The organism is Bradyrhizobium sp., from assembly GCF_016213215.1.
GTDB lineage: Bacteria > Pseudomonadota > Alphaproteobacteria > Rhizobiales > Xanthobacteraceae > Bradyrhizobium.
The window spans coordinates 1-57,671 of the sequence record NZ_JACRAW010000056.1 but is presented as its reverse complement, the minus strand read 5'-3'; the positions used below and the strand labels follow the sequence as shown (position 1 = coordinate 57,671).

54 protein-coding genes (1 of these 54 running past the window's edge) are annotated in these 57,671 nt (G+C 63.8%); 23 read left to right on the top strand and 31 right to left on the bottom strand.

What is annotated here, in order from left to right:
• The 3 genes in view from HY852_RS10315 to HY852_RS10305 are tightly spaced (at most 17 nt apart) and all read left to right on the top strand, a layout consistent with a single transcriptional unit that may run on beyond the window.
• On the top strand, positions 1-962 hold the 3' portion of the coding sequence (locus HY852_RS10315; RefSeq protein WP_291604525.1) for a beta-ketoacyl-ACP synthase. It extends 247 nt beyond the left edge of the window; 962 of the gene's 1,209 nt are visible here — the last part of the coding sequence; the start codon falls outside the window, past its left edge; it ends in the stop codon at positions 960-962.
• A gap of 17 nt (positions 963-979) precedes the next feature.
• Positions 980-2,260 carry a beta-ketoacyl-ACP synthase gene (locus HY852_RS10310; RefSeq protein WP_291604524.1) on the top strand — a complete coding sequence of 427 codons (1,281 nt, stop codon included), beginning with the start codon at positions 980-982 and terminating at the stop codon, positions 2,258-2,260.
• A gap of 9 nt (positions 2,261-2,269) precedes the next feature.
• Entirely contained in the window at positions 2,270-3,202 is a 933-nt protein-coding gene (locus HY852_RS10305; RefSeq protein WP_291604523.1) for a lipid A biosynthesis lauroyl acyltransferase, read from the top strand.
• A 141-nt stretch (positions 3,203-3,343) separates the two neighbouring features.
• On the opposite strand, the gene HY852_RS10300 is transcribed toward HY852_RS10305, so the two are convergent.
• From HY852_RS10300 to HY852_RS10265, 8 genes are all read right to left on the bottom strand, one after another.
• Positions 3,344-4,456 (bottom strand): polyamine ABC transporter substrate-binding protein, encoded by a 1,113-nt coding sequence (locus tag HY852_RS10300; protein ID WP_291604522.1) that lies wholly within the window; start codon positions 4,454-4,456, stop codon positions 3,344-3,346.
• Positions 4,457-4,459: 3 nt separating this feature from the next.
• Positions 4,460-5,629 (bottom strand): aminotransferase, encoded by a 1,170-nt coding sequence (locus HY852_RS10295; protein ID WP_291604521.1) that lies wholly within the window; start codon positions 5,627-5,629, stop codon positions 4,460-4,462.
• Positions 5,630-5,637: 8 nt separating this feature from the next.
• A complete protein-coding gene (locus HY852_RS10290) occupies positions 5,638-5,964 on the bottom strand; it encodes a rhodanese-like domain-containing protein (protein WP_291604519.1) in 327 nt (108 codons plus the stop codon).
• A 112-nt stretch (positions 5,965-6,076) separates the two neighbouring features.
• Positions 6,077-8,008: a potassium transporter Kup gene (locus tag HY852_RS10285; RefSeq protein ID WP_291604517.1), complete on the bottom strand. Its 1,932-nt coding sequence runs from the start codon at positions 8,006-8,008 to the stop codon at positions 6,077-6,079.
• 135 nt (positions 8,009-8,143) lie between these two features.
• Positions 8,144-10,042: a potassium transporter Kup gene (locus tag HY852_RS10280; RefSeq protein WP_291604515.1), complete on the bottom strand. Its 1,899-nt coding sequence runs from the start codon at positions 10,040-10,042 to the stop codon at positions 8,144-8,146.
• Positions 10,043-10,194: 152 nt separating this feature from the next.
• Positions 10,195-11,025, bottom strand: a complete 831-nt coding sequence (locus HY852_RS10275) for a flagellar motor protein MotB (RefSeq protein ID WP_291604513.1) — start codon at positions 11,023-11,025, stop codon at positions 10,195-10,197.
• A gap of 25 nt (positions 11,026-11,050) precedes the next feature.
• Entirely contained in the window at positions 11,051-11,824 is a 774-nt protein-coding gene (locus tag HY852_RS10270) for a MotA/TolQ/ExbB proton channel family protein (protein WP_291604510.1), read from the bottom strand.
• Between the two features lie 211 nt (positions 11,825-12,035).
• Positions 12,036-12,860: an SDR family NAD(P)-dependent oxidoreductase gene (locus tag HY852_RS10265; RefSeq protein WP_291604508.1), complete on the bottom strand. Its 825-nt coding sequence runs from the start codon at positions 12,858-12,860 to the stop codon at positions 12,036-12,038.
• Positions 12,861-13,084: 224 nt separating this feature from the next.
• On the opposite strand from HY852_RS10265, the gene HY852_RS10260 reads away from it, so the two are divergent.
• A complete protein-coding gene (locus HY852_RS10260) occupies positions 13,085-13,381 on the top strand; it encodes a hypothetical protein (RefSeq protein ID WP_291604506.1) in 297 nt (98 codons plus the stop codon).
• A 182-nt stretch (positions 13,382-13,563) separates the two neighbouring features.
• Positions 13,564-14,193, top strand: a complete 630-nt coding sequence (locus tag HY852_RS10255; protein ID WP_291604504.1) for a TerC family protein — start codon at positions 13,564-13,566, stop codon at positions 14,191-14,193.
• A gap of 40 nt (positions 14,194-14,233) precedes the next feature.
• Here HY852_RS10255 and HY852_RS10250 read toward each other — a convergent pair whose 3' ends face one another.
• From HY852_RS10250 to HY852_RS10235, 4 genes are all read right to left on the bottom strand, one after another.
• Entirely contained in the window at positions 14,234-14,947 is a 714-nt protein-coding gene (locus HY852_RS10250) for an RraA family protein (RefSeq protein WP_291604501.1), read from the bottom strand.
• A 121-nt stretch (positions 14,948-15,068) separates the two neighbouring features.
• Positions 15,069-15,944: a CDP-diacylglycerol--serine O-phosphatidyltransferase gene (gene pssA / locus HY852_RS10245; RefSeq protein ID WP_291604559.1), complete on the bottom strand. Its 876-nt coding sequence runs from the start codon at positions 15,942-15,944 to the stop codon at positions 15,069-15,071.
• A gap of 83 nt (positions 15,945-16,027) precedes the next feature.
• A complete protein-coding gene (locus tag HY852_RS10240) occupies positions 16,028-16,732 on the bottom strand; it encodes a phosphatidylserine decarboxylase (protein ID WP_291604558.1) in 705 nt (234 codons plus the stop codon).
• 97 nt (positions 16,733-16,829) lie between these two features.
• The gene (locus tag HY852_RS10235; RefSeq protein WP_291604499.1) at positions 16,830-18,788 is read right to left on the bottom strand and encodes an ABC transporter ATP-binding protein/permease; all 1,959 of its coding nucleotides are present in this window, start codon (positions 18,786-18,788) and stop codon (positions 16,830-16,832) included.
• 200 nt (positions 18,789-18,988) lie between these two features.
• On the opposite strand from HY852_RS10235, the gene HY852_RS10230 reads away from it, so the two are divergent.
• On the top strand, positions 18,989-19,594 hold the full coding sequence (locus HY852_RS10230) for a TIGR00730 family Rossman fold protein (RefSeq protein WP_291604497.1): 606 nt from the start codon (positions 18,989-18,991) through the stop codon (positions 19,592-19,594).
• A gap of 9 nt (positions 19,595-19,603) precedes the next feature.
• Here the strand turns inward: HY852_RS10230 and HY852_RS10225 are convergent, their stop codons facing one another.
• From HY852_RS10225 to cysS, 4 genes are all read right to left on the bottom strand, one after another.
• The gene (locus tag HY852_RS10225) at positions 19,604-19,981 is read right to left on the bottom strand and encodes a VOC family protein (RefSeq protein WP_291604495.1); all 378 of its coding nucleotides are present in this window, start codon (positions 19,979-19,981) and stop codon (positions 19,604-19,606) included.
• A 129-nt stretch (positions 19,982-20,110) separates the two neighbouring features.
• Positions 20,111-21,709, bottom strand: a complete 1,599-nt coding sequence (cimA, locus tag HY852_RS10220; protein WP_291604493.1) for a citramalate synthase — start codon at positions 21,707-21,709, stop codon at positions 20,111-20,113.
• A complete protein-coding gene (locus HY852_RS10215) occupies positions 21,706-22,218 on the bottom strand; it encodes a GNAT family N-acetyltransferase (RefSeq protein WP_291604491.1) in 513 nt (170 codons plus the stop codon). The genes cimA and HY852_RS10215 overlap by 4 nt, the downstream gene beginning before the upstream one ends.
• Before the next feature lie 115 nt (positions 22,219-22,333).
• On the bottom strand, positions 22,334-23,752 hold the full coding sequence (gene cysS, locus HY852_RS10210) for a cysteine--tRNA ligase (protein ID WP_291604489.1): 1,419 nt from the start codon (positions 23,750-23,752) through the stop codon (positions 22,334-22,336).
• 274 nt (positions 23,753-24,026) lie between these two features.
• Here cysS and HY852_RS10205 point away from each other — a divergent pair, with 274 nt between their 5' ends.
• Positions 24,027-24,332: a hypothetical protein gene (locus HY852_RS10205; RefSeq protein ID WP_291604487.1), complete on the top strand. Its 306-nt coding sequence runs from the start codon at positions 24,027-24,029 to the stop codon at positions 24,330-24,332.
• A 136-nt stretch (positions 24,333-24,468) separates the two neighbouring features.
• Positions 24,469-25,596: a DUF2865 domain-containing protein gene (locus HY852_RS10200; protein WP_291604485.1), complete on the top strand. Its 1,128-nt coding sequence runs from the start codon at positions 24,469-24,471 to the stop codon at positions 25,594-25,596.
• A gap of 1,062 nt (positions 25,597-26,658) precedes the next feature.
• On the opposite strand, the gene HY852_RS10195 is transcribed toward HY852_RS10200, so the two are convergent.
• Genes HY852_RS10195 through HY852_RS10185 form a run of 3 tightly spaced genes read right to left on the bottom strand, consistent with a single transcriptional unit; the run spans position 26,659 to position 30,164 of the window.
• On the bottom strand, positions 26,659-28,416 hold the full coding sequence (locus HY852_RS10195) for an NAD+ synthase (RefSeq protein WP_291604484.1): 1,758 nt from the start codon (positions 28,414-28,416) through the stop codon (positions 26,659-26,661).
• Between the two features lie 3 nt (positions 28,417-28,419).
• Entirely contained in the window at positions 28,420-28,773 is a 354-nt protein-coding gene (locus tag HY852_RS10190) for a diacylglycerol kinase (RefSeq protein ID WP_291604482.1), read from the bottom strand.
• 2 nt (positions 28,774-28,775) lie between these two features.
• Positions 28,776-30,164: a class II 3-deoxy-7-phosphoheptulonate synthase gene (locus HY852_RS10185; RefSeq protein WP_291604480.1), complete on the bottom strand. Its 1,389-nt coding sequence runs from the start codon at positions 30,162-30,164 to the stop codon at positions 28,776-28,778.
• A gap of 180 nt (positions 30,165-30,344) precedes the next feature.
• Here HY852_RS10185 and HY852_RS10180 point away from each other — a divergent pair, with 180 nt between their 5' ends.
• The gene (locus HY852_RS10180) at positions 30,345-31,241 is read left to right on the top strand and encodes an alpha/beta fold hydrolase (RefSeq protein WP_291604478.1); all 897 of its coding nucleotides are present in this window, start codon (positions 30,345-30,347) and stop codon (positions 31,239-31,241) included.
• Positions 31,242-32,297: 1,056 nt separating this feature from the next.
• Here HY852_RS10180 and HY852_RS10175 read toward each other — a convergent pair.
• From HY852_RS10175 to rpiA, 4 genes are read right to left on the bottom strand one after another with little or no spacing between them, the layout of a single operon-like run.
• The gene (locus tag HY852_RS10175) at positions 32,298-33,017 is read right to left on the bottom strand and encodes a hypothetical protein (RefSeq protein ID WP_291604477.1); all 720 of its coding nucleotides are present in this window, start codon (positions 33,015-33,017) and stop codon (positions 32,298-32,300) included.
• Between the two features lie 11 nt (positions 33,018-33,028).
• Positions 33,029-34,414, bottom strand: coding sequence for a glutathione-disulfide reductase (gor, locus tag HY852_RS10170; protein ID WP_291604474.1), 1,386 nt, complete (start codon positions 34,412-34,414; stop codon positions 33,029-33,031).
• 32 nt (positions 34,415-34,446) lie between these two features.
• Positions 34,447-34,986 carry a DUF2059 domain-containing protein gene (locus HY852_RS10165; protein WP_291604472.1) on the bottom strand — a complete coding sequence of 180 codons (540 nt, stop codon included), beginning with the start codon at positions 34,984-34,986 and terminating at the stop codon, positions 34,447-34,449.
• Positions 34,987-35,005: 19 nt separating this feature from the next.
• Positions 35,006-35,704 carry a ribose-5-phosphate isomerase RpiA gene (gene rpiA, locus HY852_RS10160; protein WP_291604470.1) on the bottom strand — a complete coding sequence of 233 codons (699 nt, stop codon included), beginning with the start codon at positions 35,702-35,704 and terminating at the stop codon, positions 35,006-35,008.
• A 180-nt stretch (positions 35,705-35,884) separates the two neighbouring features.
• Here rpiA and HY852_RS10155 point away from each other — a divergent pair, with 180 nt between their 5' ends.
• The 5 genes from HY852_RS10155 (at position 35,885) to HY852_RS10135 (ending at position 40,755) form a co-directional block, all read left to right on the top strand.
• The gene (locus tag HY852_RS10155; RefSeq protein WP_291604468.1) at positions 35,885-36,571 is read left to right on the top strand and encodes an HAD-IA family hydrolase; all 687 of its coding nucleotides are present in this window, start codon (positions 35,885-35,887) and stop codon (positions 36,569-36,571) included.
• A 143-nt stretch (positions 36,572-36,714) separates the two neighbouring features.
• The gene (locus HY852_RS10150; protein ID WP_291604466.1) at positions 36,715-37,176 is read left to right on the top strand and encodes a hypothetical protein; all 462 of its coding nucleotides are present in this window, start codon (positions 36,715-36,717) and stop codon (positions 37,174-37,176) included.
• Positions 37,177-37,287: 111 nt separating this feature from the next.
• Positions 37,288-38,319, top strand: coding sequence for a GTP 3',8-cyclase MoaA (moaA, locus tag HY852_RS10145; protein ID WP_291604465.1), 1,032 nt, complete (start codon positions 37,288-37,290; stop codon positions 38,317-38,319).
• Positions 38,320-38,489: 170 nt separating this feature from the next.
• Positions 38,490-39,071, top strand: a complete 582-nt coding sequence (locus HY852_RS10140; RefSeq protein ID WP_291604464.1) for a TRAP transporter small permease subunit — start codon at positions 38,490-38,492, stop codon at positions 39,069-39,071.
• A gap of 28 nt (positions 39,072-39,099) precedes the next feature.
• Complete coding sequence (locus HY852_RS10135; RefSeq protein WP_291604463.1) at positions 39,100-40,755, top strand: TRAP transporter large permease subunit; 1,656 nt, start codon at positions 39,100-39,102, stop codon at positions 40,753-40,755.
• Between the two features lie 81 nt (positions 40,756-40,836).
• On the opposite strand, the gene HY852_RS10130 is transcribed toward HY852_RS10135, so the two are convergent.
• The 4 genes from HY852_RS10130 to HY852_RS10115 all read right to left on the bottom strand — a co-directional run bounded on the left by HY852_RS10130 (position 40,837) and on the right by HY852_RS10115 (position 44,988).
• The gene (locus HY852_RS10130) at positions 40,837-41,925 is read right to left on the bottom strand and encodes a TRAP transporter substrate-binding protein (RefSeq protein WP_291604462.1); all 1,089 of its coding nucleotides are present in this window, start codon (positions 41,923-41,925) and stop codon (positions 40,837-40,839) included.
• 166 nt (positions 41,926-42,091) lie between these two features.
• Complete coding sequence (locus tag HY852_RS10125) at positions 42,092-43,183, bottom strand: TRAP transporter substrate-binding protein (protein ID WP_291604460.1); 1,092 nt, start codon at positions 43,181-43,183, stop codon at positions 42,092-42,094.
• 198 nt (positions 43,184-43,381) lie between these two features.
• Positions 43,382-44,497 carry an Mrp/NBP35 family ATP-binding protein gene (locus tag HY852_RS10120; RefSeq protein WP_291604457.1) on the bottom strand — a complete coding sequence of 372 codons (1,116 nt, stop codon included), beginning with the start codon at positions 44,495-44,497 and terminating at the stop codon, positions 43,382-43,384.
• A 56-nt stretch (positions 44,498-44,553) separates the two neighbouring features.
• Entirely contained in the window at positions 44,554-44,988 is a 435-nt protein-coding gene (locus tag HY852_RS10115) for a VOC family protein (protein ID WP_291604455.1), read from the bottom strand.
• Between the two features lie 207 nt (positions 44,989-45,195).
• Here HY852_RS10115 and HY852_RS10110 point away from each other — a divergent pair, with 207 nt between their 5' ends.
• The 8 genes from HY852_RS10110 to HY852_RS10080 all read left to right on the top strand — a co-directional run bounded on the left by HY852_RS10110 (position 45,196) and on the right by HY852_RS10080 (position 52,338).
• Positions 45,196-46,065 carry an NAD(P)-dependent oxidoreductase gene (locus HY852_RS10110; protein ID WP_291604453.1) on the top strand — a complete coding sequence of 290 codons (870 nt, stop codon included), beginning with the start codon at positions 45,196-45,198 and terminating at the stop codon, positions 46,063-46,065.
• Positions 46,066-46,194: 129 nt separating this feature from the next.
• The gene (gene nhaD, locus HY852_RS10105) at positions 46,195-47,475 is read left to right on the top strand and encodes a sodium:proton antiporter NhaD (protein ID WP_291604451.1); all 1,281 of its coding nucleotides are present in this window, start codon (positions 46,195-46,197) and stop codon (positions 47,473-47,475) included.
• A 166-nt stretch (positions 47,476-47,641) separates the two neighbouring features.
• Entirely contained in the window at positions 47,642-49,243 is a 1,602-nt protein-coding gene (locus tag HY852_RS10100) for a HAMP domain-containing sensor histidine kinase (RefSeq protein ID WP_291604449.1), read from the top strand.
• Positions 49,244-49,284: 41 nt separating this feature from the next.
• On the top strand, positions 49,285-49,488 hold the full coding sequence (locus tag HY852_RS10095) for a DUF1289 domain-containing protein (RefSeq protein WP_291604447.1): 204 nt from the start codon (positions 49,285-49,287) through the stop codon (positions 49,486-49,488).
• Between the two features lie 22 nt (positions 49,489-49,510).
• Entirely contained in the window at positions 49,511-50,023 is a 513-nt protein-coding gene (locus HY852_RS10090; protein ID WP_291604445.1) for a TIGR02281 family clan AA aspartic protease, read from the top strand.
• 216 nt (positions 50,024-50,239) lie between these two features.
• Positions 50,240-50,923, top strand: a complete 684-nt coding sequence (locus HY852_RS10085) for a DMT family transporter (RefSeq protein WP_367116356.1) — start codon at positions 50,240-50,242, stop codon at positions 50,921-50,923.
• Positions 50,893-51,258, top strand: a complete 366-nt coding sequence (locus HY852_RS27905) for a DMT family transporter (protein ID WP_367116355.1) — start codon at positions 50,893-50,895, stop codon at positions 51,256-51,258. The genes HY852_RS10085 and HY852_RS27905 overlap by 31 nt, the downstream gene beginning before the upstream one ends.
• Before the next feature lie 768 nt (positions 51,259-52,026).
• Entirely contained in the window at positions 52,027-52,338 is a 312-nt protein-coding gene (locus tag HY852_RS10080) for a hypothetical protein (protein WP_291604443.1), read from the top strand.
• 83 nt (positions 52,339-52,421) lie between these two features.
• Here HY852_RS10080 and HY852_RS10075 read toward each other — a convergent pair whose 3' ends face one another.
• From HY852_RS10075 to HY852_RS10060, 4 genes are all read right to left on the bottom strand, one after another.
• Positions 52,422-52,811, bottom strand: coding sequence for an MAPEG family protein (locus tag HY852_RS10075; RefSeq protein ID WP_291604441.1), 390 nt, complete (start codon positions 52,809-52,811; stop codon positions 52,422-52,424).
• 230 nt (positions 52,812-53,041) lie between these two features.
• Entirely contained in the window at positions 53,042-54,052 is a 1,011-nt protein-coding gene (gene dusA, locus HY852_RS10070; protein ID WP_291604439.1) for a tRNA dihydrouridine(20/20a) synthase DusA, read from the bottom strand.
• Between the two features lie 91 nt (positions 54,053-54,143).
• On the bottom strand, positions 54,144-55,403 hold the full coding sequence (fabF, locus tag HY852_RS10065; protein ID WP_291604438.1) for a beta-ketoacyl-ACP synthase II: 1,260 nt from the start codon (positions 55,401-55,403) through the stop codon (positions 54,144-54,146).
• 1 nt (position 55,404) lies between these two features.
• Positions 55,405-55,932, bottom strand: a complete 528-nt coding sequence (locus HY852_RS10060; RefSeq protein WP_291604437.1) for a helix-turn-helix domain-containing protein — start codon at positions 55,930-55,932, stop codon at positions 55,405-55,407.
• 107 nt (positions 55,933-56,039) lie between these two features.
• Between HY852_RS10060 and HY852_RS10055 the strand changes: the two genes are divergently transcribed.
• Positions 56,040-57,614, top strand: a complete 1,575-nt coding sequence (locus tag HY852_RS10055) for a rhodanese-like domain-containing protein (RefSeq protein WP_291604436.1) — start codon at positions 56,040-56,042, stop codon at positions 57,612-57,614.
• Positions 57,615-57,671: the final 57 nt, after the last annotated feature.

The following is a 57,671-nucleotide window of genomic DNA, read 5'->3' as shown; positions in this document are numbered from 1 at the left end:
ATGCCGCCGGGCTCGCGCTCGATTCCGCCGGGCTGAAGGGCAACAAGGAAGTCCTCGGCCGCATGGACATGATCGTCGCCGCCGGCGGCGGCGAGCGCGACCTTGCGGTCGATTCCAACATCCTGACGGCGGAAGCGAAGGGCAATTCCGCGCCCGGCTTCCTCAACGAACGGCTGATGAGCGATTTGCGCCCGACGCTGTTCCTGGCCCAGCTCTCCAACCTGCTCGCCGGCAACATCGCCATCGTCCACGGCGTCACCGGATCCTCGCGCACCTTCATGGGCGAGGAAGTCGCGGGCGCCGACGCCATGCGCATCGCGCTGGCGCGCATCGCCTCCGGCCAAAGCGACATCGCATTGATCGGCGGATCGCAGAACGGCGAGCGCAAGGACCTGCTGGTCCTCTACGAGTTCGGCGATTTCAACCTCAAGGACAAGTTCGCGCCGGTGTGGGCGCGCAAGCAGCATCCGGGTTTTGCGCTCGGCTCGGCCGGCGCCTTCCTGGTGATCGAATCCAAGGCGCATGCGCTGGCGCGCGGCGCCAAGCCTTTCGCCCGCCTCACCACCGTCGTCGCCGACCTTGCACGCCGCAAGCAGCCGGGCGAGACGACCGCAACGCTCGAAAAGCTGTGGTCAAAGCTTGGCAAGCTCGAGGGCAATGGGGCGATCATCACCGGGGCGACCGGTGCAGAACCGGCCACCTCCGAGGAACGGGCTTTCCTGGGCGAGCATCCGGATTATCCCGTGCGTGCCACCGGCACGATGTTCGGACATACTATGGAAGCGCAGTTTCCGCTGGGAATCGGCCTGGCGGCGCTGTCGCTGTCCCGCGGCGCCCTGTTTCCGCCGAACGATTCCGCGGGCGTCGAGATTGAAATGCGCAAGCCCCCAACCCAGATTGTAGTGGTCGGTGTCGGGCACTGGCGCGGCGAGGGCATGGCCCTGGTCGAGGCGGTCAGGTAGTTGCGAGCGGGGGAAAGATGGCTGCACCACGCGATAACTTCGGAAGGCCGATCGTCGTCGTCACCGGCATGGGCGTCGTGACGTCCCTTGGCGCGGGCAAGACGGAGAACTGGGCAAAGCTCACCGCCGGCGAATCCGGCATCCGCACCATCACGCGCTTTCCGACCGTGGGCCTGAAGACCACGATGGCCGGAACGGTCGATTTCGTTCCGATCGAGCCTTTCTCCTCGACAGATCTTTCCGAACGGCTCGGCGATATGGCCGCCGAGGAAGCCGTGGCCCAGGCCGGCATCGGCGCCAGGGGCGATTTCCCGGGGCCGCTATTTCTTGCTGTGGCGCCGGTCGAGGTCGAGTGGCCGCAGCGCGAGGAACTGGGTCGCGCGGCCGCCGGCGACGGCGACATCAACTACGATGCACTGTTGCGGGTCAGCGGCGGCGGGAGGTTCACCCCGTATCACCACCGCTTCCTGTTCGGCTCGGTGGCGAACGCGCTTGCCGACAAGTTCGGCACCAAGGGATCGCCGATTTCGCTGTCGACCGCCTGCGCGTCCGGCGCGACCGCCATCCAGCTCGGTGTCGAGGCGATCCGGCGCGGCGAAGCTGATGCTGCGCTGTGCGTGGCGACCGACGGTTCGGTCAATCCAGAGGCCCTGGTTCGCTTCTCGCTGCTGTCGGCGCTGTCGACCCACAACGACCCACCGCAGACTTCCGTAAAACCCTTCTCCAAGAACCGCGACGGCTTCGTGATGGCCGAAGGCGCCGGCGCGCTGGTGCTGGAGAGCTACGAGGCCGCGATGGCCCGCGGCGCCAGGATCCTCGGCGTGCTTGCCGGCTGCGGCGAGCTTGCCGATTCCTTCCACCGCACCCGCTCCAGCCCCGACGGCAAGCCGATCATCGGATGCGTGCGCAACGCGCTGGCCGACGCCGGGATGGCACCGGAGCAGATCGACTACATCAACGCGCACGGCACCGGCACGCCGGAAAACGACAGGATGGAATACCTCGGCATCTCGAGCGTGTTCGGCGAACTGGCCGGCAAGATCCCGGTATCCTCGAACAAGTCGATGGTGGGCCACACCCTCTCGGCCGCCGGCGCGGTGGAAGCGGTATTCTCGGTGCTGACGCTCGAGCATCAGCGCATCCCGCCCACGATCAACTACGATGTCCCGGATCCGGCGATCCCCTTCGATGTCGTGCCCAACAAAGCGCGCGACGCGCGCGTCACGGCGGTGATGTCGAACTCGTTCGGCTTTGGCGGGCAGAACGCCTCGCTGATCCTGACCGGCGAACCGGCCTGACCGATAAGGATGCGTTCCCTGCTGGTCCGGACCATGGCCCGCGCCCGCGAGGCCGCAAAATCCGTTGGCGGAGCCGTGGTCGGCGCGCTGACGATCGGCATGCTGCACACCGCGCGCCGTTTTGATCCGATCAAGACCGCGGACCTATTCGCGCGCACCGCGCAACGCATCGGTCCCCTGCTCCGCGAAGACAGGATAGGCCGCGACAACCTCAAGGCCGCCTTTCCGGAAAAGTCGCCGGAGGAAATCGAAAGGATCCTTGCCGGGGTCTGGGACAACCTCGGACGGGTTGGCGCCGAGTTCGCCCACCTCGATCACATCTGGGAGCACGATCCCGCCCATCCCGAATTGAGCCGCATCGAGATTCCGCCGCGCACGCATGAGCTGTTCGCCCAGCTCAGGCTCGACAACCGGCCGGCCCTGATCTTCGCGTCCCATCTTGCCAATTGGGAGCTGCCGGCGCTGGCGGCGGTCGCCCACGGGCTTGACGCCGCGATCCTGTATCGGCGCCCCAACATCGCCGCCGCGGACCGGATCATCCAGGACATGCGCAAGGTGAAGATGGGGACATTGATCCCCGCCGGCCGCGACGCACCCTTGCGGCTCGGCGAGGCGCTGCAAAAAGGCCAGCACGTCGCCATGCTGGTCGACCAGTATCTGGCCAGCGGCGTCGAGGTCACCTTCTTCGGCCGCAAGACCCGCGCCAATCCGACGCTGGCGCGCCTGTTGCGGCAGGTCGAATGTCCAGTTCACGGCGTGCGCATCATCCGCCTGCCCGACCATCGCTTCCGCGCCGAACTGTCCGAAGAGGTCACCCCGGCGCGCGACGCCTCGGGCAAGATCGACATCCAGGGCACCATGCAGGCCGTCACCTCCGTGGTCGAAGGCTGGGTCCGCGAGCACCCCGAGCAGTGGCTCTGGCTGCATCGAAGGTGGCGGTAGTACGAGCGTTAACTCCTGCCCATCATGGCCGGGCTTGAACCGGCCATCCACGCCTTTCCTCTCAAACGGTACCAAGGACGCGGATGCCCGGGTCAAGCCCGGGCATGACGAAGAGTGAGAATAAGCAGGACCTTCAGGCGGCTACCTCCCCGTCTTCACCCTGGTCCAGAGCCGGTTGATGATGCGCTGGGTGGCGGGATCGCGCGCCGTGATCACGAACAGCTTCGAGAGCGTCGCATCATCCGGATAGATGTTCCTGTCGTTCAGGATCTTCGGGTCGATCAGCTTCTGGCTGGCGAGGTTGCCGTTGGCATAGGACAGGAAGTTGGAATTCTTCGCCGCCACGTCCGGGCGATAGAGATAGTTGATCAGCTCGTAGGCTTCGGTGACGTTCTTCGCATCGGCCGGAATCGCGAGATTGTCGAAGAACATCTGCGCGCCCTCCTTCGGGATGGCGTAGCCGATCTCGATGCCGGTCCTGGCTTCGGCGGCGCGGCTCCTTGCCTGCATGATGTCGCCGGACCAGCCGACCACGAAGCAGATCTCCCCCGTGGCCAGCGCGCTCAGGTACTCGGAGGAGTGAAACTTGCGCACATAGGGCCGCACCTTCGCGACGGCATCCGCCGCCTTCTCAAGGTCCGCCTGCCTGGTCGAGTTCGGGTCGAGCCCGAGATAGTTGAGCGCCGCCGGGAAGATATCATCGGCCGAATCCAGCATGTGGACGCCGCAATCCTTGAGCCTTGAGAGGTTCTCCGGCTTGAACACGACGTCCCAGCTGTCGATGGCGGCGTCGGGGCCGAGGATCTCCTTTGCCTTCTTCACATTGTAGCCGATCCCGGTCGTGCCCCACATGTAGTTGACGGCGTAGGCGTTGCCGGCATCGTAGGTGCCGAGGCGTTGCGTCACCACCGGCCAGGCGTTGGCCAGGTTGGGCAGCTTCGACTTGTCGAGCTTCTGGAAGATGTTGGCTTTGATCTGCCGCTGCAGGAAATAGGCCGTGGGAACGACGACGTCGTAGCCGGACTTTCCCGCCATCAGGCGCGTTTCGAGCGTCTCGTTGGCGTCGAAGGTGTCGTAGACCACCTTGATGCCGGTCTCCCTGGTGAAATTCTCCAGGACATCCGGCGCCATATAGTTGGACCAGTTGTAGAAGTTGACGGTGCGCTCCCCGGCCGCCGCCTGTGAATCAAGAAGGGCCACGGCTCCGGCAATTAGTGCGGCGAAACGGAGGGAGCAGATCCGGTCGCGCGTCATGCCTTACCTCTTCCGCCGGTGCACCGCGTCCGACAGGCGCTCGAGCGCCGTGTCGATGGTCTCATCCTTCTTGGCAAAACAGAAACGCACCACCGATGTCACCGGGTCCTTTTCATAGAAGGCGGACACCGGGATGGCGGCGACCTTGTAGTCGGTGACGATACGCCGGCAGAAGGCCTCGTCGGTCTCGTTGAGGCCGAGCGGTGAAAGATCGACGGTGAGGAAATAGGTGCCTTGCGATTTCAGGACCGGAAAGCCGATGCTCTCCAGCCCGGCCGTCAGCCGGTCGCGGCTGCGCGCCAGCGTCCTGCGCATGTCGAGGAAATAATCGTCGGACTTTGCAAGGCCGTAGGCGACCGCCGCCTGCAGGTTCGGCGCGGTGGTGAAGGTGAGGAACTGGTGCACCTTGGCGGCGACGCGGAGCAGCGGCGGCGCGGCGCACACGAAGCCGATCTTCCACCCCGTCAGCGAGAAGATCTTGCCCGCCGAGCCGACCTTGACAGTGCGGTCGCGCATGCCCGGGATCGTGATCAGCGGGATATGCTCGCGCCCGTCGAAGATCACGTGCTCCCAGACCTCGTCGCAGATCGCGATGGTGTCGAACTCCTGGCAGAAGCGGGCGAGCAGCTCGAGGTCCTCGCGCGGATAGACCACCGCGGCCGGGTTGAGCGGGTTGTTGAACAGCACCGCCTTGGTCTTGCGGTTGAAGACGCTCTTCAGCATCTCTTCCGACAGACGCCAGTCCGGCGGCTCCAGCCGCAACAGGCGCGGAATGCCCCCCGCCTGGCGGATGATCGGCAGGTAGGAGTCATAAACCGGCTGGAAGACCACCACCTCGTCGCCGGGCTCCACCACGGCCAATATTGCCGAGGTAAGCGCTTCCGTCCCCCCCGAGGTCACCATCACCTCGGTCATCGGATCGAGCGTGAGCTTGTGCCAGTGCTTGTAGTGGGCGGCGATCGCCTGACGCAGTTCGGGGATCCCCATCATCGACGGATACTGGTTGTAGCCGTTGACCACGGCATCGGCGGCGGCTCGCCGAATGTCCTCCGGCCCCGGATCGTCGGGGAACCCCTGGCCGAGATTGATGGCATTGTTGTCGCGCGCGAGCTGCGACATCGCCTCGAATATCGTGACGGGAAGGTCCGCGAAGACCTTGTTCATGGAGGTCATGGGAGGTCTCAGCCGCCCGTCCTGGTCGGTAATCCTGCAGCCTTCCAGCCGAGGATGCCGCCGGCGAGATGCTTGTCATAGGGCAGGCCCGCGGCCTGGGCGGCAAGGGACGCGGTCACCGACCGTTTTCCGGAGCGGCAGGCAAAGACGACCTGCCTGCCTTGCGGATCGGGGATCGATTTGGGGTCGAAGCTCGAGAGCGGCACGACGACGCCGTCAGGGTAGGCCTCGGCGGCAACCTCGTTCGGTTCCCGCACATCGACGAGCAGATAGCGGCCCTCCGCGATGCCGTTCGATACCTCCTGTGGTGTCAGATCCTGCACCTGATTAGTCACGCATACCTCCAACCGAACTTCACGTTGAGCCCAGCCAACCCCCGGCGGCGGCAAACTCGCGCCTCGGCCGGCGAAAATCAAGCGCTACAAAGGCTTGAAATGCGCCCTTAACCTAGATCGCAACCTGCGTCCCGACCTCGACCACCCGGCCGCTGGGGATCTGGAAATAGTCGGTGGCGTCATTGGCCGAACGGCTCATGGCGATGAACAGCCGGTCCTGCCACCGCGGCATGCCGGAATGGGCCGCCGGCTTCAGCGCGCGCCGGGACAGGAAGAACGAGGTCGACATGATATCGAACTGCCAGCCCAGCTTGCGGGCGATCGCCAGCGCCCGAGGCACGTTCGGCGATTCCATGAAGCCGAAGCGCAGCGTCACCTTGGAGAAGGTCGGGCTGATCTGCTCGAGCTTGACCCGGTCGGCCGGATCCATCCGCGGCGTCGGCGCGGTCTCGATGGTGAGAATGACATTCTTCTCATGCAGTACCTTGTAGTGCTTCAAGCTGTGCATGAGCGCCGTCGGCGCGCTGACCGGATCGCTGGTCAGGAAGACAGCGGTACCGGGCACCCGCTGCGGCGGCCGCTTCTCGAGCATGTCGACCAGGTCGGAGAGCGGAAACTCCAGCTTGCGCGATTTCTCGAACAAAAGGCGGCTGCCGCGGCGCCACGTGTACATCAGGATGATCATGACAGCGCCGAGCGCGAGCGGCACCCAGCCGCCTTCCCAGACCTTGAGCAGGTTGGCGGCGAGGAAGGTCAGGTCGAGGAAAAGGAACGGCGCGATCAGCGCGGCAGCCGCGACCGCCGACCAGTTCCACACCTTCCAGATCACCACGAAGCCCATCATGGCCGTGACCACCATGGTCCCGGTCACCGAGATGCCGTAGGCGGACGCCAGCGCGCTCGAGGAGCGGAACATGAGCACCAGCAGCATCACCGCGATCAGCAGCAGCAGGTTGATCCGCGGCATGAAGATCTGGCCGGAATGGGCTTCCGACGTATGACGAATTTCAAATCGCGGCAGCAATCCGAGCTGAATCGCCTGCCGCGTCAGCGAGTAGGCGCCAGTGATGACTGCCTGGCTCGCGATCACGGTCGCCATCGTGGCGAGCACCACCATGGCGATCAGCATCCAGCCCTGGGGAAACAACATGAAGAAGGGATTCTCGATCGCGGCCGGATTGGCGATGACGAGCGCCCCCTGCCCCAGGTAATTGATCGCGAGCGAGGGCAGCACGATGAATAGCCAGGCCACCTGGATCGGTCGCTTGCCGAAATGACCCAGGTCGGCATAGAGCGCCTCCGCCCCGGTGACCGCGAGAAACACCGCACCGAGCGTGACGAAGCCAATCATGCCGTGATGGATCATGAACGACACCGCGTACAGCGGATTGAACGCCAGCAGGACTTGCGGCTGCTTCATGATCGGCTCGATTGCCGCAACCGCGAGGACGACGAACCAGATGCACATGATCGGTCCGAAGAAGGTCGCCACGCGCGCGGTGCCGCGCGACTGGACAGCAAACAGCGCGACCAGGATCACGACCGTCAGCGGCACGACATAGGGTTCGAAGGTCACGGTGACGAGCTTGAGACCTTCGATCGCGGAGAGCACGGAGAGCGCCGGCGTGAGCACCGCATCGCCGTAGAACAGCGCGCCGCTGATGATACCGAGCAAGACGATCGCGGCGCCGCCCTTGGTGACCGCCTTCTGCGCCAGCGCCATCAGGGCGAGCGTTCCGCCCTCGCCGTGGTTGTCGGCGCGGAGCAGGATCACGACGTATTTCAGAGTCACCACGATGATGAGTGCCCAAAGGATCAGCGAGAGCACCCCCATGACCGCCTGCACGGTTGCGGCGCCGTCCGAGCCGCCGCCCGCCGCCACCACGGCTTCGCGCAGGGCATAAAGGGGGCTGGTACCGATGTCGCCATAGACGACGCCGATGCTGCCGAGCGTCAGCGCGCTGAAGCTGGCGGTGGAGTGGGCATTGCCATGCCCGTTCGCCACCACCGTCTCCGGGGCGGGAGCTGCTAGTTCACTGGTCATGGGGAAGCTCGCAGGCCTCGAATGCTTCTGGCAGTATCGCGAAGGCGGCGGCTTATAGTCCCGCGCCGAGCGCATGGCATAGCACAATTGCGGGGCCAAGCCATGCAAAAATGCATACCTGGACGAGAACGGTTTTCAAATGATGACTTGGGTTCCGACTTCAACCACCCGGCCCGTCGGAATCTGGAAGTAGTCGGTCGCATCATTGGCGGACCGGGTCAGCGCGATGAACAAGTGGTCCTGCCAAAGCGGCATTCCGGACTGCGAGGACGGCTTGAGCGAACGTCGGGACACGAAGAACGACGTCGACATGATGTCGAACTGCCAGCCCAGCTTGCGCGCGATGGCAAGCGCCTTGGGCACGTTGGGTGACTCCATGAAGCCGTAGCGCAGTTTCACCTTCGAGAACTTCTCGCTGATCCGCTCCATCCGAACCCGCTCGGCGGAATCGACCCGGGGCGTCTGCGCAGTCTCGATGGTCAGGATCACGTTGTGCTCGTGGAGCACCTTGTTGTGCTTGAGATTGTGCAGGAGCGCCGTCGGCACGAAAGCGGGATCGCTGGTGAGGAAGACCGCCGTGCCCTTGACCACGTGCGGCGGACGCTTTTCCAGGCTCGCAACCAGATCCTCGAGCGGAACTTCCGTCTTGCGTGTCTTCAGGATCAGGATCGCCGAGCCGCGCCGCCAGGTCCAGATGATGACCGCCATGGCCGCACCAAACAACAGCGGTACCCAGGCGCCCTCGAGCAGCTTCAAGAGATTGGCGCTGAAAAAGGCCATGTCGACGACCACCAACGGAATGATCAGCGCAGCCGCCGTGGCGGCCCGGAAATTCCACAGTTTCCAGATCACCACGAAGCCCATGATGCCGTCGACGACCATCGTCATCGAAACGGCGATGCCGTAGGCCGAAGCGAGATTGCTGGAGGTGCGGAACAGCAACACCAGTAGCATCACGCCGATCAGGAGTAGCCGGTTCACCCGCGGCAGGTAGATCTGCCCCGCGTGGGTTTCGGAGGTGTAGCAAACCTCAAAACGCGGCAGGAGCCCGAGCTGCACCGCCTGGCGAACCAGCGAGTAAGCTCCCGTAATCACGGCTTGGCTCGCGATCACCGTCGCGGCCGTGGCAAGCCCGACCAGCGGCAGCAGCAGGACGTCCGGCACCATGCGGTAGAACGAATTCTCGATCGCCGCGGGGTCTGCGAGCACCAATGCGCCCTGCCCGAAATAGTTGATCAGCAGCGAGGGCAGGACAAAGAACACCCAGGCGGACTGGATCGGCTTGCGGCCGAAGTGACCGAGGTCGGCATAGAGCGCCTCGCCCCCCGTGACGGCCAGAAACACCGCACCGAGCGTGACGAGGCCGATCGTCCCGTGCGAGAGCAGAAACTCGATCGCATAATACGGATTGATCGCGGCCAGCACGGAAGGATCGTCGCTGATATGGACGAGCCCCATCACGGCAAGGCTCAGGAACCAGACAACCATCACCGGCCCGAACGCGGAAGCAACGAGCGCGGTCCCCTTGCTCTGGACCGAGAACAGTACCACCAGGATGAACACGGTGAGCGGCACGACGTAGTGCTCGAGCGCCGGCGCCGCGAGCTTGAGACCTTCGACCGCTGACAATACCGAGATCGCCGGCGTAATCATGGAATCGCCGATGAACATCGAGGCACCGACGACGCCAAGCGCCAGCAGGAAAATGCTGCGCCGGCCGAGAGCGCGCTGACCAAGCGCCATGAGCGAGAGCGTGCCGCCCTCCCCCTTGTTGTCGGCGCGGAGCAACAGCAGGACGTACTTGGCGGTCACGACGATCAGGAGCGCCCAAAGGATCAGCGAGAGGACCCCGAGCACGATAATGCGCGAGACAGGTTGGCCCTCTGTGGCGCTGGCCACCGCCTCGCGAAAGGCGTACAGCGGCGAGGTGCCGATGTCGCCGAAAACGACGCCGATGCTTCCAAGCGTCAGCGCCCAGAAGCCGGACGTGACCGACCCATCCTCGGCTTCGGTCGATGTGGTGCTGGCCGCCATGAAGGTTGAAAACGCTTCGTCCCTTGATTTGATCCGGACGCTTTTGACGTTTCCCCGGAGCCTGTCAACCGAACCATAGCAGGCCTGTCGGCGGTTACTGTGACCTCCTGGCCACTCCCCGGCCGCCATCGCCGCGGTGGTATAATGGTAATTTATGGTTTCAGATCGGGCGGCAGCGGCGGATCCTCGCGCATCAGCGTGACGGTGACGCGGCGGTTTGCAGCCAGGGAGGGGTCGTCCGGAAACAGCGGCTGCGTGTCTGACTTGCCGGACACCGCATAGACATGGGACGGCGGCAGGCCCTCCCGCTCGAGGATCTGGCGCACGGCGTTGGCGCGGTCGGAGGAGAGGTCAAAGCCGTCGTAGTCACTTCGTGCCGGCACGAATCCAGCGGCGGTGTGGCCGACGATGGATACGCGCAACGGCGTCGCCTTCAGCGGAACGGCGAGTTTCTGGATCAGCCGGCGGGTACGCTCGTAAGGCACCTTGGAGCCATCCGGGAACATCGACCGGCCGTCCTGGTCGACAATCTCGAGATTGAGGCCCTGCTTGGTCTCCTCGAACATAATGTGCTTTGACAGTTCCGTCAGTTCCGGCATGTCCTGCAGCGCCTGACGCAGCGACGCTGATGCCAGAGCGAACTCGCGGTCCGTCTTCAGCTTGGCGCCAACAATGCGCTCGCGCTCCTTCTGGTCCGGAGTCGGCGTATTGGAAGCTTCCTCGGGCGAAATGTGATCGATGTTCTTCATCTTGGTCCGCGTCGGCAGACCGTCCGATTCGATCACGCCCGAATAGCGGGTCTCGGTTTGCACGCCAAAGGCGTCCCGCATCGAGCCCGCAACAATCCTGAGCTTTTCCTTGTCCTGCGTTGAGAACGCAGTGAGCATCACAAAGAAGCTCACCAGCAGACCCATCAGGTCGGCGAAAGTCACGAACCAGCCGTGCCCACCTTGATGTCCGCCGCCCCGATCTTTCTTCGCCATGATCTGGTCCCGCCCTCAACCAGCATCAGGCCGGCACAGGCTCGCCCTCCTCTTGGCGATGCTTTTCCGGTAGATATGCGAGCAGCATTTCCCGAACCAACGTCGGGCTCTTGGACTCGCGGATCATGAGGATGCCATCGATGATCAGGGTGCGGTTGGTCTCCTCGTCGATCAGCTTGGTGTGCAGCTTGTCGGCGATGGGCAGGCAGAACAGGTTTGCCACAAGCGCCCCGTAAAGCGTTGCCAGCAGCGCGGTTGCCATGAAGGGGCCAAGCTTGGAGGGGTCGGTCATGTTGGCGAACATCTGCACCATGCCGATCAGGGTGCCGCACATGCCGAACGCAGGCGCACAGTCGCCGACGGCGCGGTAAATCTTGCTGCCCTCATCGAGGTGCATCAGGAAATTGTCGCGGTCGCGTTCGAGATTGTCGCGGATGAACTCGAGGTCGTATCCGTCGGCGACGAACCGGATGCCCTTGGCCAGAAACGGCTCGTCGGTCTCCACCTTCTCCAAGCCGACCGGTCCCTGCTTGCGGGAGATTTCCGCGATGCGGGCGAGTTCGTCGACGAGTTCGCGCGCCGACAGGCGGCTCATCGTGAAGGCGAATCTGGCGCCGAGCGGAACGCCGTGCAGAAGCGAACTGAGGGGGAAGCGGATCATTGTGGCCGCAATCGAGCCGCCGAAGATGATGATGATGGCGTGATCGCTCACGAACATCGCGAGGTCGCCGCCCAGCAGCATCATCGCCAGGATGACAACGATGCCGACCACGAGCCCAGCGCTCGTCATAATATCCATGGGAGACTCCAACGCCTACGCAACCGACGACCGGCCGTCCTGGACGGTGACGCAGCCCAGCCCGAACCGCGCCGTCAGACCCTACGTGGCCCCTCATTAAAGACCCGTAAAGGTTAAGCGCGCGGGGAAGGCTTTTGCTGCGGGCAAGAGCTCGCGACGGGCGCGTCCTCGGGATATTGGCGTCAACGCTCCGCTAACCATGTTCGCCGCGCTAACGGGAAAGCCCCGTCAGCTTGAGGCTCAGCTCGCGCAGCCGTCGGCGCGCCTCCTCGTCATAGGCCTGCGGATTGGCTTTGGCCTCGTGCAGGCCGTTGAAGAACAGCCCGCTCCTGCCCGCGACATCGTCCCCGGCGACGAGGTGCAGGATCGCTTCGCCGCCCTGCTCCACGGTCGACACCGGAGTAATCCCGCCCTCACGCACCATGGTGGTGTTCATGTAGGTTGCCGGATGCAGGGAATTGACGGTGACGCCCGTTCCCTTCAGCTCGGCGGCGAAATCGATGGTGAACATGATTTGCGCAAGCTTGCTCTGCGCGTAGGCGCGCGAGCCGCTATAGCCCTTGGTGATCATCACGTCGTCGAAATCGATCGGGTGCTGCCCGAGCGAGGCCACATTGACGATCCGCGACGGCGCGGCTTCCTTCAACAGAGGCAGCAACAAATTGGCTAGGAGAAATCCCGCGAGATAATTGACGGCAAAGCGCAGCTCATGTCCGTCCGCGCTGGTCCGTCGATCCGCGCCGAGCGAGCGTGACCCTATGCCGGCATTGCTGACGAAGACGTCGAGACGCTTGTGGTCCCGCGCGACTGCTTCGGCAAGCCGGCGCACGCCGGCAAGCGCGGAGAGATCGGCCTGGTAGAACGCCGGCGCCGGGTGGCCGGCTCTGGTGATCTCGTCGATGAGCGCCCTGGCGCGCTCCGGATCCCGGCCGTGGATCAGAACCGTGGCGCCGCCCGCGGCAAGCCGGCCTGCGACATAGCGGCCGACGCCGTCGGTCGATCCGGTGATGAACACCGTCTTGTCACTCATTTTCATTGGGCGCTCCGTTATGGGTTCCACCTGCGCCGGTTCCGCATCGCGACCACTACACCCATCTGCGGCGCTGCGTCACGGGCCTCAATCTCGCCCGCGCAGGCAGGTCTTGCTATTGTCAGATCGTCGTCGACGGCGCCCGTGCAAGTTCGCCCAAGGGGACCAGGATGTTTGCTTCCAGTCTAAACTGGATCACACGAAATGCCGGACCGCTGGAGCCCCTCGGAATGGTGGCGCTATTCGGCACCTTGGTCGGGTTTCCCGCGGTCCTGATGATCCGCATGCTGGACCAGGAGATTGTCCTGCCTGCGTTCAGCATTCTGCTCTTTGCGGAGGCGGCAATTGCCGCCCTCGTGGCGCGCGCGATCCACGTAGGGGAAAATGCGGCGAGCATAACCTTGTGGGATTTTGCCGGCGCATTCACCTTTATGGGTTGCGCAGCGGCGATTCTTGGCGAACCGGATCAAGCGGCGCTGTTCTTCGAGGAACAGGCCGCCCAGCGGCAGGAGTCGCAACTGAAGTAGATCGTACCAGGCCGGGCCCCTCTGGCAGCCGACAGGCTGCGATGTCGGACTGGAGTTGAGCTGGAGTGGCCCTGCTTCGACCTGCCGCGCAGGTTTGCGTCACGGTGGATTTCGTCATCCACCGTAGCAATACCCGGGCGTCGAAACCGGGTCACTCTCCCACAACAAGGGGAGCATGACCCGTGTCCGAATTGTTTACTCTCGATGTCCTCTCCGCTTTCCTGCAGGTCGTCATGATCGACCTCGTGCTGGCCGGGGACAACGCCATTGTCATCGGACTTGCTGCGGCCGGTCTGGCTGAGAAGCAGCGAACCAAGGCGATTCTGATCGGAATCGTGGCCGCGACAGTGCTGCGTATCCTGTTTGCCGCCGTGACGACGCAAATCCTGCAGATCGTCGGCCTTCTGCTTGCGGGCGGAATCCTGTTGTTGTGGGTTTGCTGGAAGATGTGGCGCGAGCTGCGCGCATCGTCCTCCGAGACGGAAAAGGTCGACGACGCTGAACTCGCCGACACGAACGCCGAAGGCGTGCCTCGGAAGACCCTGCTACAGGCAACGTCGCAAATCATCGCTGCCGACGTATCGATGTCGCTCGACAACGTCCTGGCTGTCGCCGGCGCCGCACGCGAATATCCCGCCGTTTTGATTTTCGGCCTGATCCTCTCCGTTGCGATGATGGGAGCAGCCGCGTCGCTGATCGCGCGGCTTCTGCAAAACCATCGCTGGATCGCCTACCTCGGCCTGCTCATCATCCTCTACATCGCAGTGGACATGATCTATCGGGGCGCCGCGGATATCGCGCGAGTCGCATGACAGAGGTCGAGTATGAGCTCGAAAGCGGACCAGCCGGGGTTCAGTGGATTTCGGCTGAACGCTTCAAGGCATCCTTGAGCTTCTCCAACGAAAAGTCGGGACTGCGGGCGATTTCCAGGATCGGCGTCTCGCGGCGGCCGCACAGTTCGGCGGCCTCGGGCAGCCGGGCGGCGACCTCGAATGGAATTACGATCCCGCCGTGGCGGTCGGCGTGGATGAGGTCGCCCGAGCGCACCGTCATGCCGGCGACGCGCACTTCGCAGCCGAAGCTCTCGGCGTGGACCCAGGCATGCGACGGGCCGATCGAGCCGGCGAGCGCCTGGAAGCCCGGCGCCCAAGCCGGGATGTCGCGGATCGATCCGTCGGTGATCACGCCAAGGCAGCCTAGCGCCCTGTGCACGTTGCTCTGCACCTCGCCCCAGAACGCGCCGTAGCCGACATCCGCACCATCGATGTCCTGGATCACGGAGAGGCGCGGGCCGGGCCCGGTGCCGACGTATTCATAATAGGCGATGCGGCGCTTGGCCTGTTCCTCGGCGGAAAGGCCGGACTTCAGCACTGAGCGGATGATCGCCGTACGGGCATAGCCGACCATCGGCGGCAGGTCGGGGAACGGGCAGACCAACGGTTTGACGGTGTAGCCGATCAGGCGCCGCTCGGGCGCGACGATCTCCATCGCGTTGCAGATGGTCGGCGTGTCATAGCGCGCCAGGGCTTCGAGGACGGATGCTGGCAGCGGCCCGGATGTCGTCACGGTGTTTCTCCTCTCCTTGGCGCGGCTGTTCTTGCAGGCAGCCTGGCTCGCCGCGGTATAGCCGAGATCGGGTCTGAACCCAACTCGGCACCCGTGCATGGCTCAAAGTTCGGAGAGCTGTTCAGTGCAGCCGATCGGGCCGATCGTCGTGCGCGGGCTCCGAAATGTTCGGAGGCAGGTTCGGGGCGGAAGTGGCCGCGGCCCCGTCGGCCGGGCGCGCAACCGCGGCGTTACGCTCATGGTCGCGATACGACTTCCAGCCGAACGGCAGGCTCAGCAGATAAAGGGCGGAGCCGACCGAGAGGATGTACCAGGGATAGCCGATCAGAAGCGCGATGAAGAAGATTACGCCGACAAATACCGGCAGTACCAGTTCGGGCGGCACGCGCATGCGCATGGTCTTGCCCGAGAAAACCGGCAGGCGCGACACCATCAGGAACGCGATCAGCAGCGTATAGAACGCCGTCAGCACCACGGGGAATCGCGGCAGGCCGAGAAACGCGATGTAGATCGGCAACAGGACCGTGATCGCGCCGGCAGGCGCCGGGACGCCGGTGAAGAAGTTGGCGGCAAACGGCGGCTTGTTGGGATCGTCCATCGTGGCGTTGAACCGCGCAAGGCGCAGCCCGCCCGAGATCGCAAACACCATGGCCGCGATCCAGCCGGCGTTACGCAGTTCGTGCAACTGCCAGAAATAGAGGATCAGGCCGGGCGCCACGCCGAAATTGACGAAGTCCGCCAGACTGTCCAGTTCCGCCCCGAATTTCGACTGCCCCTTGATGAGCCGCGCAATGCGGCCGTCGATACCGTCGAGGGCGGCGGCGAACACGATCGCCCCCACCGCCAATTCCATCCGGCCCTCGATCGACAGGCGGATCGCGGTCAGCCCGGCGCAGATCGCCAGCAGCGTGATGACGTTGGGCACGAGCATGCGCACGGGGATCGGGCGAAACCGCCGGCGGCGCATTTCCGGGGATGTGGGATCGTAGGGCATCATGGTTTTGAATATAGCAAGCGCGGGCACGTTCCGCCATTCCGGCGGGATGGCCGTCGGCGAAAGGTAACGGGAGGTTCTCCCGGTTAACTGGCTCGAAAGGCCCGGCCCGGGTCGTTCAGCCCGATATCGGCCAGCACCGTCTCGCCGGCGATCGCGCTCTGACCCTCGGAGACCAGTGCCTTGGTGCCCTCCGGCAGATAAACGTCAAGGCGCGAGCCGAAGCGGATAAGGCCGAATCGCTCGCCGGCGCCGATCGACTGCCCTTCCCGCACGAAGCAGACGATGCGTTTTGCCACCAGCCCGGCGATCTGGACCACGCCGATCCGTCCCTCGCCTGTCGAGATGACGAGCGAATTGCGCTCATTGTCCTCGCTCGCCTTGTCGAGTTCGGCGTTGATGAAGGCGCCCGGACGGTAGGCGATGCGATCCACCCGCCCGGCGACCGGGCTGCGGTTCACGTGGCAGTTGAACACGCTCATGAAGATCGAGACTCGCGGCAGCGGACGGTCGCCCAGGCCCAGCTCCGCGGGCGGCTGCGCCAGCGTCACCATCGAGACGCGGCCGTCGGCGGGCGAGACCACGAGCCCGTCGCGGACCGGCGTGACCCGCACGGGGTCGCGGAAGAACAGCGCGCACCAGATGGTCAGCACCGTGCCGATCCAGCCCAGCGGGGTCCAGAGCCAGAACAGGATCAGGCTGGCGAGCGCAAAACCGCCGATGAACGGATAGCCTTCCGGGTGGATCGGGGGAATCTGCCGGTGGATGGAATTGACAATGGACATCACGATTACCAGGGAATTTGTCCTCTCCCCCTGCGGGAGAGGACGGCGCGCCGCGAACGAGGCGCCGGGACAGGATTAGGCCAGAGTTCGTATCGCCGACAAGTCATTCCGCTGCCGCGGGAGCCGTCAACGTGTCCTCGACCGGCGGCGGTTCGCGATTGGGGGCGGCATGCTCCTCATTGATCTGCGCCAGCTTCTCCCTCGCCGCCTCCGCCTCGCGCTGGCGATTCCACATGCTGGCGTAAAGACCACCGAGGGCCAGGAGCTGGACGTGCGTGCCGCGTTCGGCGATGCGGCCCTGGTCAAGGACGATAATCTCGTCGGCACCGACAATGGTGGAAAGCCGGTGCGCGATCACGAGTGAGGTGCGGTTCTGCGACACCCGGTCGAGCGCACCCTGGATCTCGTGCTCGGTGTGGCTGTCGAGCGCCGAAGTCGCTTCGTCCAGCACCAGGATCGGCGGCGCCTTCAATACGGTGCGCGCGATCGCGACGCGCTGCTTCTCGCCGCCCGACAGTTTCAGCCCGCGCTCGCCGACCTGCGTCTCATAGCCGTGCGGCGACATGCGGATGAAGCCGTCGATCTGCGCGAGGCGCGCCGCCTCCTCGACGTCGGCGTCGGTGGCGTTCCAGCGGCCGTAGCGGATATTGTAGCGGATGGTGTCGTTGAACAGGACGGTATCCTGCGGCACCATGCCGATCGATGCCCGGAGCGACGCCTGGGTCACGCTGCGGATGTCCTGGCCGTCGATTATAATCCGCCCGCCGGAGACGTCATAAAGCCGGAACAGCAGCCGCGAGATGGTCGACTTGCCCGCGCCCGAGGGACCGACGATTGCAACCGTCTTGCCGGCCGGCACCTCGAAACTGATGCCCTTCAGGATCGGACGCTGCGCCTCGTAGGCAAAGCGCACGTCCTCGAAGCGGACATTGCCTGCCGTCACCACCAGCGGCTTCGCGCCGGCAGCGTCCTTGATCTCGGGATCGCGCCTCAGCACGTTGAACATCTTCTCGATATCGATGATCGCCTGCTTGATCTCGCGGTAAACCATGCCCATGAAGTTGAGTGGCTGGTAGAGCTGGATCATCATGGCGTTGATCATGACGAAGTCGCCCACCGTGTTGTGCCCGTTGCGCACCCCGATTGCGCACATCACCATGGTCGCGGTCAGCCCCGCGGTGAAGATCACCGCCTGCCCGGCGTTGAGAACGGCGAGCGAGGTGTAGGTCTTGACGCTTGCCTGCTCGTAGCCCTCCATCGAACGGTCATAGCGCTGCGCTTCCCGCTCCTCGGCGCTGAAATACTTGACCGTCTCGTAGTTGAGCAGCGAGTCGATCGCCTTGGTGTTCGCTTCCGTATCGGAATCGTTCATCTTGCGGCGGATGCCGATCCGCCACTCGGTCGCCATGTAGGTATAGTACATGTAGATCACGACCATGATCAGGGTCGCGATCACGTAGCGCCAGTCGAACTGCCAGAACAGCACGCCCATCAGCAGCGTGACCTCGACGATGATCGGAATGAGCTGCAGGATCACCATGCGCACGATGACTTCGATCCCGGTACGGCCGCGTTCGAGCACGCGCGTCAAGCCGCCGGTCTTGCGCTCCAGGTGGAAGCGCAGCGACAGTTCGTGCATGTGGACGAAGGTGATGTAGGCGAGCTTGCGCACCGCGTGCATCGCCACGCGCGCGAAGATGCCGTCGCGCCACTGCGTCAGCACCGCCATTAGCACGCGCATGATGCCGTAGCTTGCGGTGAGCACGAGGGGCGCTGCGATCACCCATAGCTGCCAGTTGGAGGCTTCCACTGGCGCGGTGTTGGCCCCGGTCAGCGCATCGGTGGCCCATTTGAAGGTGAACGGCACTGCCAGGGTTGCGAGCTTGGCGACCAGCAGCAGCACCATCGACCAGACAACGCGCATCTTCAGGTCGCGACGATCGCCCGGCCAGATATAGGGCCACAGGTGAGCGAGCGTCCCAAACAGGGTGGCCCGTTCTTCCGAACACGTGACAGATTCGTTCGCTTCGGAGCCGTGCGGGGACGAGTGAGGATGAGCCATTAAAAGGAGCCTCAGGCCCATCTTCAGCCGGGCCTGTTATCGAATTCTTCAAATGGTCATATAGAGGGTCCAAGCGCTGAACGCACCCCTCGCTGGAACCATTTCCTTCATCGTTTGTCGAATATCACTGCCGAATTTGCGGCCGCTGCCACCTACCGATTCGACTTGACGCCCCTACCTTGCGATGCATCATGCAAAGAATGAGCTCTATACGAACCGTCTGTGTCTATTGCGGCTCCGGCCCGGGCACCAATCCACATTTCATCGAGGCGGCCAGGGCGTTCGGCAAGGCGCTTGCCGAGAACAACGTCCGCCTGGTCTATGGCGGCGGATCGCTCGGCATGATGGGCGCGGTCGCGACTTCCGCGCTGGATCATGGCGGCGCCGTGACCGGCATCATCCCCGAGTTCCTGATGAGCCGCGAAAACGCCCTCAAGCGCGTACAGGAGATGATCGTCACGCCGGACATGCACGAGCGCAAGCGTCTGATGTTCGAGCATTCCGACGCCTTTGTGGCGCTGCCGGGAGGCCTCGGCACGCTCGAGGAGCTGGTGGAGCAGTTGACGTGGCAGCAGCTCGGCCGTCACGCCAAGCCGGTCCTGCTCGCCAACATCGACAATTTCTGGGAGCCGCTGTTTGCGCTGGTCATGCACATGCGCGAGACGCAGTTCATTCGTGCCGGGCTTGCCGTGGATATCCTCAAAGCCGACCGGGTCGAGGATATCCTGCCGCGGCTGGAGGCCGCCGCGGCCCGCATTCCCGAGACCGAAACTGATCTCGCGCCGGATATGGCGCGCAGGCTGTAAGTCTTTTCGCTATTCGGCCGGAAACGTCACGGCCTCAATGCGGTTGCCGTCGGGGTCGACGATGAACGCCGTGTAGTAGCGCACCCGATCGTGGGGCCGAAGCCCCGGCCCGCCTTCGGAGGTCCCTCCGGCCGCAAGCGCCGCGGCATGGAAGGCGTCGACGTCCGCGGTCGACCTGGCACGCAGGCAGGTGTGCGCGCCGCCCTCCTTCGGCACGCGCGTCATGCCGGCGCGCAGATTGATCCAGAACTCCGGATAGGACTTGCCGTAGCCGATCGTTGCCAGCCGCGTCACCAGCCTCGACAGCCCGAGCGGCGCCAGCACGGCCTCATAGAACGTCGCGGAACGTTCGAGGTCGCTGACACCGACGGAAACGTGGTCGATCATGGCGTGCTCCCACCGCCGTCATTGCGAGGAGCGCAAGCGACGAAGCAATCCAGCATGCATCCGCGGCGACATTCTGGATTGCTTCACTTCGCTCGCAATGACGATCTCCGCAACTCGCTTTCACCAAAATCACGCCGGCGCGCTGGATTTCACCAGCTTGTAGAACACCGAATCCATCAGCGCCTGGAAAGAGGCGTCGATGATGTTGGGCGACACGCCGACCGTGGTCCAGCTCTCGCCCTTTTCGTCCTCGCTTTCGATCAGGACGCGCGTCACCGCCTCCGTGCCGCCATTGAGGATACGCACGCGATAATCGATCAGCTTCAGGCCCTCGATGTATTTCTGGTATTTGCCGAGATCCTTGCGCAGCGCAACGTCGAGCGCGTTGACCGGACCGTTGCCTTCGGCGGCCGAGATCAGCCGCTCGCCCGCGACATTGACCTTGACCACCGCCAGCGCCACAGTCACCCGCTTGCCTAGCGCGTTGTCGCGCTGCTCGACATTGACGTCGAACTGCTCGACCTTGAAATATTCGGGCACCTTGCCCAGCGTCCGCCGCGCCAGGAGTTCGAACGAGGCGTTCGCCGACTCATAGGCAAAGCCCGCCGCCTCGTGCTCCTTCATTTCCTCGATCAGCCGCGTCAGCTTCGGGTCGTTCCTTTCATAGGGAATGCCGGCTCGATCGAGCTCGGCAATGACGTTGGATCGCCCCGCCTGGTCCGAGACCAGCACCTTGCGGTGATTGCCGACCGATTCCGGCGCCACATGCTCGTAGGTCTGCGGATCCTTCAGCACGGCGGAAGCATGAATACCGGTCTTGGTCACGAACGCGCTTTCGCCGACGTAGGCCGCATGGCGGTTCGGCGCGCGATTGAGCATGTCATCGAGCGTGCGCGATACCCGCACCAGGCTCGCAAGCTTCTCATCCGTGACTCCGACTTCGAAGCTGTCCGCAAATTCCCTCTTCAGCTTCAGGGTGGGGATGATCGAGCAGAGATTGGCGTTGCCGCAGCGCTCGCCAAGCCCGTTGAGCGTGCCCTGAATCTGCCGCGCACCGGCGCGGACCGCCGCCAGCGAATTGGCGACCGCCTGCTCGGTATCGTTATGGGCGTGAATGCCGACATGATCGCCCGGGATGTGCTTGACCACCTCCGAGACGATGGTCTCGACTTCATGCGGCATGGTGCCGCCGTTGGTGTCGCACAGCACCACCCAGCGTGCGCCGGCATCAAAGGCGGCCTTGGCGCAGGCGAGCGCGAAGTCCGGGTCCTCCTTGTAGCCGTCAAAGAAATGCTCGCAGTCCAGCATCACTTCGCGGCCCGCGGCTTTCGCCGCGCCGACGCTGTCGCGGATCGAGGCGAGATTCTCCTCCTTGGTGGTCTCGATCGCGACGCGCACCTGGTAGGCTGATGATTTCGCCACGAAGCAGATGGCGTCGGCCTTCGCCTCGAGCAGCGCGGAAAGGCCCGGATCATTGGCGGCGGAGCGGCCGGCGCGGCGCGTCATGCCGAACGCGGTGAAACGCGCGTGGCCGAGCCTAGGTTTCTCCGCAAAGAACTCGTTGTCGAGCGGATTGGCGCCGGGATAGCCGCCCTCGACATAGTCGATGCCGAGTTCGTCAAGCATGTGCGCAATCGACTGCTTGTCGAGGAGGGTGAAATCGACGCCGTTGGTCTGCGCGCCGTCGCGCAGCGTGGTGTCGTACAGGTAGAGGCGCTCCTTGCTCATGACGGTGCTCCCGGCGCCTGGCCGCTGCCGAGCGTCTTCTGCATGGTGGTGTTGGCAAGCCATTCGCCGTTGATGGTCACGGTATTGCGCCGCTGGGCGACATAGCCGCGCCTTAGGAAGAAACCCTGCGCATTGTCGCTGGCATCGACGGTGAGGCTCTTGGCGCCGCGGCTGCCGGCGAGCTTTTCCAGCGCGTCGACCAGCATGGTGGCGACCCCCTGCCCCGCCACGCTCGGGTGCACGAAAAGCATGTCGATATGTTCCTTGCCGCGGAGCGAGGCGAAACCGACCGGCGAATTCTGGACCGTCGCGACAAGCGTAAGTTCACCGGCGAGCCTGCGGCCGAAGGCATCTTCGTCGTCGATGGCGGCGATCCAGGCTTCCTGCTGTGCTTCGCTGTAATCGTCGCCGCTCAGCTCCTCGATGGCGGCAGCATATATCGCCGCGAGCACCGGAATATCGGCGGCCAGGAACGGCCGCAGCGCGGCTTTCGGCAGGGTCTGTCCCATCGTCCTTACCACAGTCCGTACAGCTTCAGGACCAGCGCCACGGCTCCGGCCAGAAGCACGACCTTCAGCGCGATATAATAGAGCCAATGCCTCGGAAACGGCGTATCAGGCTTCTTCATCGCTCGATCTCCCAGGTGGTGACGGGCTTGCCGTCAGGGCCTTTACCGTCCTTCAGCACGACGCCCATGGCAGCGAGCTCATCGCGAATGCGATCGGATTCCTTGAAATCCTTGCGCGCCCGGGCCGCGGTGCGCTCGCCGATCAGGCGCTCGATCTGCGCGGCATCGATCCCGCTCCCCTGGCGCTTGCGGCTCTCCCACTGCGCCGCGCCCTCGGACAGAAAACCGAGCAGGCGCAACGAGGCAGCCAACTCGGTCCGAGCGGCTTCGCCTCCCGAGAGTGCATTGTGCCGCAACCCGTGCAACGCCGCGATCATCTGCGGCGTGTTCATGTCGTCGAGCAGCGCCTCGATCACACCATCGGCGGGCTGTCCCGATTGAGCATCGGCTGCGGTCCGGTACCAGTCGTCGAGGGTCTTCTCGCTCTCCTCAAGGCCCTTCAAGGTCCAATCGATCGGCGAGCGATAATGCGTCTTCAGCATATTCAGACGCAGCACCTCGCCCGGCCAATCCGCGAGCAGCTCGCGGATGGTGACAAAGTTGCCGAGGCTCTTCGACATCTTCTCGCCTTCGACCTGCAGGAAGCCGTTGTGCATCCAGAAGTTCGCCATGCGCGACCGGTGAAAGGCGCAGCAGCTCTGCGCGACCTCGTTCTCGTGATGCGGAAACACGAGATCGATGCCGCCGCCATGGATATCGAAATGCTCACCCAGATGCTTCCACGCCATGGCCGAGCACTCGACGTGCCAGCCCGGACGGCCGGGCGTGGTGATGCCGGCCGGCGACGGCCACGACGGCTCCCCAGGCTTGGACGGCTTCCACAAGACGAAGTCGGTGACATCGCGCTTGTAGGGCGCCACATCGACGCGGGCGCCGGCGATCATCTCGTCCAGCGAGCGTTTTGCCAGCGCGCCATAGCGCGGCAGCACCGAATTCGCCGCATCCATCGCCTGCGGCGAGAACAGCACATGGTCCTCGGCGACATAGGCAAAGCCGCCGGCGACGAGCTTCTCGATGATGGAGCGCATCTCTGCGATGTGCTCGGTCGCGCGCGGCTCTACCGTGGGCCGGAGGCAACCGAGCGCATCGACGTCTTCGTGAAACTGTTTCTCGGTCTCCTCGGTAACCTTGCGGATCGCCTCGTTCAGCGGCACGCCCGGAAAGTCACGCGCGGCGCGCGCGTTGATCTTGTCGTCGACGTCGGTGATGTTGCGAACATAGGTGACGTGGTCGGCCCCGTAGACCTGCCGGAGGAGCCGGAACAGCACGTCGAACACAATCACCGGGCGCGCATTGCCGATATGGGCGAAGTCGTAGACCGTCGGCCCGCAGACGTACATGCGGACGTTGCCAGGGTCGAGCGGCTGAAACGGCCGCTTCTCCTTGGTCAGGGTGTCGTAAAGGCGCAGTTCCATGGATACCCAATCCCTTGCGGCCGGGCGTCCAGTGCTCTCTTTGTTGAGAAAAGACGGCCTCAGCCAGCGAATCGCTAGCTCGTAATCTCGCGGCAAATTGCGCAAATGAGGAGACCGTTCATGAACTCACCATGGGGCAGAGGCGGGACGGCGTCAAGAGCCGCGAAAATGCCGCTTTCGACACCCAAAGCCTCTTGCTCCCGCCATGGTTGGTCATCCTTAACCATTTCAGCGTATTCAGTTCGAGGGCTATTCCCTCATCTCACGGTGTACCATGCGATCGCTTCCGGCGTTTCTTGCCTGCGCGCTCAGCCTTGCCGCGTCGGCCGCCCTGGCCGAGACACGCGTTTTCATCATCGCCAACGAGGCGGATGGCTACGGCGTCGACCAGTGTCTCGCCAAGGGCGACAAATGCGGTGCCCCCGCCGCCCTTTCCTACTGCCGGTCCCGTGATTTCGTTCAGGCATCGGCCTATCGTCGCGTCGATCCCGACGAAATTACCGGCTCGGTGCCCAAAACCGCGGCCAACTGCAACCGCGGGCATTGCGACGAATACGTCGCAATCACCTGTCAGCGCTGACCTTTCGCATCCGGCAAACCTTTTCGTCACACCGGCGCCCCGGAAACGACGTGACGCTGCCCCGAGAAGGGGCTATTGAAGGCGCCCATCGGCACAAGGCCGACCGATCCCCTATTGGCCGGACATCCAAAGTATCGTGACTGCCGCCCTTCCCCCACGAATCCTGGTCTGCACGGCGCTCCTTGGCGTTCTGGTGCTCGGCTCCTCCGCCTTTGCGCAGACCGGTCCGCCCCCGGGGGCGGCCACCAATCCGATGTGCTCGCGCTTGGAAGCGCAGCTTGCAGCGGTCGACCGTGGCGCCACCGGCGACCCGGCCAAGGACGACCAGATCCGCCGCTACCAGGATTCCGCAAGCCGACAGCAGGCGGAGCTCGATCGCGTGACCCTGCAGGCCAAGCGCATGGGCTGCGACAGCTCCGGCTTCTTCTCGCTGTTCAGCGGCCAATCGGCGCAGTGCGGTCCGGTCAACACCCAGATCCAGCAAATGCGCGCCAATCTGGACCAGATCACCTCGAACCTCGAGCGATTGCGCGGCGGTGGCGGCTTCGGCAACGACCGCGACAATCAGCGCCGATCGGTCCTGCTGGCGCTGGCGCAGAACAATTGCGGCCCGCAATACGCCGCCGCTGCGCAGCAGGCGCAGGGCGGCCCCGGCAATTTCCTGAGCAACCTGTTCGGCGGCGGCAACAACCCCGCCGGGCCGCCCGGCGGCGACTTCGGTCCGCAGTCCGGCACCTATCGCACCGTCTGCGTGCGCACCTGCGACGGCGCCTATTTCCCGATCTCTTTTGCCACCGTCCCGGCCCGCTTCCCGGATGACGAGAAGGCCTGCAAGGCGCTGTGCCCGGCCGCGGAAGCCTCGCTCTACGCCTATCGCAATCCGGGGGAGGACATGAACGCGGCGGTCTCGACCAACGGCCAGCCCTACACGGCGCTGCCCAACGCATTCAAATTCCGCACCGAGTTCAACCCGTCCTGCTCCTGCAAGGCCGCAGGCCAGACCTGGGCCGACGCGCTGAAATCCGTCGACGACAAGGCTACCGCCGAACAACAGGGCGACATCATCGTCACCGAAGAGAGCGCCAGGAAGATGCAGCAGCGCCAGATGGGCAAGGCCGCACCGGTCAATGCCAAGAAGGGCGCTGCGCCTTCCACCGCGGCCGGCACGCCGGCGCCGGATACATCGTCCGCGCCGGCCAACCCGGGCGCTTCGGACAACAAGCCGATCCGCACGGTCGGCCCGAGCTTCATTCCAACGCGCTGAGTTCGGGTCGAGCGGTTCGACCGCAGCTCGTTTTACCTCTCCCGCTTGCGAAGCTCGCTCTTAAGTCGCCGAGCTCGAGAGCGCAGCGGGTTGCGGCAAACCCTTCCCACTCGAACGCCGACCTGGAGCCCGCAGCGCGATCCCGGTGTGACACGTTGACCAGCTTGAGCGAGATCAAGATCGGGTTTCCAATGACGAGCAGCGTAGGTCCATGAAGCACGAAGCGTCCTGGCTCACCATCTGCAGCATCGCCTTTACGGTTCTATTGGTCGCGATTGTGCTGTTCATTGGCATGTAAATGACTGCCAGGGCCGCATGAGTCTGGGACGTATGCCAGGCTGACAGCAACTGCGGAACAATGGCAAATTGTAAGACGCGATTCTATTCGTATGCTTCTGCCACTTATCTCTTGAAAACCTCGCGCCGATACGATCGGTTTTCGCTCGCGCTTCATCGCGCTTTTTGATCCAGCCTGCCGCAGTCACGCTCGATTTTGCACAACCCATGATCTGATGGTTCCGTGACATGCGCGTGGATGACGGGTCGCTCGGCAAACCGCTCGGCGAACAAGAAAAATGGGATCGAGATGCCGCGGCCGTGATCTGCGCCGCCGTTTGCAATCGTTAGGTGATAACCTGTTGGGAAAAAAAAGCGCATCGAGGCGCGGCTGAGTTAGGGTTTTGCCTGACTGATGCAACCCTGGAAGCCGCGCCCGATGACGCGTTCGTGGTGAAGCCGCTAGGCCGAGGCCCGAACGTATGCCCCGGCGGTCGTTACGGCTGCCTGCTGCGGCGGTGCCATTGACCCTCCAACGTTTCGACAAAACAAACACTAGCAAAGACGGCGTTGCTTGAAATTGATCGCGATCAATGTGCTCGATTCAAATCTGGTTGCTTACGAATCTTGAAGGATGGCCACTGCTCGCTTAGCGAAGGAACCAGTTTCCAGCATCAATGTGTGTGCCGATGCAGACATTCGTTGCGAGATTCCTTCCGCAAGAAGAGCGCCGCGGGCACTGGGTCATCCGCTTCCGCGGATGATGACCACACTGATCTGGTAGCCCTACCCTTCGAAGGCTTCAGCCGAGCCGCGGCCGGATCGCGCCACGAGATCTTCGTCCGGCTTCGGCAATGGCTGGCCGGAATCGCGAAAGCGGTTGGTGATGGGATAGCGGCGGTCCCTGCCGAAATTCCGCCGCGTCACCTTCACTCCGGGCGCTGCCTGCCGCCTCTTGTATTCGGCACTCGCGAGCAGCCGGTCGATCCGCGCCACGACGTCGCGGTCAAAGCCGGCGGCAACGATCGCATCGAGCGGCTCCTCGCGCTCGACCAAACGCTCCAGCACCGCATCAAGCAGCTCATAGGGCGGCAGCGAATCCTGATCGGTCTGGTTCTCCCGCAACTCGGCGGTCGGCGGCCGCGCAATGATGTCGGGCGGAATGACCTCGCCCGAGGGGCCGAGTGCGCCCTCAGGCTTCCAGACATTGCGCAAGGCGGCGAGGCGGAACACCTCGGTCTTGTAGATGTCCTTGATTGGATTGAAGCCGCCGTTCATGTCGCCGTACAGCGTGGCATAGCCCACCGACATTTCCGACTTGTTGCCGGTCGTCACCACCATGGCGCCGGTCTTGTTCGAGATCGCCATCAGCAGCGTGCCGCGGGCGCGCGCCTGCAGATTCTCTTCGGTGATGTCGCGCGGCAGCCCCTTGAAGGTCTCGGACAGGATGTTCTCGAAACCGTTGACGGCATCCGCGATCGGCAGCACCTCGTGGCGGATGCCGAGCCGGCTTGCCAGCTTTGCCGCGTCGTCGATCGAGACCTGCGCGGTGAAGCGATAGGGCAGCATCACCCCGCGCACCCTATCCGCGCCAAGCGCATCGACCGCGATGGCCGCGCACAGCGCGGAATCGATGCCGCCGGAAATGCCGAGCAGGACGCCGGGAAAACCGTTCTTGCGCACATAGTCGCGCAGGCCGAGCACGCAGGCAGCATAGTCGGCCTTGTCGCCCTCCGGGAGTTGGGCGATGGGACCCGCGCACCGCCAGCCCTCAGTGCCGCAGGTGAAGCGCAGCGTCGTGACATTCTCTTCAAAGGCCGGCAACTGCGCTGCGAGCGACAGATCGCCATTGAGCACGAAGGAGGCCCCATCGAACACCAGTTCGTCCTGGCCGCAGACCTGGTTGAGATAGACCACCGGCAGCCCGCTCTCCTTCACCCGCGCCACCGCGACCGACAGCCGGACGTCGTTCTTGTCGCGCGCATAGGGTGAGCCGTTGGGCACGAGGATGATTTCCGCCCCGGTCTCGGCCAGGGTCTCGACGATGTTCTCGTAGTCCCCGGACTCTTCAAGCCAGATGTCCTCGCAAATCGGGACACCGACCCGGACGCCGCGGACGGTGACGGGACCTGCGGCCGGGCCGCGCGCGAACAGCCGTTTCTCGTCGAAAACGCCGTAGTTCGGCAGGTTGACCTTGAAGCGCAGCGCCGCGATCCGCCCGCGGTCAAGAAGTGCGCAGGCATTGTAGAGCTTGCCTTCCTCGACCCACGGCGTGCCGATCAGCACCGCCGGACCGCCATCGGCGGTCTCGCGAGCCAGTTCCTCGACCGCCGCGCGGCACGCCGCCTGGAAAGCTGGCTTGAGCACCAGGTCTTCCGGTGGATAGCCGGCGATGAACAGCTCCGGCAGCAGCAACAGGTCGGAGCCATCCGCCATCGCCTGCGCACGCGCCGCGCGCGCCTTGGCAGCATTGCCCTCGACATCGCCCAGCGTCGGATTGAGCTGGGCGAGCGTGACGGCAAATACCTCAGCTCGTTCGGTCATGCGCTAGATCATGCCCATTCGTTCGGCGATGGCGAACAGCCAGAATATGCCGGCTAGCACCAGGGCGACGCCGACGGCGGCCGAGCCCATGTCCTTGACCTGACCGATCTGCGGATCGTGATCCATCGTCAGCCGGTCGGCAAGCTTCTCGATCGCGGTGTTGAGCAGTTCGACGATCAGGACCAGCACCACCGATCCGACCAGCTCGACCGCACGGATGGTTGTCGCGCCGATCAGCCAGGCGAGCGGCAACGCAAGGATCAGGGCGGCGATCTCCTCGCGAACCGCCTGCTCCGAGCGAATCGCGAAGATGATGCCATTGCGCGAGTTGATGGTGGCTCGCCAGAACCGGAGCAAATCTAGAGACCCGCGACGGCCGGCATCGGCTTGGCCTGGGCGGCGCGATCCTGTTTAAGCAGTTCCGCGATGAGGAAGGCCATGTCGATCGACTGCTCGGCGTTGAGGCGGGGATCGCAAACCGTGTGATAGCGGTCGTTGAGGCCCTCGTCCGTGATGGCGCGCGCGCCGCCGATGCATTCTGTGACGTCCTGGCCGGTCATCTCCAGATGAACGCCGCCGGCATGGGTGCCTTCCGCAGCGTGGATCGCGAAGAACGACTTCACCTCAGACAGGATGCGGTCGAACGGCCGCGTCTTGTAACCGCTGGTCGAGGTAATGGTGTTGCCGTGCATGGGATCGCACGACCAGACAACCACCCGCCCCTCGCGCTGGACGGCGCGCACGAGGACCGGCAGGTGCTCGCCGATCTTGTCGGCGCCGAAGCGACCGATCAGCGTCAGCCGTCCGGGCTCGTTGTCGGGGTTCAGCACCTCGATCAGCCGCAGCAGATCGTCGGCCCTCAGCGACGGCCCGCACTTCAGGCCAATCGGGTTCTTGATACCGCGGAAATATTCAACGTGACCGTGATCGATCTGCCGCGTGCGGTCGCCGATCCACAGCATGTGGCCGGACGTGGCGTACCAGTCTCCGGTCGTGGAATCGACCCGTGTGAACGCCTGCTCATAGCCGAGCAGCAGCGCTTCATGGCTGGTGTAGAAGTCGGTGGCGCGCAGCTCGGGGTGGCTCTCCAGATCGAGGCCGCAGGCGCGCATGAAATTGAGCGCCTCGGAGATGCGGTCGGCCAACTCCTTGTAGCGCCGCGACTGCGGAGAATCCTTGATGAAGCCGAGCATCCACTGATGCACGCTGGCGAGATTGGCAAAGCCGCCGGTGGCAAAGGCTCGCAGCAGATTCAGCGTTGCCGCCGACTGGCGATAGGCCATCAGCTGACGCTGGGGATCGGGCGTGCGCGCCTCGGCGGTGAAGGCGATGTCGTTGACGATGTCGCCGCGGTAGCTCGGCAGCTCGACGCCGCCCGCCTTCTCGGTCGGCGAGGAGCGCGGCTTTGCGAACTGCCCGGCGATGCGGCCGACCTTCACCACCGGCACCGCGCCGGCATAGGTGAGCACCACCGCCATCTGCAGCAGCACGCGGAAGAAGTCGCGGATGTTGTTGGCGCCGTGCTCGGCGAAGCTCTCGGCGCAATCGCCGCCCTGCAGGAGGAAGGCCTCGCCGGCGGCGACCCGCGCCAGCGCCTTCTTCAGGTTGCGCGCCTCGCCGGCAAAAACCAGCGGCGGAAAGGTCGCAAGCTGGGCCTCGACATCGGCCAATGCCTTGGCATTGGGATACTCGGGTACCTGCAGCACCGGCTTGCTGCGCCAGCTATCGGGCGTCCACCGCTCGGACATCAAATCAACTCCGTAAGCAAAAACCGCCACTTAACTGGCGGGCCATGGAAGGGCCGCGTTATACACAGGCTGCAGGGCAACCGCCAGTTGGAAATGAAACCAGCGAGGCAAACCCTTGCACTGAAAGCCGAATTCGCCTTTTCTTGATGCTGAGGTTGAAGTCCGGGGATTCTCGCGGCAATGGACGCTCCGCTCGACGACGTGTTTATCGACGACATTACCGTGCCGGCCGGCGACGGCTATCCGCTGGGGGCCACACTGTTCCTGCCACGCGGCGCCAAGCGGCATGCCGTGCTGATCAATTCGGCCACCGCGGTCCCCCGCAAGCTCTACCGCGGCTTCGCCAGCTATCTCGCCCATCGCGGCTGCGCCGTCCTGACCTATGATTATCGCGGCATCGGCGACTCCCGGCAGAAGGCCATCGACGGCTACAACCGGCCGAGATCGCTGGTGGGCTTCAAGGCGTCGATGGCGGACTGGGCGACGCTCGACATCGCCGCCGCGGTGAGGTGGATGCGCGAGCGCTACGACGATCTGCCGCTCATCTATATCGGCCATTCCTTCGGGGGCCAGGCGCTCGGCCTTCTGCCCAACAACAACGAGGTGGCGCGCGCGCTGTTCATAGCTTCGCAGGCCGCATACTGGAAGCTGATGACCCCGCCGGAGAACTATCGCGTCCGTCTCCTGCTCAACTACTTCGGCGTCCCCCTCACCCGCGTGCTGGGCTATACGCCGGGCTGGAGCGGCATCGGCGAGGATCTGCCCAAGAACGTGTTCCTGCAATGGGTGAGCTGGGTGAACAGTCCGCGCTATCTGCTTGATTCCAGACTGCCGGCGCTTGAAAACTTCGCCAAGTTCAAGGGCGAGCTGCGCGCGCTCAGCTTCTCCGACGATCCCTGGGCGACGCGGCCGGCCGTCGAGCTGCTGTGCTCGGGCTTCACCTCGATCACGCCGGAAATTCTCTCCGTCACGCCCGGGGATGTCGGCGCCAGGAAGATCGGGCACTTCGGTTTCTTCCGGCCCGAGCACCGCGACACGCTGTGGCGCGGCGCGGCGGAATGGCTGCAGGGCGAGTGAACGGCCAGACGGTTCGCGCTCGTGCCCACGCAACACGGCTGAGGATTTGGAGCAAGCTGTCTTCGCGCCGTCATTGCGAGGAGCGACAGCGACGAGCAATCCAGACTGTCGCCGCGGAGATAGCCAGGATTGCTTCGCTTCGCTCGCAATGACGGCAATAGCAGTCCCGTCATCCTGAGGCGCTCGCGCAGCGAGCCTCGAAGGATGAACGGCCGGGATGCAGCCGGGCCGTCGCCCTTCGAGGCCTCCGCTACGCTCCGGCGCCTCAGGATGACGGTCATAAGTGATCGCCCCTGGAGACAATCCACTTTCGCTCCTAGCAACAAACACGCCTTCGCATTCTCGCGGCGCATTGCGTCCGAGTTTTGCTGCACGTCCTCGCCCTCTTCGATTGTCGAGGGCGCAGGGAAGACCGGGCGCACGGCGGCACCCGCGGTCTCGTGTGCACACACGCTCAGGAAATCGCACACGAGCATACAGGTACAGCCGAAATCACCCGGCCTTCCCTGCGCAGTGGCCTTACGGCTTATGGCGCGCTCTTCCCGGCGACGAATTCTTCTCTTGTCACCGTCGCCCGCGGATTGACGGCTGATCGATCCGGTCGGACCGACTTCGCCTCCGCAGGCTTGACTGCAGCAACGGCAGCCAGAACCACACGCTTTTGCCGTACGCGCCTTGCGCCGTTCGTCCTGCGCGAAGCGAACCACTCACGAAAGGCCGCCCTGTGGTTCAAACTTCGCGCCGGCGCAACCCGCTCCACCGCATCCCAACCCGCATTTCGTGACGATCGCGATACGCCCCTCTTCAATCGGGCGGGACGACGCGCATATACGTCAAATCCGAATTCGGATAAAGAGAAATCTTTTCGCCGCAGGGGATTGACAGGGTGATTTGCCCGGCAAGGTCATTTCCGACCTCCTCGATAGGCTTTGGCGGCGATCTGGTTTCTCCTTCCCAAGAGCAACCGGGCCGGCGCCGGGCAAAGGGCGTTCGCAATTGGCCCGACGCCCGCGATTCAAACTCCAAGACCGGGGGCTTTGAATCGTGCGCCATGAATCACCTCGCGAGCAACTCGTCCAACTGCTCGGCCGCCGCCGTGCGGTCGAATTCGATTGCTGCCGGTGCCAGGCTGTCCTTGCCGGCGACCCAGTCCGCCTCGCGCTCCTCGCGATCGAGTGCGAGCGCCAGGCCGTGGATGACCTCGTAGAGGCCCCAGGCAAGCCCGGCCGAACGCAGCGCCGACTGCAGCGCGGCCTGCACCGATCCGCGCAGCGCGTGGTGCGGTTCGGACAGCGGCACCTCCACGTCCTGGCCCGCCGCCGCACGGGCGCAGGCCTTCTTGTCAAACGAGGCGTGCCCACGGCAGGCCAGCGGCCGCACGGGATGGACGATACACATGCCTCGAACGATGAAGGGGCACGGCTTGCGCAGCGCCATTCGCTCTGCCTCGCCGAGCCCGCGCGTGGCGCGGTCGGCAAGCTCGATGCGCCGCTTGAGACCGATTGCGGCGCCCTGCGGGCTCGCTTCGATCCGCCTGACGTAAGAGGCAAGCAGGAAAACTTCCGGCGCGGTGGCCGTGACGCGCAGGATGCAGCACGACGGGCAGCCCTTCTCGCAGGCGAGCGGGGGCAGATGCGCCGCAAGCGGACCCATATTCGCCTCGAAGATATCGAACGCGCGTTCGGCCACGCTTTCGGTCAGCTGCGCGGAGCCGGCGTTTCGCGCAACGATGTGCGCGAAGACGGCGTGCAGTTCCCTGAAGCCGGCGCGATTCACGGCGTGAGTTTCTACTCGGCCGCCTGCCGCACGTGGCGCGCGGTCGGCGTGCGCATGGTCACGAGTTCCTCGGCGGCCGTCGGATGCAGCGCAAGGGTCGCGTCGAAATCGGCCTTGGTCGCTTTCATCTTCACCGCGATCGCGACCGCCTGGATGATCTCGGCGGCGCCATCGCCCACAATGTGACAGCCGACGACACGATCGCTGGTGCCGTCGACGATAAGTTTCATCAGCATGCGGGTGTCGCGACCTGACAACGTTGCCTTGATCGGCCGGAACGTCGCCTTGTAGATGTCGACGTGGCTGAACTTGGCGCGCGCCTGCGTTTCGGTCAGCCCCACCGTGCCGACCTCAGGCTGCGAGAACACGGCCGTGGGAATGTCGGTGTGATCGACCTCGACCGGACGGCCGCCGAACACGGTGTCGGCGAAGGCATGGCCCTCGCGGATCGCGACCGGCGTCAGGTTGATGCGATGGGTGACGTCCCCGATCGCATAGATGTTCGGCACCGAGCTGCGCGAGAAGCTGTCGACGGCGATGCCGCCGTTTGCCGGATTGATGGCGACGCCCGCCTTTTCCAGGCCGAGATTGGCGACGTTGGGATGGCGGCCGATCGCGAACATCACCTTGTCGGAGGCGACGCTGGAGCCGTTCGACAGATGAGTGGTGAACTCGTGACCGTGCTTGTCGACCTTCGTCACCGTGCAGCCGGTCAGCAAGGTGATCCCGTCCTTCTCCATCTCGGCGCGCACGTGGGCGCGCACGTCCTCGTCGAAGCCGCGCAGGATATTGTCGCCGCGATAGATCACCGTCACGTCGGAACCGAAGCCGGCGAAGATACAGGCGAATTCCAGCGCGATGTAGCCGCCGCCCTGGATCACGATCCGCTTCGGCAGCTCGGGCAGGTGAAAAGCCTCGTTGGAGGAGATCACGTGCTCGATGCCCGGGATCATCGTGCCGTGGTTGGGCGCGCCGCCGGTCGCGATGAGGATGTATTTCGCCCGGACCGCCTCGCCATTGGTGAGCCGGACGGTGTTGGCATCCTCGATCACCGCCCTCATCTTGACGATGCGCCCGCCCGCCTTCTCGACATTCGCGGCGTAGATGCCTTCCAGCCGCGCGATCTCCTTATCCTTATTGGCGATCAGGGTCGGCCAGTCGAAGGTCGCGGAGGGAATAGTCCAGCCGAAGCCCGCGGCGTCCTCGATCTCGTGACGGACATGCGATCCCAGCACGAACAGCTTCTTCGGAACGCAGCCGCGGATCACGCAGGTGCCGCCCATGCGGTACTCTTCGGCGACCATGACGCGCGCGCCATGGCCTGCCGCGATCCGGGCCGCGCGAACGCCGCCCGAACCGCCACCGATGACAAAGAGGTCGACGTCGAAATCAGCCATGTTTCACCTCGACCTCGGCTCTAAAGGCTCGCTTACATCTCCTTGCCGCGCTTCTTCATCTCGGCGCGGAACTGGGCCATGACGACTTCGCTGAAATTCTGGGCCCACTGGTTCATGAAGGTCATGCTCAGCCCGATGGCCTTGGGTTCGGCGGCTATCAGCTTCTGGCCAAGCGCCGATTTGTAGAACGTCACGAGGTCCTTCAACTCCTGCTCGGTGAACTCACTCGCATAGGCCTGCGCCATGCCGTCACCGATCTCCTTCTCGCGGCCCGTCAGCGCCTGAACCACGATCGGAGCAACCTCGTTGAGGTCCTTCTGATAGTTGAGATTCTGCCCGATCAGGGCGTCCTTGGTCTTCTGCACCATGCCGGGCACGGCGTTCGCGTACATCGCGTTCGCGTTCTTCAGCGCCAGGATTTCCTTGGCCGACGCGATTGCTGCCGCTGATGCCTTGGGAGCCGCGGCCGGCTGCTTGGGAGCCGCGGCCTGCTGCGCCGCAGCCGGCAAGCTCGCCAGCACCAAACCCAGCGCAAGGCCAGCTGCGGGCAAAATTCTCAGAACGCTCTTCATTCCTATTCTCCTTTCGGCATCAATGCCGTTCAACCACACGGATTCCCTGCGCGCCCGCCAGAACAGCCGTGCTGGCAAGGCCGATGAAAAGCCCATGCTCGACCACGCCGGGGATCGCGCTGAGCAGCGTCGCAAGCCGTGCGGCATTCCTTATTCGTCCGAGATGGGCATCGATGATCCAGTGGCCCCCATCGGTGACGAAAACGTGGCCGTCCTTGGCCTTACGGACCGCCATTTGCCCCGAAACTTCGCTTTCCGCAAATGCCGTTCGCATGGCGCGCTGGGTCGCCGCCAAGCCGAATGGAATGACTTCCACCGGCAGCGGATACCGTCCGAGCGCATCCACCCATTTGGAATCATCGGCGATCACGATCATGCGATCTGACGCTGCGGCAACGATCTTTTCCCGCAACAGCGCGCCGCCGCCGCCCTTGATCAGGTCGAGCGCCGGATCGATCTCGTCGGCGCCGTCGACGGTGAGGTCGAGCCGGTCGATGTCGTCGAGCGTGGTCAGGGGAACACAGCAGCGCTGCGCGTCGGCGCGCGTCGCCTCTGACGTCGGCACACCGACCACCTTGAGGCCGGCGCGAACGCGTTCGCCGAGCAGCTCGACGAAATGCTTGGCCGTCGAGCCGGTGCCGAGACCGAGTTTCATGCCGTCCCGGACCTCTTCCAGCGCACGCGCCGCGGCCTGCCGCTTCAATTGATCCATCGTCAAACCGTCTGTTCCCGAAAAGCCGCCCGACCGGGCGTTTCCGGCGGCCTGTCTAGCCCCCTTTTGCCTCCGGGAACAGCGCCATCACCACGGTTTCGCGCTCGGGCCGGCCGACTGCCGGTCTCCTCCTCGAGACCGCCCGCCCCTTGCGTGGCGGCGAAGGTACCGATAGCGCTTTGCAGGATGAACTCCGCTCACACCATTGTCTTCGACCTCGACGGCACGCTGGTCGACACCGCGCCCGACCTGATCAACGCCCTGAACTACGTGCTCGATCGCGAAGGCCTGCCCCCTGTGCCCCTGCACTCCGCGCGGAACATGATCGGCGCCGGCGCGCGCAAGCTGATCGAGCGCGGCCTGGAAATCGAGGGCCGCGCCGCACACATCGATGAAATCACCCGGATGACGGCTGATTTCATCGACTATTACGCCGCCCATATCGCCGATGAATCGCGCCCCTTCGAAGGTCTCGAACGCGCGCTCGACGACCTCGAGGCACGCGGCCATCTCCTCGCGGTCTGCACCAACAAGCTCGAATGGCTCTCGAAGCGGCTGCTCGACCGGCTGGGGCTCTCCCCGCGATTTGCGGCGATTTGCGGCGCGGACACGTTCGGCGTCTCCAAGCCGGACCCGTCCTTCCTGCGCGAGACGGTCGCGCGCGCCGGAGGACAAATGTCCGCTGCCATCATGGTGGGCGATGCGGGAACCGACATCGGTGTCGCAAGGCGCGCGGGCGTGCCGGTCATCGGCGTCGGCTTCGGCTACACGGACGTTCCGATCGCCCAGCTCAAGCCGGACCGCCTCATCAATCACATGAGCGAATTGCCGGAAGCCGTGCAAAGCCTGGCGCCGGCCCCGAGCCCATCTTAAGACCCTGATCCATCGGCGTAATTATCCACCGCAAAATTAACCATCGATTAACTATAATGGCCCGCCTGGTTGCGCGGCTGTTTTGACACTCCTATCGTCTGATCGGGGATTGCGGCAACTCGCCGCAATAGAGTGGATTGATCATGCGTCGTGTCATCGCGATTGGCCTCGCGGGGATGGGCCTGGCCGGTTGTTCCACCTTCTCTTGGGACGCGTTCAAGTCGACGCCTCCCTCCATCCAGGTTCAGCTCGAATCCAACCCGCCCGGAGCCGATGCCCGCACTTCGCTCGGTCCCGGTTGCAAGACGCCCTGCGCCGTCACGGTCCCGGCGCCTGAGACGGGCTTCTCGGTCAGCTACACCCTGAACAAGTTCGAGTCGGCGACCGTCTCCGTACAGATTATCCGGACCCCGGGCGATCTCGCCACGCCAGCCAGCGTCACCACCGATCCCAACCCCGTGTACGCGGAACTGCAGCCGATCGTTCCGCCGAAGCCGGTCAAGAAAGCGCCGAAGAAGCCAAAGACGCCGAAAGCAGCGCCGGCACCGGCGGCAAGCTCACCGTTCCCCGATCCGAATGCGGCACCGGCCACGCCGACGCGCTGACGCGTGCAGTGCAAGATTGTCGGCGCCGCGCCTAATGCTTAGATTGCATCAGCCCCATTAATCTTGCCGTGCCCTGGGCACGGACATCGCCGTCGTGACAAGGCTTGCTGAATGACCGGTCCCGTATTGAGTCCTCTTTCGCTGTCGCGTCCGATGATCGACCCGTTCGGCCGGACGATCACTTACTTGCGGGTGTCGGTGACCGATCGTTGCGATTTGCGCTGCTCCTATTGCATGGCCGAGGACATGACGTTCCTGCCCAAGGCCGATCTGCTCACGCTGGAAGAGCTTGACCGCCTGTGCTCCGCCTTCATCGCCAGAGGCGTGCGAAAGCTGCGCCTGACCGGCGGCGAGCCCCTCGTCCGCCGCAACGTGATGTCGCTAGTTCGCTCGCTGTCGCGCCATCTCAAGAGCGGAGCCCTGCACGAACTGACGCTCACGACCAACGCCACGCAACTGGCACGCTTCGCGCAGGAACTCGCCGATAGCGGCGTGCACCGCATCAACGTGTCGCTGGACACGCTGGATCCGGCAAAGTTCCGCGCCATCACCCGCTGGGGCGAGATCGACAAGGTGCTCGAAGGCATCGAGGCCGCACGCGCAGCCGGGCTTTCGGTGAAGATCAACGCGGTGGCGCTCAAGAACCTCAACGAGGACGAGATCCCCTCGCTGATGGAGTGGGCCCATGGCAAGGGCATGGGGATGACGCTGATCGAAGTGATGCCCATGGGCGAGATCGGCGCGGGCCGGATCGACCAATACGTGCCGCTGTCGCTGGTTCGCGCGCGCCTTGCCAGCCATTACACGCTGACGGACCTTGCGGAGACGACCGGCGGGCCGGCGCGCTACGTGAGCGTCGCCGAGACCGGCGGCAAGCTCGGGTTCATCACGCCGATGACCCACAATTTCTGCGAATCCTGCAACCGGGTGCGCATCACCTGCACCGGCACGCTCCATACTTGCCTCGGCCACGAAGACGCTTCCGACCTGCGCAAGCCGCTCAGGGCATCCGACGATGACGGCCTGGTTTCCTCGGCGATCGACCAGGCCATCGGCTTGAAGCCGAAAGGGCACGATTTCGTCATCGACCGCCGTCACAACCGCCCGAGCGTCAACCGGCACATGAGCGTCACCGGCGGCTGAGCAGGTCGACCGCCCAAAGCCTATCCCCTTTAGCGATAAACGAATTTGCGATTGACTGCCGGCACGCCCGCTGGTTTGGTGCAGATGCCTCATGCCTGCGCGGCGATACAAGCCAGTGCGCCCAGTCGGTGCAGACAAGACGGCCGGGCATTAGCGGGGAGGGCCTAGCGTTGCAATCGCTCCTGAAGTTGAGCCGTGGGATCGACACGTTCACACGTTGGACGGGTAAACGCCTGGCATGGCTGATCCTGGTGGCAGTGATCATTTCGAGCATGAATGCCATCGTGCGAAAGACGTTCGACACGTCCTCGAACTCCTGGCTCGAGCTGCAGTGGGTGCTGTTCAGCATCGTTTTCCTGCTGTGCTCGCCCTGGACCCTGCTCGACAACGAGCACATCCGCATCGACATCATCAACAACCTGCTGCCGAAATGGGTCCGCGACCTCATCGACGTGATCGGCCATCTGTTCTTCCTGATCCCGCTCACGATCGTCATGATCATCACCGGGGGGCCGTTCTTCATGCGTTCGTATGAGGTCAGCGAACAGTCCGGCAATGCGGGCGGATTGCCGCAATGGCCGGCGAAGTCGCTTGTCATAGTCGGCTTTGCCTTCCTGCTCGTGCAGGCCGTCTCTGAGCTGATCAAGCGGATTGCGGTCATGCGCGGGCTGATTCCCGATCCGCACGCCTCGCAGGTGAGCGCAATCGAAGCCGAGGTCGAACACCTCGTCGAGGCTATCGAAAAGAAATGACCGCCGATCGGCGCATCCAGGGGGACTAATGACCGCGTTTATCATCGCCAATCTGGCGCCGATCATGTTCGCCTCGCTGGTGATCGTGCTGCTGCTCGGTTACCCCGCAGCCTTCTCGCTCGGCGCCGTCGGCCTCGCCTTCGCCGTCATCGGCGTCGAGCTCGGACAGTTTCATCCCGACTTCCTGCAGGCACTGCCCGAGCGCGTCTACGGCGTGATGAACAACGACACGCTGCTCGCGATCCCCTTCTTCACGTTCATGGGGCTGGTGCTCGAACGCTCCGGCATGGCCGAAGACCTGCTCGACACCATCGGTCAACTGTTCGGCACGATCCGCGGCGGCCTCGCCTATGCCGTGGTGTTCGTCGGCGCACTGCTGGCGGCGACGACCGGTGTGGTCGCGGCATCCGTGATCTCGATGGGCCTGATCTCGCTGCCGATCATGCTGCGCTACGGCTACGACCGGCGCATGGCGACCGGCATCATCGCGGCTTCCGGCACGCTCGCGCAGATCATTCCGCCCTCCCTCGTTCTGATCGTGATGGCCGACCAGCTCGGCAAGTCCGTCGGCGATATGTACGAAGGTGCGTTCATTCCGGGGATCGTACTCGCCGGCTTATATGCCGGATACGCCTTCCTCGTCACCTTGATCTTCCCCAATGCGGCTCCGGGCCTGCCCAAGGAAGCGATCGGCTTTCGCGAAGACAGCGGCAGCCGCGGCCTGACCTCGCTCGGTGTGCTGGCGCTCGCCAGCGCCGTATTCGGCTGGCTGATGATGCGTAATTCGGAGGCGCGCGGAGCCGATTACGTCGTGCTTTGCATGTTCTGGGGCATCCTGTTCGCCTTCTTCATTGCCGTGATCAACTGGGCGATCGACAAGCTCACCGGCTTCCGCTTCCTGTCGCGCATGGCGCAGCAGACGACCTTCGTGATGGTGCCGCCGCTGTTCCTGATCTTCCTGGTGCTCGGCACCATCTTCATCGGCGTTGCCACCCCGACCGAAGGCGGCGCGATGGGCGCCTCGGGAGCGCTGATCCTGGGCGCGATGAAACGCCGCCTGAGCTGGGACCTGATCCGTCAGGCCATCGAGTCGACGGCAAAGCTGTCCGCCTTCGTCGTATTCATCCTGGTCGGCGCCCGCGTGTTCTCGCTGACCTTCTACGGCGTCAACGGCCACGTCTGGGTAGAGCATCTCTTGACCTCCCTGCCCGGCGGTCAGATCGGCTTCCTGATCTTCGTCAATGCCTTCGTGTTCGTGCTGGCGTTCTTCCTCGACTTCTTCGAGCTCGCCTTCATCGTGATCCCGCTCCTGGGGCCGGCAGCCGAAAAGCTCGGCATCGACCTGATCTGGTTCGGTGTGATCCTCGGCGTCAACATGCAGACTTCCTTCATGCACCCGCCGTTCGGCTTTGCGCTGTTCTACCTGCGCTCGGTCGCGCCAAAGGAGCCGTATATCGACCGCGTCACCGGCAAGCGGATGGAGCCGGTCACGACGGGCCAGATCTATTGGGGCGCGGTGCCTTTCGTAGTCATACAGGTCATCATGGTGCTGCTGGTGATCATGTTCCCGGCCATGGTGATGCACTACAAGGGCACGCTGTCGACCGTCGATCCCAGCACGATCAAGATCGAGGTGCCGCAGATCGAGCTGCCGCCGCTCGATCTGGGCCCACCCAGGCAGTAGCGGCGCGTCGACCAAAGCAGGTTCAAAAAACCCGGGGCTTTCGCTCCGGGTTTTTTTCGATTTTGCCGGGATTATCTAAGGTCAGCTCTGCGACGCGCGCGCCATGAAGTTGTCGTAACCCACTTCAGCCACCTGGAACCATTGATAGCCGTTATTGGCGAAGCTCGTCAGCGACTCGTACACTTTCTTGAAGTCGGCGTTGCCGGCCGAGACCTCGTTGTGCAACTCCCTTGCCGCCTTCAAGCAGGCCACCATGATCTCGGGTGAGAACGGATGAAGCTTGGCGCCACCCGCGATCAGCCGGCGCAGCGCAGGCGGGTTGCCCTGGTCGTACCTCGCCATCATCCAGTTGTTGGAGTAGTGGCCGGCCTGCTCAAGAACGCTTTGATAGTACTTCGGCAGTGCATTCCACTTGTCGAGGTTGACGAAGGCGAGCAGCATCGGCCCGCCTTCCCACCAGCCAGGGTAGTAGTAGTGCGGCGCGACCTTGTAGAAGCCGAGCTTCTCGTCGTCATAGGGACCGACCCATTCGGCGGCGTCGATGGTGCCCTTTTCGAGTGCCGGATAGATGTCGCCGCCCGCAATCTGCTGCGGGACCGCCCCGAGCTTCTGCAACACCCGGCCCGCGAAGCCGCCGATGCGGAATTTCAGTCCGCTGAAATCTTGGGGCGTCTTGACCTCCTTGCGAAACCAGCCGCCCATCTGGCAACCGGTGTTGCCGGCCAGCAGCGAAACGACATTGTACTTCTTGTAGAACGCGTTGAGGACGTCCCTGCCCCCGCCCAGCATGTACCACGCCTGGTTGATGCGCATGTTGGGACCAAACGGCACCGCTGAACCGAAGGTAAAGGTCGGGTCCTTGCCGAAATAGTAGTAGGAGGCGGTGTGGCCGATTTCGCAGGTGCCGTTCTGCACGGCGTCGAGCACCTGCAATCCGGGGACGATTTCGCCGCCGGCAAATGTCTGGATCTGGAATTTGTTGTCGGTCGCTTCCGCAACCATTTTGGCCATCATTTCGGCACCGCCGTACAGGGTGTCGAGCGACTTCGGCCAGCTCGTCGGCATTCGCCATTTTATTTCAGGCATGGACTGCGCGATCGCTGGAGCGGCTATGGTTGCCGCTCCCGCCACGCCCAGTCCGGTGACTTTGATAAAATCTCGTCGCTTCATGAATTTCCTCCCGCTTTGCTGCGTCGATTGAGCCTTCTTTGTGAGGCGTAGGGTCAGCATGGAGCATCCTTTTACCGATTTCCATCGGAACTAAGGTCTCACACACGCAAAAAGCCCGGCCTCTATGCGAGGCCGGGCTTTCCGGTCGAGTGGTCTTAGGCCGTGATCAGCCGCGGGTGCGCGAGCGGATCATGAAGCTGTCGTAGGTGTACTCGGCGACCTGCCACCACAGGTACTGGTCCGAACGATAGGCCTGCATGGCGTCGATCACTTTCTTGAATTCGGCGTTCTTGGCCGAGATCTCCGCCCACAGTTCGTTGGTCGCCTTGAGGCAGGCCTCCAGGACCTCGTTGGTGAACGGACGCAGCTGCGTGCCGCTGGCCACGAGGCGCTTCAGCGCGGCCGGGTTCAGCATGTCATAGCGCGCCGCCATCCAGGAGTTGGTGTGGACAGCCGCATTGGTCAGGATCGTCTGATAGCTCTTCGGCAGCTCGTTCCACTTGTCGAGGTTGGCGAAGGCGTGGACGGTCGGGCCGCCTTCCCACCAGCCGGGATAATAGTAGTACTTGGCGACCTTGGCGAAGCCGAGCTTTTCGTCGTCATAAGGACCGACCCATTCGGCGGCATCGATCGTGCCCTTTTCAAGCGACGGGTAGATGTCGCCACCGGCGAGCTGCTGCGGTACCACGCCGAGCTTCTGCAGGACCTGGCCCGCGATGCCGCCGATGCGGAATTTCAGGCCGGACAGATCGGCAACGGTCTTGATCTCCTTGCGGAACCAGCCGCCCATCTGCGTGCCGGTGTTGCCGCAGGGGAAAGCAATCGCGTTGGCGTTCTTCTTGTAGAACTCGTTGGCGAGCTCCATGCCGCCGCCCTGATAAAGCCAGGAGTTCTGCTGGCGCGCGTTCAGGCCGAACGGCACCGCCGAAAAGATCGCATAGGTCGGGTCCTTGCCGACGTAATAGTAGGACACGGTGTGGCACATCTCGACGGTGCCCTTCGAGGTCGCGTCCAGCGCCTGCAGTCCGGGTACGATTTCGCCGGCCTGGAAGACCTGGATCTGAAACTTGTTGTCGGTCATCTCGGCAACTTGCTTCGCCAGATATTCGGCGCCGCCGTAGATCGTATCGAGCGACTTCGGGAAGCTCGAGGTCAGGCGCCACTTCACCTCGGGCGCAGACTGTGCGATCGCCGGCGAAGCCACAGCGGTCGCCGCCGCGCCTGCTGCCGACACTTTCAAGAAATCACGACGCTTCATTCAGATATCTCCTTGCTGGGGCGGTTTCCCCTGGTTCTGCTATAGGCCGTATTGGTTTCGGCGATGCGATAGCCGCGTCGAACCGAAGGCGGTCTGGCGGGTGGCGTTTATCACGGAGCGAGGCTCTCGGAAACGCAACATTGGCGTCAGGTGGGACTCGACCAAAGTCGAATCCCGGCGAGCCGGCGGAAACGACCTTCAGGCTGCGACGACCCCCTTGAGCTGGTCCCGAACCTTGGTCGCGATGGCCCGATAGACCGCGGCATGGGGACCGTCCGGCTCGCTCTCCACCACCGGGTTACCTGCATCCGAGGTGGAGCGGATCTCCATGTGCAGCGGTATTTCGCCCAGGAACGGCACGCCCAGCCGCTCCGCCTCAAGGCGCGCCCCGCCATGGCCGAAAATGTCCGACCGCGTCCCGCAATGCGGGCATTGGAAATAGCTCATGTTCTCGACAATACCCAGGACCGGCACGTCGACCTTCCTGAACATCGCAAGCCCCCGGCGCGCATCGATCAGCGACAGATCCTGCGGGGTGGACACGATCACGGCCCCCTTCAGGGGCACGTTCTGGGCCAGCGTGAGCTGCGCATCGCCCGTGCCCGGCGGCATGTCGACCACGAGGACATCCAGGGTCCCCCACTCGACGTCGCGCAGCATCTGGGTGATGGCCGACATTACCATCGGACCACGCCAGATCATCGCCATCTCCTCCTCGACCAGGAAGCCGATCGACATCACCGCGAGCCCGAATCGCTTGATCGGGATCATCTTGCGGTCGGCGTTGAGCTCCGGCCTTTCGTGAATGCCGGTCAGGCGGGGGATCGAGGGCCCGTAGATGTCGGCGTCGAGCAACCCGACTTTCAGTCCGAGGTCGCGCAGGCCGAGCGCAAGATTGAGCGCGGTCGTTGACTTGCCGACGCCGCCCTTGCCCGAGGCTACCGCGATGACGGCGCCTACACCCGGGATTTCCGCCTGCCGCGACATCGGCGAGGTGTCGCCCTGCGGCGGCCGATGGGCAGCCTCCGGTTTTACGCCGCCAGCGCGGCCGGACGGCGCGGCGCCGGGCTTGCGCTCGGCGGTGAGCGCGACCAGCGCGGTGGTTACCCCGGGAATGGCTCGCACCGCACTTTCTGCCTGCGCGCGCACACTTTCCCAGGCCCGCGCCTCGGCGGCATCGACATTGATGGAGAAGAACACCTTGCCGTCATTCACCACGACGGCCGAGAGCACATTGGCGTTCGTCAGCGCGACACCGCGCGGCGACTTTATCTTGGAAAGCGAGTCCAGAACCTGTTGCTGTGTTACGCCCAAAGCGCATCTCCTGCCGACATTGCGACGCGACCCATAGAGCGAATGAGCTCAAAATGCTACTGGCTGCCAATGTCGCCCGCAGCCTGTGCGGGCGCCGACCCCTCTTCCCTGGCCGCCTCGAAGTTGAGCTCTATCATCACCCCGTTGGGGTCGCGGACGAAGATCTGCCAGAGCTCGCCCCCGGGCACCTGCCGCGCCTCGTATTGCACGCCCCTGGACTGAAGCCGCTGCTTCATGTCCGCAAAGCCCCGGCTTGCGAAGGCAACGTGATGGACAACGCCGGAATCGGGCTTTTGTGGCTCGTCGGTGGGGGAAATATCGACCAGATGGACCACCGGCCTGCCCTCGCTGTACATCCACGCCCCCGGAAACGCGAAGTTCGGGCGCCTGCCGTTTTGCAGGCCCAGGACGTCCTCATAGAACCGGACCGTCTCGGTGAGCTTGCGGGTCCGGATGTTGAAATGATCCAACACCCCTATGCTCAAGGCCATGGGTCGCTCCTCCCGTCTTTGGATCCTGCTTGGAAGCCATCGTAGCACGGGCCACCCGTTGCCCGCCAAACGAAGGCGTTGCCCTCGCCGATCCCTGGTTTATGGTGCGCCTTCCACCGCCGCGGGCGGAACCTCGTGTAGGAACCCTTCAAGAACATAGCCGGGAAATGCCGGCAAAACCCCCAAGGTACAGACAAGGTTACACACATGGCAAAAGTCGCTTTTCTCGGTCTCGGCGTGATGGGCTTCCCGATGGCTGGACACCTCGTGAAGAAGGGCGGTCACGAGGTCACCGTCTACAACCGCACGGCGGGCAAGGCGCAAGCCTGGGCCGAGAAGTTCGGTGGGCGCACGGCGCCGACCCCGCAGGCCGCCGCGGAAGGACAGGATTTCGTCATGTGCTGCGTCGGCAATGACACCGACCTTCGCTCGGTCACGCTCGGACCCAACGGCGCCTTCGCCGGGATCAGAAAGGGAGCGACCTTCGTCGACCACACCACCGCTTCCGCGGAAGTCGCGCGAGAACTCGACGCCGAAGCGCAAAGGCTCGGCTTCAAGTTCGTCGACGCCCCCGTCTCCGGTGGCCAGGCCGGCGCGGAAAACGGCGCGCTCACCGTCATGTGCGGTGGCGCCGAGGACGCCTATGCCGGCGCCGAGCCGATCATCGCGGCCTATGCCAGGATGTGCAAACGGCTCGGGCCCGCAGGTAGCGGCCAGCTCACCAAAATGGTCAACCAGATCTGTATCGCCGGCCTCGTTCAGGGACTGTCCGAAGGCATTCATTTCGCCAAGAAATCCGGCCTCGACGTTCACGCCGTGATCGACACCATCTCCAAGGGCGCCGCCCAGTCCTGGCAGATGGAGAACCGCTACAAGACCATGAACGACGGCAAATACGATTTTGGCTTTGCGGTCGAGTGGATGCGCAAGGACCTGTCGATCTGCATAGCCGAAGCGCGGCGCAACGGCGCCCACCTGCCGGTGACCGCGCTGGTCGACCAGTTCTATTCCGAAGTCGAGAAGATGGGCGGCAAGCGCTGGGACACCTCAAGCCTGCTCGCCCGGCTGGAACGCTGACAAGCTGGCGCGGACCCGTGTAACCGACGACGAGAAGGAACGTGATTGAACCTCGTTTGCGGCACCCGCTCCGGGCTCGATCGGACCGGGTTCGGCTTCGAATGATTGGGCGGCATTGGGGGACTTGATTTGCTTATAGTTATCGCCGGTATCTTCGTTGTGGCCTACGCGGCCATCGCGCTGGAACATCCCCTTGGCATCAACAAGAGCGCGTCCGCCCTGGTCGGCGCCGGCCTGCTCTGGACCTTGTACGCCGTCATGACGGGTGATCATGCCCTTGTCAGCCGGCAACTGAACGAGTCCGTCTCCTCGACCGCGCAGATCGTGTTCTTCCTGATCGGGGCGATGACGATCGTCGAAGTCATCGACGCGCACAACGGCTTCGAGGTGATCACTTCCCTGATCCGCACGACCCGGCAAGTCCGGCTGATGTGGCTCGTCGGCTTCGTGACCTTCTTCCTCAGCGCGATCCTGGACAACCTTACGACGACCATTGTCATGATCTCACTGGTCCAGAAGCTGCTCGGAAACCAGAAGGATCGGCTGCTGTTCGCCTCGATGATCGTGATCGCCGCCAATGCCGGCGGCGCCTGGACCGTGATCGGCGACGTCACCACGACCATGCTCTGGATCGGCGGCCAGATTTCGCCCGTCAACATCATGCAGTCGCTTTTCCTGGCTTCGCTCGTGAACCTGATTGTACCTCTCCTTGTCGTCAGCTTCCGGCTCAAAGGCAAGGAGATCGTGGCGCCGTCGCGGCTGGAAAGCCGGCGGCCCGATATCGAAGTGTTCGAGCGCAACCTGATGTTCTATCTCGGGCTCGGCACACTGATAGCGGTCCCCGCCTTCAAGGCGGTGACGCATCTTGCGCCGTTCATGGGAATCCTGTTCGGGCTTGGCATTCTCTGGCTGGTCGGCGAGATCGTCCATCGCCACAAGGAGGAGGACGTGCGCCGTCCCCTCACCCTGGTACATGCGCTCGGCCGCATTGACATGAGCGCCGTCGTGTTCTTCGTCGGCATCCTGCTTGCGGTGGCTTGCCTCGAGCACGCGCACGTCCTGCAACTGGTCGCCAATTGGCTCGATACCAACATCGGCCGCCAGGACATCATCGTCATCCTGCTCGGCCTGCTCAGCGCGATCGTGGACAACGTGCCGCTGGTTGCGGCGACCATGGGCATGTACGACATCGCCCAATACCCGCCCGACAGCTTCATCTGGGAGTTCATTGCCTATTGCGCCGGCACCGGCGGTTCGATCCTGATCATCGGCTCGGCGGCAGGGGTAGCCGCCATGGGGCTCGAGAAGATCGAGTTCATCTGGTATGCGCGCCGCATCGCCGGCCCCGCCCTGCTCGGCTATCTCGGCGGCGCCATTGTCTACATCGTCCAGTACCAGATCATGCACTGACCGCGGACGGCCTCTCCACGCTGCCGCGGGGGCGGACTCAACGGTTGATTTAACCGTTCGTTAACGTGATTCCTTAGCTTCTTAAGGCAGCTCTTAAGATTTTCGGGCCACAGATAGACAATGCAGAAGGCCCGTGCCGAACGGCGGGCAGGAATTGTGTTGCTTGATGAGTAACCCCGCTGAAACGCCTGAGGTTGTGCAGCTTCCGGCTGAAGCGCCGGACCCGCCGCCGGTGAGCAACCGCAGGGCCGCGGCGCAGCGCGTTCGCGAGGCCCGCGACCGGTTAACGTCAACCAGCGGGACGCGGCCGGCATTCGACAGCGAACTGCTCCGGCAATACGCGCAGACGCGCATCTCGGCTTCCTACATCGTGATGCTGCTCGTGGTCGCCAGCGGCGCCTTGTTCAGCGTCTGGATAAAGCCGATACCCGCGGCGGCCTGGACCTGCGGCGCGCTGTTGATCCACTTCGCCATCATCCGCCACTGCCGCCGCTTCCTCGCCGAGCCGACCTCGCCGGCCGGCACGCGCAAGTGGCGCACGCGATTTATCCTGCTCGACCTGCTCTATGGCCTGTGCTGGATGATGATGCTGATCCATCCGGCACAAGACACGGTCTCAGGCACGCTGATGATGTTCCTGATGCTGCTGGTGATCGCCGTATCGAGCATGCTCTCGGCCAATCTGCCGATCGCTGCGCTGGCGGCCACCATACCGGTGGCATTGGCGATCATGCTGAGCTTCGTGATCAGCGGCACGCTGGACAACTACATCCTCGCGGCGCTTGCGCTCACCGCCGAAGGCTATTTCGCGCTGCTGGCCCACCGCCTCCACTCGACGACGCTCGCGACCATGCAAGCGAGAGCGGAGAAGGACGCCCTCATCGGGGAACTGGAACAGGCCAAGGCCATCTCGGACGAGGCGCGCCACCGCGCCGAAGCCGCCAACGTGGCCAAATCGCGTTTTCTCGCCCAGATGAGTCACGAATTGCGCACGCCGCTGAACGCCATCCTCGGGTTCTCGGAGGTGATGAAGAGCGAGATTTTCGGCCCCCATGCCGTGCCGGTCTACAAGGAATACTCCGCCGACATTCATAATTCCGGCGTGCACCTGCTCAACCTCATCAACGAGATTCTCGACTTGTCGCGCATCGAGGCGGGGCGCTACGAACTGAACGAGGAAGCGGTGTCGCTGGCGAACGTCGTTGCCGACTGCCATCATCTGATGAAGCTGCGCGCCTCCAATCGCGACATCACCATCCACGAAGTCTTCGAGCGGGGCATGCCGAGGATCTGGGCGGACGAGCGCGCAATCCGGCAGGTGGTGCTCAACCTGTTGTCCAACTCGATCAAGTTCACCCCGCAGGGCGGCGAGATCTGGCTGAAGGTGGGATGGACCGCCTCGGGCGGACAGTATCTGTCCGTCAAGGACACCGGCTCGGGAATTCCCGAGAACGAAATCCCGGTCGTGCTCGCCTCCTTCGGCCAAGGTTCGAATTCGATCAAGTCGGCCGAACAGGGCGCGGGTCTGGGCCTGCCGATTGCCAAGAACCTCATCGACCTGCACGGCGGCACGTTCACGCTGAAATCGAAATTGCGCATCGGCACCGAGGTGATCGTCACCTTCCCGCCCGAGCGCGTGATGTCGGCGCTCGCCCCATTGGCGGAAGACGGCCCGCCGCTGCAGCCGGAAAGCTACAGCGTCTCCGTCACCGACGTGAGGCGTCGGCCGCGCAACAAGCCGATCATGAGCGCAGGTACGGGAGCATAGGATCTTGCGCGCGCACCCGATGATCCGTCACTATTGCAAGGATGAGCAACGAAACGCCGTGCATCGCAGTCTGTGTGATCGATCCGCAGACCAGGCTTTGTTTCGGTTGCGGGCGAACGCTTTCCGAGATCGCGCGCTGGCCCGCGATGGAAAGCGCCGAGCGGCTCGAACTGATGGGCCTGTTGCCCTCGCGCATGCAAGCGGCCGGACTGGTTTCGACCAAACCGCGCGGCACGCCCGGCTGATCGCACGGCAGGGAGGCGAACGATGAGCCGCCTCATCCTGGTACTGATCCTGCTCACTGCAACCGCCGGGGCCGTCGTCGCCTACAAGGACCCCGAACAGGTCGCGCGCGCCAGCGACACGGTGTCGGACCTGCTGCGTCACGGTCCCACCGCAGCCTCGCGCGCAGTCGAGATCAAGCGAGGCCGGGGCGGCGAATTCGCGCTGCGGGCCAAGATCAACGGCGTAACCGTGCCGATGGTGATCGACACCGGCGCGACGTCGGTGGTGTTGACCTACGAGACCGCGAAGGCCGCCGGGCTGCCGCTCGAGCTGCTCGCTTATGATGTCGACGTCGAGACCGCCGGCGGACACACCAAGGCGGCGCGCCTGACGCTCGACCGTCTCGCAATCGGCAAACTGGTCGAGCGATCGGTGCCCGCGCTCGTGGTGCCGCACGGACAGATGAAGACCAATTTGCTCGGCATGAGCTTTCTCGACCGTCTCGAGCGCTGGGAAGTCCGCGCCGATCGCCTGATGCTGCGCGGCTATCCCTGAGGCCCTGCGGGAGGGACCGGGGCGTGTACCCATAAACGTCGGAAGGTAGAGCTGAGGTCTCCCCGCTTGGCCGTCATCGACGGGTTATGACCCGGAGCTGACAGCCTAGCCAGCTCGCGGCATGCGCGCCGTCAGAACTTGATATTCATCCGTGCTATATGGCACGCATCAACCAAGAATGCATGGTACTGTTTAGAAGCGCCGGTCGAGTTACCTTTGTCTGAAAGCGGAAGAAATCTGGCTGCGTCCAAATTCCCCTCGTTGTCCAGCTTTGCAACGATGCTGTTGCTTGCCGTCATGTGGGGGCTTTCGATCCCCGTGACCAAGCTAGGCCTCCAGACGCTGCCACCGCTCACTCTTACCGCGCTCCGTTTCGCGATCGCCGTGCCCTTCTTCGTCCTCTTTACGCTGGGAGCGCGAAAGATGGCCTGGCGATCAATGCCGAAGGTGGCGACTCTTGGTGTGCTGGGGATTGGCGTTGGCCAGGTCGCCCAGTCTTTCGGCATTGTGGATACTTCGGCATCTGTAGCCACGATGATTTCGGCGACCATCCCGGTCTTCGTCGTGCTGTTCGCAGCAGCAAGGCTCAAGCAAACTGTATCGGGTTGGCAAAGGCTGGGACTACTTGCCGCCTTCCTCGGGATCGCGCTGGTAGCCGTGGGCGATGGGCGCGGTATGGACGAGCTTCTTGGTTCAAGCGCATTGGGCGCGGCGTGGGTATTGCTTTCCGCCGTCACCATAGCCTTCTATTACGTCTGGAGCCTCGAATTGTCAGATGCCTACGGCACCGCAACTGTCGCCTCGTGGAGTACGTTCTTTGGCTTTCTAGCGCTTTGTCCTTTCGCAGGATTGGAGATGTGGCGCGTCCCATGCATCTCACACTGGAAGCTGTGGCAGTAGTGGCCTACTTGGGCTTGGCCGTCACAATTGCGGGCCTCTTTATTTGGCTCCACCTGCTGCGCACCGTTCCCGCGCCAGTTGCCACGAGTGTTCAATTCCTTCAGCCAGTCGTCGGCGTCATTGCGTCGGCTGTGGTGTTCGGAGACACGATGGGCCCGCTATTCGTTGCAGGTGTAATATTGGTCCTTGCGGGTCTTGCTCTGTGCGCGACGCCAAATCGCCTGCGCCCTAAATCCGTTTCTGGCCCGAGGCTTCCTGACTCGGTCCTCATCCAAGGGTCGGCTGTAGAGTGCAGACCGGAAACGGTCTTCGAAAAGCATGGCCGACCCAACTAAAACATCGAAAACAACCCCATGCAAAGTAGCATCGCAGTTGCAAGGACGCTTGGGGCGACGCGAAGACGTTTGACACGTCGGGCAAATCAACATCAGAATTCCATGATCGCGCCGCACGATCACGTGGTCAGTGCGAGAGCGTGCACTCCGGACCCCCATCGATCGAAGGACGCCAGCCCGTCAGGTTGCGTGTGCAATGAGCCATTCAGCTACTTGAGCACATCATCGCTGTAGCAGACGAGCCCTGGCGCGACTTGCCTGTCACGGTTTGCAGAACCCTGGACTTTCCGCAATTGAACCAACACGAAATCCGGCCACACTAAGAACCAACCAGCGCAAGCATTCCTGGCACTCTGCTGGTCAAAGGTTGAGCATCACGAAATCGCGTAGATTGAGCTCACTGGTGATGCAATGTTGCCGATCCTGACATCCGACTTGTATAGATATTTGGCCCTCGCAGTGATGCTGCTGGCGATACTATTCGGATATCGCAAGGGACGAGACGTGGTTTCTGCAAGCCGTCAGTCGCTTGCCTGGACTCAAGTTCCTCTAATTGCGTTTGCGATAGCTTCGATCGGTCCGAGCGCCCTCGCTATAATTATCTATCTTGGCTACAGGTTCGGCCTAATCCAGCCCCCACCCTCCGGGTATGGTTTTTCAATATTCATCCGAGACCTGCCATTCGATTTCGCAGTACTAAACTGGGGATTTGTCGCTCTATACTTGACTTGTCGCCTGTGGCCGAATTTCGGCTCGGCCCGATCCGCGATGTGGCTTTCCGTGGTCGCGATGTCGCTCCCAAATGTCTTGTTGTTTCGCCTGGCTTGGGAGATGGTTTCCAATGTCTTCGACGTTGGGCAAGGCATTGGCGTTATCGAAGCCATGCTCAGCATGCCGATCACCACGACTATTTGGCCCGGCAGACATCCTGCTATTCTTGATGCCGGTTTCGGCATTGGTTTTGTCATCTCTGCGCTCACGGCGCCCATACCACTTTTCGGTTTGATCGGTTGGCTTGCAGGACAAGCAATTGGATGGACCGCCTCCAATTTTCGACGAAGAACATCTGTGCGGTCTTAGTCCACTTTGGTCCAAGCTCGACCTGCAAGTCGGCTTCAGCGTCGCCTTCCGAGCGCAAAGCGAACGCGATCGAGAACACGCCCTCAGGCGAACCAGCGATAGACGATCAGCAGCGCTGCGGCGCCGATGACAACGCAGGTCAAGGTGTACCCAACGACTCGCATCAGGATCGGCTCCGGCTGCTTCGATACGCCATAGGCATGCAGCACTCGCGAACATAGCAGCACGCCGCCGAGGCCGTGAACGAGGATGGCCTGGGCGCCCATCGCTTCTCCGAAGGCCAATAGCAGCAGGGCAAACGGTACGTTCTCAGCGAAGTTGGCGTGCGCGCGAATCTGTCGCGCCAAGAGTTCATCGCCCTGCCCGAGATATTCCTGGCGCCGCCATCGCGTCAGGGCGACACGAAGGCTGAGGGTCAGAAATACCGCTGCGAGCAGCGCGGCATAGAGGGCACTGATACGGGGAAGGACCATGTTGCCGGAGCCAGTGTCGTGTCTCTGACCTCTACTTCAGTCCACGTCATTCCGGTGCGCCGCGAAGCGGCGGGCTGCGATGTGTAATTGCACATCGGAGAATCCATAACCACCGCCGGTGACTATGGATTCCGGGCTCCCTCGCTGCGCTCGGGCCCCGGAATGACGGAATGAACCGTTGGAGCCACAACACTAGAGCGCGGGCGCGGGAATGCAATCGGGATGTGCGGCTACGCCGCGATCTGCGCCTCTGCGCGGTTCTCGACCAGCGCGATCGCTTCCTGCAACACCTCGACACCGGCGCCCGGCTTGACGCCGTGCTCGGCGAGATGGCGGCGGAAGGCGCGGGCGCCCGGCACGCCGAAATACGCACCGACGAAGTGGCGCGTGATCGCATGCAGCCGCGTGCCCCGCGCGAGCTCACGCTCGATGTAGGGCATCATCGCCTCGAACGCCTGCTTCATCGTCTGATGCGGCGCCGCTTCGCCGAACAGTTCGGGATCGACAGCCAGCAGCCGCCACGGCTCCTGATAGGCCGCCCGTCCCAGCATCACGCCGTCGACATGGGCGAGATGGGCCCTCGCCTCCTCGATGCCGGCGATGCCGCCATTGATGATGACCGGCACGTCAGGCATGGCGCGCTTGAGGCGATAGACCCTGTCATAGTCGAGCGGCGGAACGTCGCGGTTCTCCTTGGGCGACAGCCCGTTCAGCCAGGCCTTGCGGGCGTGCACGATCAGCGCATCCGCGCCCGCCTCGACGACGCCGCGCGCCAGGATGTCGAGCGCGGCTTCCGGATCCTGGTCGTCAATGCCGATCCGGCATTTCACCGTGACGGGAATCCTCACCGCGCGCTTCATGGCCGCAACGCAGCTCGCGACCAGCTCCGGCTCCGCCATCAGGCAGGCGCCGAAGCGGCCCTCCTTCACCCGGTCCGACGGGCAGCCGACATTGAGGTTGATCTCGTCATAGCCGAAATCCTCGCCGATCCTCGCGGCCTCCGCGAGGTCGCGCGGCTCCGATCCCCCGAGCTGGAGCGCAACGGGATGCTCGCTGGCATCGAAGGCGAGCAGCCGCCTCCGGTCGCCATGGATGACAGCGCCGGTCGTCAGCATCTCCGTGTAAAGCCGCGCCCGCCGCGTCAGCAGGCGATGGAAGACGCGACAGTGCGTATCGGTCCAGTCCATCATCGGTGCGATGGAGAAGATCGCCTGGTAGGATTTCGTCGATTTGTCGGTCATTTCATGGGCTTGTAGCCGTTTCCGGATACTTGAGGCCAGCTCTATTTTTCCTGCGCGGATGCCTTCGTCTATTGTCGAACCGAGCCGTTGGCTAGACGCGGCGGAAGATCACGCTGGCGTTGACGCCGCCGAAGCCGAAGCCGTTGGAGATGGCATGCTCCATCGCGAGCGGCCGCGCCACGCCTGATACGATGTCGATACCCTCGGCGAGCGGATCGGGATTTTCGAGGTTGAGCGTCGGCGGCGCGACCTGGTCGCGCAGGGCGAGAACGGTGAAGATCGCCTCCAGCCCTCCCGCGGCTCCCAGCAGATGACCTGTTGCGGATTTGGTGGCGCTGACGGCGATGCTGCGGTCGCGACCGAACAGCCCACCGATCGCGGCAAGCTCGCTTTCGTCGCCGGCCGGCGTGGACGTCGCATGCGCGTTCAGGTGCTGCAAATCGCCGGGCTGGAGCCGCGCCTGTCGCAGCGCGGCCTCCATGGCGCGGCGCGCGCCCTCGCCGTCGGGCGGACCCGATGTCATATGATGGGCGTCCGCAGTCGTGCCATAGCCCACGACCTCGGCGATCGGCGCAGCGCCGCGCGCCTGTGCATGTTCGAACTCCTCGACGACAAGGATCCCTGCGCCCTCGCCCATGACGAAGCCGTCCCGGTCGCGATCGAAGGGACGTGAGGCGCGGGTCGGTTCGTCGTTGAACCGGCTCGACAGCGCACGCGCGGCGGCAAATCCGCCCAGGCTGACCAGGTCGATGCAGGCCTCGGTGCCGCCGCAGATCGCAACGTCGGCTTCGCCTGCCCGGATCATGCGCGCGGCATCGCCGATCGCCTGCACGCTGGCGGCGCAGGCCGTGACCGGCGTACCCAGCGGCCCCTTGTAGCCGTATTTGATCGAGACCTGGCCCGCGGCGAGATTGGCCAGAAAAGAGGGGATCGTGAACGGCGACAACCGGCGCACGCCGCGCTGGTCGGTTGTTCGCACCGCTTCCACGATCGCCGGGAAGCCGCCGATGCCCGAGGCGATAATGGTCGCGGTGCGTTCCAGCGCCGCGGTGTCCTTCGGCAGCCATTGTGCCTGCGCGATGGCTTCTGCCGCCGCGAGCAGCGCGAACAGGATGAAGCGGTCCATCTTGCGTTGATCCTTTGCCGGCGCAGCCCGCGCCGGATCGAAACCGCCTTCCACGTCCTCGACCTTGCCCGGCACGAGGCCGGCAATCCGCGCCGGCAGCGCGAGTGACCATTCCGGCAAGACGCGCAGCCCGCTTTGCCCGGCGAGCAGGCGTCGCCAGGCCAGTTCGACTCCGCAACCCAGGGGAGATACGGCTCCCATCCCCGTGACCACGACGCGACGCATGTTAGCCTCCAGCCGGCGAGATATCGGGATTGATTTCAGGATTCATGGCTTTGAGCGAAGCGAGCCGCTTGCGCATCCCGCGGCTTGCGCGCGGTCCGGGCACGAGCACGGCATTCACGGGCGTGATCGGATGCATGTCGATGGCGTCGACCATGACCGGATCAAGCGCGCGAGTTTTGTCACGGCTCGCCAGCACGATGGCTTTGCCCCTGGGAGCCAGATGCTTGTTGCCCCACGCGAACAGCGCGACCAGCACGGGAAAGAAATCCCGTCCCTTCGGCGTCAGGAGATATTCGTAGCGCGGCGGGCGGTCATTGTAGCGGCGGCGGGTGAACATGCCGGCCGCCGTGAGATGGGCCAGACGCCGCGACAGGATGTTGGGCGCAATCCCGAGACTCTGCTGGAACTCGTCAAAGCGCGTCATGCCCTGGAATGCATCCCGCAGGATCAGGATGCTCCACCATTCTCCGACCGTTTCCAGCGCCCGGGCGGCCGGGCATTCCGTGCGAAATGAGGATTTCGGCTGCATGGCGGGACACGCCAGGCCAGTTACTTGCAAAATGCAAGTTACTCGTTCGCGGTTGACTCTTCGCTCCTCCATTTGACAGAGTGGCTGCGCACTGGAATGAGGTTCAGGTGACATCGACAACGACTCCGGCCGAGCTGCGGCGGCGCTGGCGCGCCGGCGAAGAAGTCGCGCTGATCGACGTGCGCGAGGAAGGTCCCTACTCGCTCGCGCATCCGTTCTTTGCCGTGTCGCTGCCGCTGTCGCAGATCGAGCTGCGTATCCTCGATCTCGTTCCGCGACCCGGCGCCCCGATCGTCGTGTATGACGACGGCGAAGGATACGCGGAACGGGCCGCCGCGCGCATCCGGGCGCTGGGTTACACCGACGTCTCGATTCTCGGCGGCGGGCTGAAAAGCTATGCGCGGGTCGGCGAAGTCTTCCGCGACGTCAATGTCCCGAGCAAGGCGTTCGGAGAGCTGGTCGAAGCCATCCGCCACACGCCTTCCCTGTCCGCCGACCAAGCCAAGGCGCTGATCGATACCGAGACCGATCTCGTCGTGCTCGATGCCCGCCGGTTCGAGGAATACCGCACCATGAGCATTCCGCGCGGCATCAGCGTTCCCGGCGGCGAGCTTGCCTTTCGCGCACGGGAGATCGCGCCTTCCCCGAGGACCACCATCATCGTCAACTGCGCGGGACGAACGCGCAGCATCATCGGCACGCAATCTCTGATCAATGCCGGCATTCCCAATCGGGTGTTCGCGCTGCGCAACGGCACCATCGGCTGGACACTCGCCGGGCATGCGGTCGAGCGCGGCAGGACCGATCGCTTCATGCAACGCCCCGCGGCCACCTATCCTTCGGCGCTCAAAGACGCGAAGGCCTGGGCCGAGCGCGTCGGCGTTAAGATTCTCGATCGGCGCACCTTCGATCGCTTCCTTTCCGAGGCCAACGAGCGCACGCTGCATCTTCTCGACGTGCGTACGCCGGAGGAATACGAACTCGGGCATCCGCCCGGCTTCACTTCAGCTCCCGGCGGGCAGCTCGTGCAGGCAACCGATGAATGGGTCGCGGTGCGCGGGGCGCGGCTGGTGCTGTTCGATGACGACGGCGTGCGCGCGCTCATGACCGCTTCCTGGCTGATCCAGATGGGCTGGGAAGCTCATGTCGTCGGACCGGATGTCATCCAGCCGATCGAGCAAGGCACGCGGGTGCCGCGCCGGCCGGCCCGGCCGCATCCGCTTCAGGCCGTAATCGAACTCGCAACTTTCGATGCAAACCGTGCCGGCTGGACCGTCATCGACCTGGCGCGCAGCCCGCACTATGCCGCCGGCCACATTCCCGGCGCGCACTTTGTACTGGCGTCGCGCTTTGCAGACGACCTGCCGCGCGTTCCCGGCGACGGACCGATCCTGCTCACGAGTTCCGATGGTGATGAAGCGCTGTTCGCGCTTTCCGACGCAGCCGCCTCGACGCCACGCGAGATCGCTGTACTGAAAGGCGGCACGCGCGCCTGGACCGACAGCGGGCGCCCGCTGGAGCAAAACCGTCATTCCTGGATTTCGCCCCCGGAGGACGTCTACAAGCGTCCCTATGAGGGAACGGACAACGCAGCCGCTGCCATGCAGGCCTATATCGACTGGGAGCTGCAGCTGGTTGCGCAGCTTGCCAACGACTCGGTTTCCAACTTCCACGTCGTCTGAGCGCGATTGACGCACTCTGACAGGTTGAGCGAAAGCCCAACCGGTGCCTTTACCCGC

Coding starts and splice junctions, on each gene's coding strand:
- HY852_RS10125 (WP_291604460.1), bottom strand. CDS start 43,183: ATGAAGCGTCGTGATTTCTTGAAAGTGTCGGCAGCAGGCGCGGCGGCG.
- HY852_RS10195 (WP_291604484.1), bottom strand. CDS start 28,416: ATGACCGAACGAGCTGAGGTATTTGCCGTCACGCTCGCCCAGCTCAAT.
- HY852_RS27905 (WP_367116355.1), top strand. CDS start 50,893: ATGCATCTCACACTGGAAGCTGTGGCAGTAGTGGCCTACTTGGGCTTG.
- pssA (WP_291604559.1), bottom strand. CDS start 15,944: ATGATGCCCTACGATCCCACATCCCCGGAAATGCGCCGCCGGCGGTTT.
- HY852_RS10295 (WP_291604521.1), bottom strand. CDS start 5,629: ATGACCTCCATGAACAAGGTCTTCGCGGACCTTCCCGTCACGATATTC.
- HY852_RS10110 (WP_291604453.1), top strand. CDS start 45,196: ATGGCAAAAGTCGCTTTTCTCGGTCTCGGCGTGATGGGCTTCCCGATG.
- HY852_RS10230 (WP_291604497.1), top strand. CDS start 18,989: ATGAGCTCTATACGAACCGTCTGTGTCTATTGCGGCTCCGGCCCGGGC.
- HY852_RS10225 (WP_291604495.1), bottom strand. CDS start 19,981: ATGATCGACCACGTTTCCGTCGGTGTCAGCGACCTCGAACGTTCCGCG.
- HY852_RS10205 (WP_291604487.1), top strand. CDS start 24,027: ATGCGATCGCTTCCGGCGTTTCTTGCCTGCGCGCTCAGCCTTGCCGCG.
- HY852_RS10180 (WP_291604478.1), top strand. CDS start 30,345: ATGGACGCTCCGCTCGACGACGTGTTTATCGACGACATTACCGTGCCG.
- HY852_RS10275 (WP_291604513.1), bottom strand. CDS start 11,025: ATGGCGAAGAAAGATCGGGGCGGCGGACATCAAGGTGGGCACGGCTGG.
- dusA (WP_291604439.1), bottom strand. CDS start 54,052: ATGACCGACAAATCGACGAAATCCTACCAGGCGATCTTCTCCATCGCA.
- HY852_RS10095 (WP_291604447.1), top strand. CDS start 49,285: ATGAGCAACGAAACGCCGTGCATCGCAGTCTGTGTGATCGATCCGCAG.
- HY852_RS10090 (WP_291604445.1), top strand. CDS start 49,511: ATGAGCCGCCTCATCCTGGTACTGATCCTGCTCACTGCAACCGCCGGG.
- HY852_RS10305 (WP_291604523.1), top strand. CDS start 2,270: ATGCGTTCCCTGCTGGTCCGGACCATGGCCCGCGCCCGCGAGGCCGCA.
- HY852_RS10235 (WP_291604499.1), bottom strand. CDS start 18,788: ATGGCTCATCCTCACTCGTCCCCGCACGGCTCCGAAGCGAACGAATCT.
- HY852_RS10100 (WP_291604449.1), top strand. CDS start 47,642: ATGAGTAACCCCGCTGAAACGCCTGAGGTTGTGCAGCTTCCGGCTGAA.
- HY852_RS10185 (WP_291604480.1), bottom strand. CDS start 30,164: ATGTCCGAGCGGTGGACGCCCGATAGCTGGCGCAGCAAGCCGGTGCTG.
- HY852_RS10150 (WP_291604466.1), top strand. CDS start 36,715: ATGCGTCGTGTCATCGCGATTGGCCTCGCGGGGATGGGCCTGGCCGGT.
- moaA (WP_291604465.1), top strand. CDS start 37,288: ATGACCGGTCCCGTATTGAGTCCTCTTTCGCTGTCGCGTCCGATGATC.
- HY852_RS10130 (WP_291604462.1), bottom strand. CDS start 41,925: ATGAAGCGACGAGATTTTATCAAAGTCACCGGACTGGGCGTGGCGGGA.
- HY852_RS10310 (WP_291604524.1), top strand. CDS start 980: ATGGCTGCACCACGCGATAACTTCGGAAGGCCGATCGTCGTCGTCACC.
- HY852_RS10300 (WP_291604522.1), bottom strand. CDS start 4,456: ATGACGCGCGACCGGATCTGCTCCCTCCGTTTCGCCGCACTAATTGCC.
- HY852_RS10075 (WP_291604441.1), bottom strand. CDS start 52,811: ATGGTCCTTCCCCGTATCAGTGCCCTCTATGCCGCGCTGCTCGCAGCG.
- HY852_RS10215 (WP_291604491.1), bottom strand. CDS start 22,218: ATGGGACAGACCCTGCCGAAAGCCGCGCTGCGGCCGTTCCTGGCCGCC.
- HY852_RS10080 (WP_291604443.1), top strand. CDS start 52,027: ATGTGGCTTTCCGTGGTCGCGATGTCGCTCCCAAATGTCTTGTTGTTT.
- HY852_RS10165 (WP_291604472.1), bottom strand. CDS start 34,986: ATGAAGAGCGTTCTGAGAATTTTGCCCGCAGCTGGCCTTGCGCTGGGT.
- HY852_RS10280 (WP_291604515.1), bottom strand. CDS start 10,042: ATGGCGGCCAGCACCACATCGACCGAAGCCGAGGATGGGTCGGTCACG.
- fabF (WP_291604438.1), bottom strand. CDS start 55,403: ATGCGTCGCGTCGTGGTCACGGGGATGGGAGCCGTATCTCCCCTGGGT.
- HY852_RS10285 (WP_291604517.1), bottom strand. CDS start 8,008: ATGACCAGTGAACTAGCAGCTCCCGCCCCGGAGACGGTGGTGGCGAAC.
- HY852_RS10115 (WP_291604455.1), bottom strand. CDS start 44,988: ATGGCCTTGAGCATAGGGGTGTTGGATCATTTCAACATCCGGACCCGC.
- gor (WP_291604474.1), bottom strand. CDS start 34,414: ATGGCTGATTTCGACGTCGACCTCTTTGTCATCGGTGGCGGTTCGGGC.
- HY852_RS10155 (WP_291604468.1), top strand. CDS start 35,885: ATGAACTCCGCTCACACCATTGTCTTCGACCTCGACGGCACGCTGGTC.
- HY852_RS10260 (WP_291604506.1), top strand. CDS start 13,085: ATGGTGGCGCTATTCGGCACCTTGGTCGGGTTTCCCGCGGTCCTGATG.
- cysS (WP_291604489.1), bottom strand. CDS start 23,752: ATGGAACTGCGCCTTTACGACACCCTGACCAAGGAGAAGCGGCCGTTT.
- HY852_RS10265 (WP_291604508.1), bottom strand. CDS start 12,860: ATGAAAATGAGTGACAAGACGGTGTTCATCACCGGATCGACCGACGGC.
- cimA (WP_291604493.1), bottom strand. CDS start 21,709: ATGAGCAAGGAGCGCCTCTACCTGTACGACACCACGCTGCGCGACGGC.
- HY852_RS10135 (WP_291604463.1), top strand. CDS start 39,100: ATGACCGCGTTTATCATCGCCAATCTGGCGCCGATCATGTTCGCCTCG.
- HY852_RS10270 (WP_291604510.1), bottom strand. CDS start 11,824: ATGGATATTATGACGAGCGCTGGGCTCGTGGTCGGCATCGTTGTCATC.
- HY852_RS10060 (WP_291604437.1), bottom strand. CDS start 55,932: ATGCAGCCGAAATCCTCATTTCGCACGGAATGCCCGGCCGCCCGGGCG.